The 57,671-nt window shown below is 34.4% G+C and carries 49 protein-coding genes and 1 pseudogene (2 of these 50 cut by a window edge); 35 read left to right on the top strand and 15 right to left on the bottom strand.

Features of this window, described 5'->3' with window-relative positions; translation table 11 throughout:
• Positions 1-939: the 5' portion of a hypothetical protein gene (locus tag LNP23_RS15690; RefSeq protein WP_230001904.1), read on the bottom strand. The gene continues 12 nt to the left of window position 1, outside the view; only the first 939 of its 951 coding nucleotides appear in the window; the start codon lies at positions 937-939; its stop codon lies beyond the left edge, outside the window.
• Positions 940-1,112: 173 nt separating this feature from the next.
• On the opposite strand from LNP23_RS15690, the gene LNP23_RS15685 reads away from it, so the two are divergent.
• Positions 1,113-2,111, top strand: coding sequence for a zinc dependent phospholipase C family protein (locus tag LNP23_RS15685; protein WP_047775073.1), 999 nt, complete (start codon positions 1,113-1,115; stop codon positions 2,109-2,111).
• Between the two features lie 122 nt (positions 2,112-2,233).
• On the opposite strand, the gene LNP23_RS15680 is transcribed toward LNP23_RS15685, so the two are convergent.
• Positions 2,234-4,324, bottom strand: coding sequence for an LTA synthase family protein (locus LNP23_RS15680; RefSeq protein WP_230001903.1), 2,091 nt, complete (start codon positions 4,322-4,324; stop codon positions 2,234-2,236).
• Between the two features lie 210 nt (positions 4,325-4,534).
• On the opposite strand from LNP23_RS15680, the gene LNP23_RS15675 reads away from it, so the two are divergent.
• The 11 genes from LNP23_RS15675 (at position 4,535) to LNP23_RS15625 (ending at position 15,632) form a co-directional block, all read left to right on the top strand.
• Positions 4,535-5,197 (top strand): response regulator transcription factor, encoded by a 663-nt coding sequence (locus LNP23_RS15675; RefSeq protein ID WP_047775072.1) that lies wholly within the window; start codon positions 4,535-4,537, stop codon positions 5,195-5,197.
• A gap of 3 nt (positions 5,198-5,200) precedes the next feature.
• Entirely contained in the window at positions 5,201-6,616 is a 1,416-nt protein-coding gene (locus LNP23_RS15670; protein WP_230001902.1) for a sensor histidine kinase, read from the top strand.
• A 294-nt stretch (positions 6,617-6,910) separates the two neighbouring features.
• On the top strand, positions 6,911-7,768 hold the full coding sequence (gene hisG / locus LNP23_RS15665) for an ATP phosphoribosyltransferase (protein WP_047775068.1): 858 nt from the start codon (positions 6,911-6,913) through the stop codon (positions 7,766-7,768).
• 133 nt (positions 7,769-7,901) lie between these two features.
• Complete coding sequence (hisD, locus tag LNP23_RS15660) at positions 7,902-9,191, top strand: histidinol dehydrogenase (protein WP_230001901.1); 1,290 nt, start codon at positions 7,902-7,904, stop codon at positions 9,189-9,191.
• Positions 9,192-9,336: 145 nt separating this feature from the next.
• Complete coding sequence (gene hisC, locus LNP23_RS15655; RefSeq protein ID WP_230001900.1) at positions 9,337-10,383, top strand: histidinol-phosphate transaminase; 1,047 nt, start codon at positions 9,337-9,339, stop codon at positions 10,381-10,383.
• A gap of 310 nt (positions 10,384-10,693) precedes the next feature.
• Positions 10,694-11,830 carry a bifunctional histidinol-phosphatase/imidazoleglycerol-phosphate dehydratase HisB gene (gene hisB, locus LNP23_RS15650; RefSeq protein ID WP_230001899.1) on the top strand — a complete coding sequence of 379 codons (1,137 nt, stop codon included), beginning with the start codon at positions 10,694-10,696 and terminating at the stop codon, positions 11,828-11,830.
• A gap of 97 nt (positions 11,831-11,927) precedes the next feature.
• Positions 11,928-12,509 carry an imidazole glycerol phosphate synthase subunit HisH gene (hisH, locus tag LNP23_RS15645; protein ID WP_230001898.1) on the top strand — a complete coding sequence of 194 codons (582 nt, stop codon included), beginning with the start codon at positions 11,928-11,930 and terminating at the stop codon, positions 12,507-12,509.
• A gap of 90 nt (positions 12,510-12,599) precedes the next feature.
• Positions 12,600-13,343: a 1-(5-phosphoribosyl)-5-[(5-phosphoribosylamino)methylideneamino]imidazole-4-carboxamide isomerase gene (hisA, locus tag LNP23_RS15640; RefSeq protein WP_230001897.1), complete on the top strand. Its 744-nt coding sequence runs from the start codon at positions 12,600-12,602 to the stop codon at positions 13,341-13,343.
• Between the two features lie 201 nt (positions 13,344-13,544).
• Positions 13,545-14,300, top strand: a complete 756-nt coding sequence (hisF, locus tag LNP23_RS15635) for an imidazole glycerol phosphate synthase subunit HisF (protein ID WP_230001896.1) — start codon at positions 13,545-13,547, stop codon at positions 14,298-14,300.
• Between the two features lie 97 nt (positions 14,301-14,397).
• Positions 14,398-14,997, top strand: coding sequence for a bifunctional phosphoribosyl-AMP cyclohydrolase/phosphoribosyl-ATP diphosphatase HisIE (gene hisIE / locus LNP23_RS15630; protein ID WP_230001895.1), 600 nt, complete (start codon positions 14,398-14,400; stop codon positions 14,995-14,997).
• Positions 14,998-15,071: 74 nt separating this feature from the next.
• Positions 15,072-15,632, top strand: a complete 561-nt coding sequence (locus LNP23_RS15625) for a hypothetical protein (RefSeq protein WP_230001894.1) — start codon at positions 15,072-15,074, stop codon at positions 15,630-15,632.
• A gap of 635 nt (positions 15,633-16,267) precedes the next feature.
• Here LNP23_RS15625 and LNP23_RS15620 read toward each other — a convergent pair.
• A complete protein-coding gene (locus LNP23_RS15620; RefSeq protein ID WP_230001893.1) occupies positions 16,268-16,966 on the bottom strand; it encodes a carbohydrate-binding family 9-like protein in 699 nt (232 codons plus the stop codon).
• Positions 16,967-17,135: 169 nt separating this feature from the next.
• On the opposite strand from LNP23_RS15620, the gene LNP23_RS15615 reads away from it, so the two are divergent.
• Positions 17,136-18,791 carry a M1 family metallopeptidase gene (locus LNP23_RS15615; protein WP_230001892.1) on the top strand — a complete coding sequence of 552 codons (1,656 nt, stop codon included), beginning with the start codon at positions 17,136-17,138 and terminating at the stop codon, positions 18,789-18,791.
• Between the two features lie 182 nt (positions 18,792-18,973).
• On the opposite strand, the gene LNP23_RS15610 is transcribed toward LNP23_RS15615, so the two are convergent.
• Positions 18,974-20,515, bottom strand: a complete 1,542-nt coding sequence (locus LNP23_RS15610) for a hypothetical protein (protein ID WP_047775051.1) — start codon at positions 20,513-20,515, stop codon at positions 18,974-18,976.
• Positions 20,516-20,670: 155 nt separating this feature from the next.
• Here LNP23_RS15610 and LNP23_RS15605 point away from each other — a divergent pair, with 155 nt between their 5' ends.
• The 7 genes from LNP23_RS15605 (at position 20,671) to acs (ending at position 31,255) form a co-directional block, all read left to right on the top strand.
• Positions 20,671-21,846, top strand: a complete 1,176-nt coding sequence (locus LNP23_RS15605) for a 2-isopropylmalate synthase (protein ID WP_082210609.1) — start codon at positions 20,671-20,673, stop codon at positions 21,844-21,846.
• Between the two features lie 43 nt (positions 21,847-21,889).
• The gene (gene leuB, locus LNP23_RS15600; protein ID WP_047775049.1) at positions 21,890-23,008 is read left to right on the top strand and encodes a 3-isopropylmalate dehydrogenase; all 1,119 of its coding nucleotides are present in this window, start codon (positions 21,890-21,892) and stop codon (positions 23,006-23,008) included.
• Between the two features lie 265 nt (positions 23,009-23,273).
• On the top strand, positions 23,274-24,947 hold the full coding sequence (gene ilvD / locus LNP23_RS15595; protein WP_047775046.1) for a dihydroxy-acid dehydratase: 1,674 nt from the start codon (positions 23,274-23,276) through the stop codon (positions 24,945-24,947).
• A gap of 130 nt (positions 24,948-25,077) precedes the next feature.
• Entirely contained in the window at positions 25,078-26,766 is a 1,689-nt protein-coding gene (ilvB, locus tag LNP23_RS15590; RefSeq protein ID WP_230001891.1) for a biosynthetic-type acetolactate synthase large subunit, read from the top strand.
• Between the two features lie 77 nt (positions 26,767-26,843).
• On the top strand, positions 26,844-27,365 hold the full coding sequence (gene ilvN / locus LNP23_RS15585) for an acetolactate synthase small subunit (RefSeq protein ID WP_047775043.1): 522 nt from the start codon (positions 26,844-26,846) through the stop codon (positions 27,363-27,365).
• 43 nt (positions 27,366-27,408) lie between these two features.
• On the top strand, positions 27,409-28,878 hold the full coding sequence (gene ilvC, locus LNP23_RS15580; protein ID WP_230001890.1) for a ketol-acid reductoisomerase: 1,470 nt from the start codon (positions 27,409-27,411) through the stop codon (positions 28,876-28,878).
• A 469-nt stretch (positions 28,879-29,347) separates the two neighbouring features.
• Entirely contained in the window at positions 29,348-31,255 is a 1,908-nt protein-coding gene (gene acs / locus LNP23_RS15575; protein ID WP_047775039.1) for an acetate--CoA ligase, read from the top strand.
• Between the two features lie 53 nt (positions 31,256-31,308).
• Here the strand turns inward: acs and LNP23_RS15570 are convergent, their stop codons facing one another.
• The 3 genes from LNP23_RS15570 to LNP23_RS15560 form a co-directional block, all read right to left on the bottom strand.
• On the bottom strand, positions 31,309-31,905 hold the full coding sequence (locus LNP23_RS15570; protein ID WP_047775038.1) for a 3'-5' exonuclease: 597 nt from the start codon (positions 31,903-31,905) through the stop codon (positions 31,309-31,311).
• Positions 31,906-31,908: 3 nt separating this feature from the next.
• A complete protein-coding gene (locus LNP23_RS15565; RefSeq protein ID WP_230001889.1) occupies positions 31,909-33,825 on the bottom strand; it encodes a DUF294 nucleotidyltransferase-like domain-containing protein in 1,917 nt (638 codons plus the stop codon).
• A 354-nt stretch (positions 33,826-34,179) separates the two neighbouring features.
• The gene (locus LNP23_RS15560) at positions 34,180-34,719 is read right to left on the bottom strand and encodes a hypothetical protein (RefSeq protein ID WP_230001888.1); all 540 of its coding nucleotides are present in this window, start codon (positions 34,717-34,719) and stop codon (positions 34,180-34,182) included.
• A gap of 138 nt (positions 34,720-34,857) precedes the next feature.
• Between LNP23_RS15560 and LNP23_RS15555 the strand changes: the two genes are divergently transcribed.
• Together LNP23_RS15555 and LNP23_RS15550 are read left to right on the top strand one after the other, a co-directional pair.
• On the top strand, positions 34,858-35,295 hold the full coding sequence (locus LNP23_RS15555; protein ID WP_230001887.1) for a hypothetical protein: 438 nt from the start codon (positions 34,858-34,860) through the stop codon (positions 35,293-35,295).
• A gap of 55 nt (positions 35,296-35,350) precedes the next feature.
• Positions 35,351-35,470, top strand: a pseudogene (locus LNP23_RS15550) (XRE family transcriptional regulator); the annotation flags it as partial.
• 75 nt (positions 35,471-35,545) lie between these two features.
• Here LNP23_RS15550 and LNP23_RS15545 read toward each other — a convergent pair.
• Both LNP23_RS15545 and LNP23_RS15540 read right to left on the bottom strand, forming a co-directional pair.
• Positions 35,546-35,929: a hypothetical protein gene (locus LNP23_RS15545; protein WP_230001886.1), complete on the bottom strand. Its 384-nt coding sequence runs from the start codon at positions 35,927-35,929 to the stop codon at positions 35,546-35,548.
• A gap of 97 nt (positions 35,930-36,026) precedes the next feature.
• On the bottom strand, positions 36,027-36,440 hold the full coding sequence (locus LNP23_RS15540) for a hypothetical protein (RefSeq protein WP_047775013.1): 414 nt from the start codon (positions 36,438-36,440) through the stop codon (positions 36,027-36,029).
• Positions 36,441-36,581: 141 nt separating this feature from the next.
• Between LNP23_RS15540 and LNP23_RS15535 the strand changes: the two genes are divergently transcribed.
• Positions 36,582-37,811, top strand: a complete 1,230-nt coding sequence (locus LNP23_RS15535; protein WP_230001885.1) for a multidrug effflux MFS transporter — start codon at positions 36,582-36,584, stop codon at positions 37,809-37,811.
• A gap of 117 nt (positions 37,812-37,928) precedes the next feature.
• Here the strand turns inward: LNP23_RS15535 and LNP23_RS15530 are convergent, their stop codons facing one another.
• A complete protein-coding gene (locus tag LNP23_RS15530; protein ID WP_230001884.1) occupies positions 37,929-38,270 on the bottom strand; it encodes a DUF2853 family protein in 342 nt (113 codons plus the stop codon).
• A gap of 109 nt (positions 38,271-38,379) precedes the next feature.
• Entirely contained in the window at positions 38,380-40,041 is a 1,662-nt protein-coding gene (gene menD / locus LNP23_RS15525) for a 2-succinyl-5-enolpyruvyl-6-hydroxy-3-cyclohexene-1-carboxylic-acid synthase (protein ID WP_230001883.1), read from the bottom strand.
• Between the two features lie 164 nt (positions 40,042-40,205).
• Here menD and LNP23_RS15520 point away from each other — a divergent pair, with 164 nt between their 5' ends.
• Positions 40,206-41,381: a thioredoxin family protein gene (locus LNP23_RS15520; RefSeq protein ID WP_230001882.1), complete on the top strand. Its 1,176-nt coding sequence runs from the start codon at positions 40,206-40,208 to the stop codon at positions 41,379-41,381.
• 22 nt (positions 41,382-41,403) lie between these two features.
• Positions 41,404-41,901 carry a GNAT family N-acetyltransferase gene (locus tag LNP23_RS15515; RefSeq protein WP_230001881.1) on the top strand — a complete coding sequence of 166 codons (498 nt, stop codon included), beginning with the start codon at positions 41,404-41,406 and terminating at the stop codon, positions 41,899-41,901.
• 523 nt (positions 41,902-42,424) lie between these two features.
• Here the strand turns inward: LNP23_RS15515 and LNP23_RS15510 are convergent.
• Positions 42,425-43,012 (bottom strand): glutathione peroxidase, encoded by a 588-nt coding sequence (locus LNP23_RS15510; RefSeq protein ID WP_047775003.1) that lies wholly within the window; start codon positions 43,010-43,012, stop codon positions 42,425-42,427.
• A gap of 994 nt (positions 43,013-44,006) precedes the next feature.
• Here LNP23_RS15510 and LNP23_RS15505 point away from each other — a divergent pair.
• The 4 genes from LNP23_RS15505 (at position 44,007) to LNP23_RS15490 (ending at position 46,579) form a co-directional block, all read left to right on the top strand.
• Positions 44,007-44,537, top strand: coding sequence for an RNA polymerase sigma factor (locus tag LNP23_RS15505; protein ID WP_047775000.1), 531 nt, complete (start codon positions 44,007-44,009; stop codon positions 44,535-44,537).
• Positions 44,537-45,325, top strand: a complete 789-nt coding sequence (locus LNP23_RS15500; RefSeq protein ID WP_230001880.1) for an anti-sigma factor — start codon at positions 44,537-44,539, stop codon at positions 45,323-45,325. Before LNP23_RS15505 ends, LNP23_RS15500 begins: the two co-directional genes overlap by 1 nt.
• Before the next feature lie 93 nt (positions 45,326-45,418).
• The gene (locus LNP23_RS15495; RefSeq protein ID WP_230001879.1) at positions 45,419-45,802 is read left to right on the top strand and encodes a DoxX family protein; all 384 of its coding nucleotides are present in this window, start codon (positions 45,419-45,421) and stop codon (positions 45,800-45,802) included.
• Between the two features lie 48 nt (positions 45,803-45,850).
• Complete coding sequence (locus tag LNP23_RS15490) at positions 45,851-46,579, top strand: DUF3667 domain-containing protein (RefSeq protein WP_230001878.1); 729 nt, start codon at positions 45,851-45,853, stop codon at positions 46,577-46,579.
• Between the two features lie 101 nt (positions 46,580-46,680).
• On the opposite strand, the gene LNP23_RS15485 is transcribed toward LNP23_RS15490, so the two are convergent.
• From LNP23_RS15485 to LNP23_RS15475, 3 genes are all read right to left on the bottom strand, one after another.
• Entirely contained in the window at positions 46,681-47,973 is a 1,293-nt protein-coding gene (locus LNP23_RS15485; protein WP_230001877.1) for a hypothetical protein, read from the bottom strand.
• 117 nt (positions 47,974-48,090) lie between these two features.
• A complete protein-coding gene (locus LNP23_RS15480; protein WP_230001876.1) occupies positions 48,091-48,951 on the bottom strand; it encodes a helix-turn-helix domain-containing protein in 861 nt (286 codons plus the stop codon).
• 297 nt (positions 48,952-49,248) lie between these two features.
• A complete protein-coding gene (locus LNP23_RS15475; protein ID WP_230001875.1) occupies positions 49,249-52,461 on the bottom strand; it encodes a cytochrome c biogenesis protein CcsA in 3,213 nt (1,070 codons plus the stop codon).
• A 358-nt stretch (positions 52,462-52,819) separates the two neighbouring features.
• On the opposite strand from LNP23_RS15475, the gene LNP23_RS15470 reads away from it, so the two are divergent.
• From LNP23_RS15470 to LNP23_RS15445, 6 genes are all read left to right on the top strand, one after another.
• Positions 52,820-53,581: a Rossmann-like and DUF2520 domain-containing protein gene (locus LNP23_RS15470; protein WP_230001874.1), complete on the top strand. Its 762-nt coding sequence runs from the start codon at positions 52,820-52,822 to the stop codon at positions 53,579-53,581.
• Complete coding sequence (locus tag LNP23_RS15465) at positions 53,565-54,092, top strand: KdsC family phosphatase (protein ID WP_230001873.1); 528 nt, start codon at positions 53,565-53,567, stop codon at positions 54,090-54,092. The genes LNP23_RS15470 and LNP23_RS15465 overlap by 17 nt, the downstream gene beginning before the upstream one ends.
• 71 nt (positions 54,093-54,163) lie before the next feature.
• Entirely contained in the window at positions 54,164-55,090 is a 927-nt protein-coding gene (locus tag LNP23_RS15460; protein WP_230001872.1) for a geranylgeranylglycerol-phosphate geranylgeranyltransferase, read from the top strand.
• Positions 55,083-55,667 (top strand): Maf-like protein, encoded by a 585-nt coding sequence (locus tag LNP23_RS15455; protein WP_230001871.1) that lies wholly within the window; start codon positions 55,083-55,085, stop codon positions 55,665-55,667. Before LNP23_RS15460 ends, LNP23_RS15455 begins: the two co-directional genes overlap by 8 nt.
• 11 nt (positions 55,668-55,678) lie before the next feature.
• A complete protein-coding gene (locus tag LNP23_RS15450) occupies positions 55,679-56,209 on the top strand; it encodes a mechanosensitive ion channel domain-containing protein (protein WP_047779129.1) in 531 nt (176 codons plus the stop codon).
• 616 nt (positions 56,210-56,825) lie between these two features.
• Positions 56,826-57,671: the 5' portion of an AI-2E family transporter gene (locus LNP23_RS15445; protein WP_230001870.1), read on the top strand. The gene runs 255 nt beyond the window's last position; 846 of the gene's 1,101 nt are visible here — the first part of the coding sequence; it begins with the start codon at positions 56,826-56,828; its stop codon lies off the right edge, out of view.

Here is a 57,671-nt window from a genome sequence, read left to right as displayed (position 1 = left end):
TGAAAATTTTACTACCGGTTTATTAATCATTTTATAAAATTTCCCTTTAAATGAAAATCGTCTTTCCATCTCAAAATCGAAAGACTTTTTCGTTTTAGCCATAACAGCTATTTCTTCGGGTAAAACAACTTCGAACTCATCATTAGCTTGCTCCGCTTTATTAAATGAACCTTTTGTTGTAATTATAATGTCTCTAAAATGTATTTTTTTGTCATCCTTTACAACTTTGTAAGAACTTGACCAGTCCACACTTTGTACATTGGTGAGCTGATAATTATTAACTTCCATTATGGACTGGTACTTACCATCAAAACCCGCAATCAGATAAAGATAACCTTCAAAAGGACCACCGGCACCACCATTGACATGCAACAGGGTAAAAGCATATTGATCTTCTCCGATTTGCAAAAGTTTCGGAGTAGGGCATCGTGCGAAGGCTCCAAAGCCGGCAACAGCAGGCTGAAAAGACCTCATTTCCCAAATAGTATTATTCTTTGCAAATTTAGCAAGGCCCAACAATCCACCAGAAAAACGGCCTGTTTGTAATCCGTCTTCATCATGAAACGAATGATTAAAAGCAAGTATTTTAAACTCATTTCCTTTGGAGTCCGAATAGCCCAGCGTCGTTAACAATCTTGTGGCAACGCCTGATTCATACGGAAAAAGCTGATCGCCTTCGACCTCATTAACGTCTGTATAAGCAGTAGTCTTGCAATTTTTGCACTTCCAGCTCACAAAAGTATTTTTATCAGCAAAATGGTATAAATTACCCGGAAACAATTTTTGCATTGTTTTCTCGCCATTTAAAGGATCCGAAATTTTAAGTGTTCTTTTTGAATTCAGAACAGTATCGCTGACGTTTTTTAGCTGTATTTCAGCCTCTTGGGCCAAACAAAAAGGAGCTAAAAAAAGAAAGAAATTTAAAACAATAAGACGCATAACATTCGATTTAACTAAAGCAAACATACAAAGAAAATGACTGATAAGATGGAATTAGTATCCTTGGTATAGTCCAAAAAATAACAAAAAGTTAAATTACTATAATAATTAGTCCCGTTTTCTTTGTAGTGTGCATAAATGGGATAAATTTGCAGTCCAAATAAAAATTTAAAATGAAAAACTTTAGAATGAAACCAAGACTAATTGCCTTTCTAGTAGTAGGAATTGGTTTTTTGACATTATCATGGGGAATCGTAGGTCATGAACGTATCAACAAAGCAGCGGTAATGGCTTTGCCCCGTCCACTTCAGGTGTTTTTTTACAATCATATTGATTTTATTACTCAGGAAGCTTCTGTGCCGGATATCCGTAAATATGCATTGAATTATAAAGACGAAAATCCAAGACATTATTTTGACATGGAAAATTTCGGACCTGTAGAAAGTATACCACAAACTTTTGAAGAAGCAAAAAAGAAATATGATGCCAAGTTTTTGAATGACAATGGAATTTTACCATGGTACATTGAAGATATGATGGAAAAATTGACAAAGGCATTCAAAGAAAAAAACAGAGCCGAAATTTTATTCCTTGCAGCAGATTTAGGTCATTATATCGGAGATGCCCACATGCCATTGCACACTTCTGCAAATCATGACGGTCAGTTAACCGATCAGAAAGGAATTCATTCACTTTGGGAAAGCAAATTACCGGAGTTATTCGTCAAAAATTATAAGTTAAATGTTCCGGAAGCGCAATACTACGAAAATGTACATAAAGCAACCTGGGACATGATTAATGACACCCACACTCTTGTTGAACCTTTATTAGCGGTTGATAAAAAACTAAGAACTTCAACTCCTGAAAATAAGATTTATGTTATTGGTGCAGACGGAAAAGTTGTTAAAACTAAATACAACGCAGCTAAATTCTCTGATGACTATGCCGAAAAATTACACAAAGAATTAAACGGAATGGTTGAAAGCCAAATGAGAAAAGCAATCACGGCAACAGCAAGTTTTTGGTACACGGCTTGGGTTAACGCAGGAAAACCGGATTTAAGTGATTTGGATGCATCGACAGTTACACAAAGAAACAACCAAGCTTTAAGAGACGATTTAAAATTGTTTCAAAGCGGATATCTTTTCGGAATGCAAAATCAGAATGACTAAAACGGTCTCTTGATTCGAGCATGAGCAAAACAAAAAAGTCTCAAATTCTAAATGAATTTGAGACTTTTTTTTACTTTATAATATGGATTGCATTCCGTTGAAAATTACAATTTTACTTTCTCTTACTTTTGATACTTCTTATGCTTAAGAACATCAGAAGCGGTTTGATAAAAAGATATGGTTTCATTGACCAAATCAGTTCTTTCCTTCTTTAATGGTACCTCATCATAATAAATATAATATTCCGGTGAAAGACCTGCTGTTGGTTTTACTTTCAATTCAAATTGTTTGACTAGTTGCTTAGGTGATAAAATAGTCAGGACATTGTCTTTTATCAAACCCAAATCCTGATAAGTCGCAATAAAAGCTCTTGGTTTGTAATCCGGTTTTAAAACATCTTGTCCAAAAAACTTACTTTGATAATTAAAGTGAAGTAATCCAAACACGGTTGGCATAAGATCAATCTGTGACATTACCTGATTGTATTTTTCGGCCTTAACTCCGGGTCTGTAAATGAATGCAGGAATCCTGTATTTATCTACCGGAAGCTGTGTTTTACCCGCACTTGAGGCGCAATGATCTGCAACAATTACAAAAACAGTGTTATTAAACCAAGGTTGTTTACTGGCCATTGCAAAGAATTTTTTAAGCGAATAATCGGTATATTTTACACCACCATCACGTGACTTGATGTCTCCGGGAATATCAATTTTATTATTAGGGTAGGTAAAAGGCCTGTGATTACTGACAGTCATGATGTGATTAAAGAAGGGTTTGTTTCCTTTTGCTTCGGTATTCATAACCTTTATGGCTTTGTTGTACATATCCTCATCGCAAACGCCCCAAACGTTAGAAAAGGTAATCTCTTCGGCTGTAAAATTTGATTTATCTATGATTTCATAGCCATTTCCGGTATAAAAATCCCTCATATTATCAAAGAACGCATCACCACCGTACATAAATTTCACATTGTATCCTTTTTGCTTGAAAAGAGCTCCGGTCGAAAATTTGTTTTTATTGTCTTCTCTTTTTACAACACTTTCTCCGGCAGTTGGCGGAAGACATAAGGTTACTGCTTCAAGTCCACGTACGGTTCGGTTTCCGGCAGCATACAAATTAGTAAACTGAAGACTCTTTTGAGATAAACTATCTAAAAACGGCGTTATCTTCTCTTTGTTTCCATACATTTCCATGAATTCGGCACTGTAACTTTCAATGGTGATAAGCACCACATTTTTTCGATTTTCAGCCGAATCACTTTCTATTTTTCGGATCGTGCTATTCCCCGTAATCGCAGGTAATTGCTGTTTCAAAATTGTAAAAGCTTGCTGCTTCGGAAGTGTTTTATAAAATTTAAAATAATCTAAACTGTTATTATGAAAAGCTAAATAAAACTTATACAAACCATTCGATTGCAATTCATTGACAAACACGTTTTTTGAGTTTTCTGTCAACGCCAAAGCCGGAATTAAAATCAAAGAAGCAATTAATAAATTGATATACAGAGCAGAAATTTTTATTTTCTCTTTAAATGTTGGAATTGCATCAATATAGCTTCTGGATTTTCTCAGAATAAAATAGGTAAAAGCTCCTGTTATCAGAAACAGAATAGAAAATAATGGGATCACAGGATACGATTCCATAATGTTACCAATCACCTCATTGGTATAAATCAGATAGTTTACCGCGATAAAATTGTATCTGACTCCAAATTCATTCCAGAAAAAATACTCACTCAATGCATTTTGAAGAATCAGTAAAACATACAAGAAAATTACAAAAGCAAATAACCAAAATCGGATTTTGTCGCGATGTTTTGGAAGAAAAAGCAAAAGAGCAAAAAGTACTGTTTTAATCCCCACAAAAATTAGGACAATTCCAGGTAACGCACCACCATATTCATCCAATATACTTCTTCCGGAAGCAATATAAAGAAACAGCAGCACAAAAATCCCCAGAATAATAAACCCCGAGGGCTTGTTGTATTTAGAATTAGAAATAAAAATCAGATAAAGCCAAAGAAAGAAACTGGCCACAACAAATACGAAAAAATCAGAAATAAGACCTAAAACAAAAATTTTAAGACTCTCCACAATACTAAAAGAGCTCTGTGTGATAGGATGAAAAAACAAAACAACCCTAACTATAAAACTTACAATAAAGTAGAATAATCCAAGATAGTAGAACGGGGCAAGTTTCTTATAAAATATCATTATTATTTTTTTAAACAAAAGTAATTTTGATTGATTAACGCCAGATTAAGTTCCTCTTTTACCTTCCTTAGTGTTAACTTAATGTTCGCTTAAGATGTTCGTTTCATTAATAGAGAAAGGTTTTAGAGATTTTCTAATTTTTTAAATTTGTATCTTTGAATTGTAAATCAGTAAAAAATGTAGTACATTTCCTAATTAAAATCTTAAAAAATGCATATTTTAATAATTGAAGATGAATTAGGTATAGTTCAGTTTCTGCAACAAGGTTTGCAGGAGGAAGGATATAAAGTGACCACAGCAAATGATGGTGCAAAAGGGTTTGAGCTAACGCAAGAACAGCAATTTGATTTAATCTTACTGGATTGGATGCTTCCAAAAATTAATGGTTTAGAACTCTGTAAAGCCATTAGAATTAAAGACCAGACCACACCAATTATATTTCTGACAGCCAAAGACACGGTACAGGAGACCATTGAAGGACTCAAAGCGGGGGCAAACGATTACATCAAGAAACCCTTTAGTTTTGAAGAATTGGTCGAGCGTATTAAAATTCATTTTCGAAAACATAAAGGCAAAGAGATTCTTTCACTTGGTACTATCAAAATTGATTTGACAAAATACATTGTACTAAAAAACAATGAAGAAGTTTCTCTAACACAAAGAGAATTTGAGTTATTGGCGTATCTGATTCGCAATAAAGGAAAAGTATGTACCCGAAATCAGATTCTAAAAGATGTCTGGGAAATCAATTTCGAATACGACACAGGTGTTATCGATGTCTTTATGAATGCCATCCGAAAAAAACTCAATCTGAAAATTGAAGAAGATTATATAAAAACAATTCGCGGTGTTGGTTACATTGCTAACGACTAATAAATGGCGCAACTTTCCTTTAAAAACAGAATTGCTTTAAACTACATTATCACAACAGGTTTGCTGATTTTAGTGGTTTTTTTTACTATTTACGCTATTGTTAAACACTCCGTTTACAGTCATATTGATGAAGGTATAAATGTAGAAATACAAAATCACCTCAAAGAAATTAAAGTAACAAATGGCACTGTAATTTTAGTAGACAAGGAAGAGTGGGAAGAACGTGAACATAATACAGTTGATGTAAACCCTGTTTTTGTTCAATTCCTGGATACCAACAAAAGAATAACTGAAAAATCTCCAAATCTCAATACAGCAGTACTCGTTTTTCATGACAGCGTAGAAGATTACGAATTATTCGACACCAAAATTGGCAATAATATTATTCGGCAAGTTCAGGTTCCTCTTATCATCAAATCTAAAAACATTGGCTATCTCATGATCGCTATGTCACTGACTAGTTCCCGAATGGTTCTTAATAATCTATTCGAAATTATGTGTCTGGCATTTCCGGTAATTTTATTGCTGTTGTTTTTTATAGCCCGCTTTTTTGCCGGTCGAAGCATCAAACCAATAAACGCCATTACCAATACCTCTAGGAGTATTACCAGAGATAACCTGAAAACAAGAATCCCATTACCCAAAACGAAAGATGAATTATACACGCTGTCCGAAACAATAAACAGCCTGTTAAACCGAATTGAAGATGCCATCGAACGCGAAAAACAATTTACTTCAGACGCCTCACACGAGCTAAGAACACCACTAACCGTTATTAAAGGAACACTTGAAGTACTAATACGCAAACAAAGAGACAGCAAGGAATACGAAGAAAAAGTAAACTTTTGTATTGCAGAAGTTGACCATTTGAACAGGTTGGTAGACCAGCTGCTTTTAATGGCACGTTCTGAGAACAAAAATGACAATATAAAATACGAATCCGTTTATTTGAATGCTTTGATTTTGGATGTACTGACTTTAAATTCAGAAAAAATAAACCATAAAAAAATCAATATGAAATTTGAAGCCGAAGCTGATTATTATATCCATTCGGACAACTATTTGGTATTGACAATTTTGAGAAATATTATTTCAAATGCTATAAAATACACCAGTGAAGCCGGAGAAATCTCAATTTCATTAACCAGACAAGAAGATCAGATCCGCTGCACGGTTACCGATAACGGAATTGGGATTGATCAAGAAGATCTCGAAACGATTTTCAACCCTTTTTACAGATCAAAATCATCCGAACATCCCGAAATCAAAGGAACCGGTTTAGGACTTTCTATTGTGAAAAGAATCGCAGATTTGTTGTCTATTACATTTAAGGTAAATAGCGATAAAGGGAAGGGAACCACTGTAATTTTAGATTTTAAGCAGCCTATGAAAACGTTATCGGAAATTAAAAAAACATAGTAAAAACAGCACTTCAAACATTATTTAACAATAAAATATCATTAAGTTAAATTAAAAAATGCTTTTTTATGAAATTAACTAGTATATTTGCAACCGAATCAAAGAATTATAAAACAAATCAAGTCATGATTTCTATTCAATTACATCATCATCATTTTCATTATTGCTCTCAAGCGATGTGTTAATGATATGCGTGTAAATCATCATATTTTAAAACCCGTTTGAGTACATCAAACGGGTTTTTTATTTCCAACTCTTTGTACTCAGACTATTTAATCCAAAAAAACTAAAAAAATGAGTACTTTAAAAATTGCAATTCAAAAATCCGGTCGTTTAAACGAAGACAGCATTCAAATCCTGAAAGATTGCGGGATTTCAATCAATAACGGCATTGATCAACTTAAAGCCGAAGCTTCTAATTTCCCTCTCGAAGTACTGTATTTGAGAAATTCAGACATTCCGCAATACTTAATCGACGGGGTTGTTGATCTGGCCATAGTCGGAGACAATCTTCTGGTTGAAAAAGGAAAAGGAATAGAAGTGGTTCAAAAATTAGGTTTTTCTAAATGCAAGGTTTCTGTAGCAGTTCCGAAAACCTTCGAATACAACTCCGTTAAAGACCTTGCCGGTTTACGAATTGCTACTTCTTATCCCAACACAGTAAATGAATACTTTAACTCTTTCGGGGTAACGGTTGATATTCACCAAATTTCAGGTTCAGTAGAAATTGCACCTAACATTGGTCTTGCAGATGCAATTGTGGATATTGTCTCCAGCGGAAGTACTTTATTCAAAAACAATCTGAAAGAAGTTGAAGTAATATTAAAAAGCGAAGCCGTTTTGGCCGTTTCTCCAAAAGTTTCTCCTGAGATTCAAAAACACATTGATACGTTGAAATTTAGAATTCAGGCTGTTTTAAGAGCCCGAAATTCAAAATACATCTTAATGAACATTCCCAACAATAAAATTGAAGCCGTTGGAAAAATCCTTCCGGTTTTAAGAAGTTTAACGGTTCTTCCTTTAGCGCAGGAAGGCTGGAGCAGTGTACACTCTGTAATTGATAAAGATACTTTTTGGGACGTAATTGATCAATTAAAAGAAGCAGGAGCGGAGGGAATTCTGGTTTGCCCGATTGAAAAAATGGTACTGTAAATTAAATTCCAACGTTAAAAAAACAAATTCCAATAATGAAATCCCAAATTCTAAATTTAGAACTTGATAATGACTTTGCGAGTCTTTGCAGTTAAAAACCAAGTAAGAATTTGAAATTCAAATAAAAATACAAATGAATAGAATAGATAATCCCAAACCGGAAACCTGGTCAGAACTATTACAAAGACCAACCAAAACGATAGACGACATTGAAGTTACCGTTAAGGAAATCTTCAAAGAAGTACAAAAAAAAGGAGATGAAGCCATCGCAAAATACACTTCTATTTTTGACGGAATCACTTTAGATACTTATGTAGTTACTAACGAAGAAATACAAGAAGCGATCGGTCTGGTTTCAAGTGAATTAAAAGAAGCCATTCAACTTGCAAAAGACAATATTTACAAGTTTCACACAGCCCAGAAAACAGACAGAATCTCCATAGAAACAATGGAAGGCGTAAAATGCTGGCAGGAAAAAAGACCTATTCAAAAAATAGGTTTGTATATCCCTGGCGGGACAGCACCTTTGTTTTCTACAGTTCTGATGTTGGCTGTACCGGCTGAGATTGCTGGCTGCAAAGAAATTGTTTTATGTTCACCTCCAGACAAAACAGGAAAAATTAACCCCGCAATATTGTACGCAGCTACTTTATGTGGGGTAACCAAAATCATAAAAGTAGGCGGTATTCAGGCAATTGCCGGAATGACGTTTGGGACAGCATCTATACCAAAAGTATATAAAATTTTTGGCCCCGGAAATCAGTTTGTTACAGTTGCCAAACAACTCGCCACTCAATTTGGTGTTGCGATTGATATGCCAGCCGGACCTTCAGAATTATTAGTTGTGGCCGACAACACTGCGGTTCCCGCCTTCGTAGCCTCTGATTTGTTATCACAGGCGGAACATGGGACAGACAGTCAGGTAATTTTAGTTTCGACTTCAAAAAAACTAATTGACGCGGTAGAAAAGGAAATTCAGATTCAGATTGAGGCTCTTCCAAGAAAAGCGATAGCAAAAAAGGCGATCGAAAACTCCAAACTAATCTTAGTCGAAAATGATACAATTGCCTTGGACTTAATTAATGATTACGGTCCGGAACACTTTATTATTTGCTCCGAGTATGATGATTTTTATTGCAATGGTGTACTAAACGCAGGCTCTGTTTTTATCGGAAATTACACCCCTGAAAGTGCCGGAGATTACGCATCAGGAACCAATCACACACTACCGACTAACGGATATGCCAAGAATTACAGCGGTGTAAACTTGGACAGCTTCATGAAATCAATGACGTTTCAGAAAATATCAGAAAAAGGAATTCAAAATATCGGAAAGGCAATCGAACTTATGGCGGAAGCAGAAGGCTTGCAAGCCCATAAAAATGCAGTAACACTACGACTGGAAAGTTTAATGGAAAAGTAAGAAGTAAGTTGTGAATTTGTAAAATATAGAATGAAAGATTTGAAATACGAGATAAAAAAGGGTTTTTAAATGATTCTGAATTTTTACAATTCACATTTTCACAAATCACATTTCACAAATTCACTTCTTAAAAAAATAAAATAAAATGAAATTCGACCTAAATACAATAACACGTGAAAACGTAAAAACCCTAAAGCCGTATTCGTCTGCACGAGACGAGTTTGAGGATTTTAATACTGCGAACATGATTTTTTTGGACGCGAATGAAAATCCGTTTCAAAATGGTGTAAATCGCTACCCGGATCCACAGCAAAATTCGGTGAAAGCTATTTTAGCAAAAAACAATAAAGTAAACCCAAATCAGATTCTACTGGGGAACGGTAGTGATGAAGTCTTAGATTTGCTTTTCAGAGCTTTCTGTGAACCTAAAAAAGACAATATCATTTCGTTGCCGCCGACCTACGGCATGTATGGCGTTCTAGCCGACATAAACGCAGTAGAAAACAGAGAGGTTTTACTTTCGACTGATTTTCAACCACAAGTAGAGAAAATCTTAGATGCCGTTGATGACAATACCAAAATCATCTTTTTTTGCTCTCCAAATAATCCAACCGGCAATTCTTTTTCGGATGAAAGCGTGGTAAAATTACTTCAGAACTTCAAAGGTTTGATTGTAATTGATGAAGCCTATATTGATTTTTCTGACAAAGAAAGCTGGCTCACCGAAATGGATGAATACCCTAATTTAGTCATCACACAAACACTTTCTAAAGCCTACGGTTTGGCAGGAATCCGATTGGGAGTTTGTTATGCTTCAGCAGCAATAATTTTGGTTTTGAATAAAATAAAGCCGCCCTATAATGTAAATGAATTAACACAACAAAGAGCGATAGTTCGCTTGAATGATTCAGAAAAAATAAAATCAGAAATTAGTTCTATTATTGAACAAAGAGAGGAATTACTTAAAGTTTTACTCGAAGTTTCTTTTGTAGAGAAAATATATCCCACAGAGGCCAATTTCATTCTTGTAAAAGTAGACAATGCCAACAAAAGATATGATGAATTAATTGCAAAAGGAATCGTAATCAGAAACCGTACAACACAAGCTTTATGCGAAAACTGTCTTCGATTCACAATCGGAATCCCAGAAGAAAATGCAGTTTTAATTAAGGAATTGAAGTTGTTGAAGTAAAAAATTAACCTCAAAGTTCGCAAAGGATTACGCCAAGAACGCAAAATTATTCTTGCCCAAAAACACAACGATTATACTAATCATAAAACTAGAGCAATTCGCAACAAAGAAAAAAATCATTCTAATCTGTGTAATCAGTGGCCAGTTTAAAATTTACCGTTAACAATCAAATTAGCGCAATTCGTGAAATTAGCGGCAAAGAAAAAAAATCAGTTTAATCTGTGTTAATCTGTGGCCAATTAAAAATTCACCATCAATAAACAAATTAGTGCAATTCGCGAAATTAGTGGCAAAAAAAAAGAATCAAACTATGAAAAAAGTACTTTTTATCGATCGTGACGGAACGATTGTTTTAGAACCCGAAAATTATCAATTAGACAGCCTGGATAAAGTAGAATTTTATCCAAAAGCATTTCAATATTTAGCCAAAATCGCCAGCGAACTCGACTATGAATTGGCTATGGTAACCAATCAAGACGGATTAGGAACAGACAGTTTCCCCGAAGATACCTTTTGGCCAACACAAAATTTTATTCTGAAAGCCTTTGAAAATGAAGGCGTATTGTTTGATGATATCTTCATTGATAAGTCTTTCCCTGAAGAAAACGCACCAACACGCAAGCCAAGAACCGGAATGCTAACTAAATACTTGAATAATCCCCAATATGATTTAGAGAATTCATTTGTTTTAGGAGATCGTCTAACCGATGTTGAATTAGCTAAAAATTTAGGAGCAAAAGCCATCTTTATAAATCATACTGATGGAATCGGCACCAATGAAATCAGCATAAAACGAGAAGAATTAAACGATACCATTATTCTTCAAACAACAAGCTGGAAAACGATTTATGAATTTCTGAAATTAGAAGAACGTTCAGCCTCAATTACCAGAAAAACAAACGAAACTGATATTTTTATTGGTTTAAACTTAGACGGAACCGGTAAAAGCAAGATCGAAACCGGAATTGCCTTTTTTGATCATATGTTAGATCAGATTGCACGTCACGGTCAAATGGACTTAGAAATTACTGTAAAAGGGGATTTAGAAGTCGATGAACACCACACCATTGAAGATACTGCAATTGCTTTGGGCGAAGTATACGCAAAAGCATTAGGCAATAAGTTAGGAATAGAGCGATATGGTTTCTGTCTTCCAATGGACGATTGCCTCGCGCAGGTTGCCATTGACTTCGGAGGAAGAAATTGGTTGGTTTGGGAAGCCGAATTCAAACGTGAAATGGTTGGAAAAATGCCAACCGAAATGTTTTATCACTTCTTCAAATCATTTTCCGATGGAGCCAAAGCCAACATCAACATAAAAGCCGAAGGAACAAACGAACACCACAAAATCGAAGCGATCTTTAAAGCCTTCGCCAAAGCGATAAAAGTAGCAGTAAAACGAGATACAGAGAAAATGATTCTACCATCAACGAAAGGGATGCTTTAACAAGTTTAAGATTGTTCAAAGTTTCAGGTTTCAGGTTTCAAGTTACGCACAGAACGTGAAACTTGAAACTTGAAACAAAACATACCAAAGAATAAAAATGAAAATAGTTATCATAAATTACGGGGCAGGAAATATTCAAAGCATCATGTTTGCTATTGAAAGACTGGGTTACAAGGCCATCCTGAGCAATAATCCGGAAGAAATTCTGGCTGCCGACAAAGTGATTTTCCCCGGAGTTGGCGAAGCAAGTTCAGCAATGGAAAAACTGATTGAGAGTGGTTTGGACTGTTTGATTCCAAATCTAAAACAACCCGTATTAGGAATTTGTCTGGGAATGCAGCTGATGTGCCAATCGTCTGAAGAAGGAAACACCAAGGGATTAGGTATTTTTGATGTTGATGTGGTCAAATTCACATCTAACGTAAAAGTGCCTCAAATGGGTTGGAATCAGATCTATAATTTGAAATCAGATTTGTTTAGAGAAATTCCAGAGAACGAATTCATGTATTTGGTACACAGTTTTTATGCTCCAAGTTGCCCCGAAGCCATAGCAACAACCCATTACGATGTTGAATACGCCTCGGCCTTACATAAAAATAATTTTTACGGAACCCAGTTTCACCCCGAAAAAAGCGGAGACATTGGAGAGAAAATACTGGGGAATTTTTTAAATATTTAAATATTTTAAATTCCAATTTAACCAAAAACATCTATTTCAATTCCAATTTTAGAATCTAAAATCTAAAATCAGAAATCTAAAATAATAAACATGAGAATAATACCAGCCATAGATATCATTGACGGAAAATGTGTTCGTTTGTCCAAAGGAGATTATGACACCAAAATAATTTATAATGAAAACCCGCTTGAAGTCGCAAAATCATTTGAAGCACACGGAATCGAGTATCTGCATTTAGTCGATTTAGATGGTGCCAAGTCAAGCAAGATTGTCAATTATAAAATCTTAGAACAAATAGCAACAAAGACCAAACTGAAGATTGATTTCGGAGGCGGACTAAAAGCAGATTCCGATCTGAAAATTGCTTTTGAAAGTGGTGCAAATCAAATCACAGGCGGCAGTATCGCAGTAAAAAACAGAGAATTATTCCAAAAATGGATTGCAGAATACGGTTCTGATAAAATCATTCTGGGAGCAGATGCCAAAGATGAAAAAGTGGCAGTTTCAGGCTGGTTAGAAGACTCAAATGAAGATTTGGTTCCATTTATTCAAGACTATCAAAACAAAGGAATTCAATACGTTATTTGCACGGACATTGCCAAAGACGGGATGCTAGAAGGCCCCAGTTTTGATTTATATAAAAAAATAATAGAGAATTGTACCGTCAAATCGAACGCAGCAGAGATTAAATTAATCGCATCAGGAGGAATCTCAACATTTGATGAATTACCCAAATTGGCCGAATTGGGCTGCGAAGGAACCATCATCGGAAAAGCGATTTATGAAGGACGAATTTCGTTGAAACAATTGGAAAATTACATATTATCAATGTAGAGACGCACAGCAGTGCGTCTATGCGGTGCGTCTATGCGATGCGCCTTACGGTACGTGCCATGGCACGTATCCACGATGCATCATGACATGCAAATCATAACAACAAAAAAATGTTATTTTCAAGAAAACCTTATGTATCAAATAATTACATAATTTTAAAATTATCCAATTGACACATTATCTAATTAACACATTAAAAAAATGTTAGCAAAAAGAATCATACCTTGTTTAGATATAAAAAACGGTCGAACCGTAAAAGGCGTCAATTTTGTTGATTTGCGCGATGCGGGAGATCCTGTAGAACTTGCTGCGTTATATTCAGCTGAAGGGGCAGATGAGTTGGTTTTCCTGGATATTTCCGCTACGGAAGAACGCAGAAAGACTTTAGTAAATATGGTGCGCCATGTTGCGGAAAAAATCAATATTCCGTTTACGGTCGGAGGAGGGATTTCTTCTGTCGAGGATGTTGAAATCCTATTGAACAATGGAGCTGACAAAGTATCAATCAATTCATCGGCTGTAAAAAACCCGCAATTAATCAATGATTTGGCACAAAAATTCGGAAGTCAATGTGTTGTGGTAGCAATCGATGCCAAACAAATTAACGGACAATGGATTGTACACTTAGTAGGCGGAAAAGTACCTACAGAGTTAAATTTATTCGATTGGGCCGTAGAAGTTGCAGCACGTGGTGCAGGCGAAATTTTATTCACATCAATGGACAATGACGGAACCAAAAACGGATTTGCAAACGAGGCTTTGGCAAAACTCTCGGAACTAGTAAATATTCCGATTATTGCATCGGGAGGAGCCGGAAATATTCAACATTTTGTCGATTCATTTAAAATTGGAAAAGCAGATGCCGCTTTGGCTGCGAGTGTTTTTCACTTTAAAGAAATCGAAATTAAAGCTTTAAAAAGAGAACTTAAAAACAATAGTATTGAAGTTAGAATTTAAATCCCAAATTTCTTAAATTCCAAATTCCAATACTTATTAATTAAATTATAACAGGATTCAGCAATCTAAGATCTGAATTCAAAAATATAAAATCATAATGAACATAGATTTCTCAAAAAACACAGACGATTTAATTCCGGCAATAGTTCAGGATTCAGAGACTAAAACAGTTTTAATGCTGGGTTATATGAATGCAGAATCGCTTCAAAAAACGATAGATACTCAAAAAGTTACTTTTTTCAGCCGATCCAAACAAAGACTTTGGACAAAAGGGGAGGAGAGTGGTAACTTTTTAAACTTAGTAGACATTAAAAATGACTGTGATGGCGATACCTTATTAATCCAGGCAAAACCCGTTGGACCAACGTGTCACACAGGGGCAGATACCTGCTGGCAGGAAGAAAATAAAGAGTCTTATGGTTTTATTTCCAATTTAGAAAACACAATCAAAGTCCGTAGAGAAAATGCTGATTCCGAGAAAAGTTATGTGGCTTCACTATTTGAAAAAGGCATCAATAAAATTGCCCAGAAAGTAGGGGAAGAGGCCGTAGAAGTGGTAATCGAAGCCAAAGACGATAATGATGATTTGTTTTTAAGTGAAAGTGCTGATTTACTTTTTCATTATTTAATTTTGCTACAAGCCAAAGGTTTTCAGCTGGAAGACGTTGTAAATGTTTTGAAGAAGCGTCAGAAGTAGTTATTCGATATTTTTTTTTTAAAAATAAACTTAAAAGCAGAATTAAGTAGTATTTTAGTTTAAAAAATCTGATCATGAAACTTTTTATATGCTTCTTATTATTTTTGAATCCTTCGGTTAATTTCGATTATAAGAAGAGAATTTTACCCTATTCTATAGTTATTTCAAAGGCTGATTTAATTGTCGAAGGATCTATCACAAGTGTTTCGAAAGGGAAATACGAACTTTTAATAAATCAGTTTATTAAAGGCAAATCAACCCCGAAAATCAAAGTCGAAATTTTTGAGGATTGGATGTGTGACCGACGAATTGAAAAACCAAAAGCAGGACAAAAATTGATTCTTTTTTTAGAAAAAGAGAATTCGTATTACAGTATAATCAACCAAAGCACCGGAGAATTATTTGTTTCAAAGGACAACTCTGTTCGTACTTTTATGATGGATAAATTTCCAAAATCGACAGTCTTAAAAAAAGGAATAACAATGTTTTTAGACACCTATACGTGTCAAGGAAATTTAAATGATCGGTTTTTGCAAAATATCCATTTTCAAAAAAAGAAGACTTCTACTGAAATTGATAAAATGAAAAAAGAAAATGAGTTTTTTAAGTATTTAGTAGGAGAGGGTATTCAATAGCATAAAGCAAAATTAATATACTTACAGCACGATAATATATTTTTTTTGTCATTTCGAGCGAAGTGAGAAATCACACCAGAAACTCCGTACAGTTTGTCATCCTGAAGAACATAAGTTTACTGAATTAATACCGCTGAATTTCACTTTACGGAATTACTTGCGAAGATACTTCCTTCCTCAGTATGACAAAATTGAGGAAAATAGAAATGGAGCAGCTTGTGTGATTTCTCGACTTCGCTCGAAATGACAGAATTGCAACAACCCTAAAACTAGTATGCAGTAACCTGAAATCTGAAATCTGAACCCTTGCAAAATAAACTGTGTGGATTGTCATTTCTGTAAACCCACAAGAAATCACACCAAAAACTCCGTCCAGTTTGTCATCCTGAGGAACGAAGGATCTACGCTTGCTGAATCGATACCGCTGAACTTCACTTTACAGATTATCTCATGAAGACACTTCGTTCCTCAGTACGACAAAATTGAGGAAAATAGAAATAGGGTAGCTTGTGTGATTTCTCGACTTCGCTCGAAATGACAGAATTGTGACAACCCTAAAACTAGTAAGCAGTAACCTGAAACCTGAAACTTCAAACCTGAAACTTGAAACCTGAAACAAACCATTAACAACCCTTTCACTCCACAAACTCCAAAACAGCAAACTCCTCCGGTTTATGGAAACCAAATACAGGATTCTTATAAGGCTGTAATGCAAGATATTCAGTCGTATTACCGTAATCGATTCTAAAAGCATTTCCTTTCCATTTGGTGCCGATTTTCGGTTTGTTAAAATTCCCATTCGGAATGTTTTTCAACCCCGAAAAAGGAATTTTTATTTCGGTAGAAAAGCCTTTTGGATTTATTTTACTAACTGCTTGCATGCCGGAAAGGTTAAACGATATAGAAGTATTCCAACCTCCACAACCAGGCGAAATACATTTGATGAGCATATCGTAATGCGTTGAGAAAGCATTAACTCCGATTTCCAGATAATTTTGCCTATCTCCATCAGGATCTATAAAAATTTCAACCAAATCATCACTATTAAATATTTGCGAGTCGTTTTGCTTCTTTGACCCGACAATTTTAGCATCTTGAGAACGATATGCAACATAAAGATTTTCATCATCCCAAGCAAAAGAGACAGTGGTTTGTTGGGTAGCCTTTCCACCTGAGTTATGTATAACAAACGGACCTTTAAATGGTGTCTTCCAATCAGCTAAATCACCATCGATACTTATTTTCCCTTTTGTTTTATGAATCGGAATCGTTTGGGCACCAGCTGTTACAGAAAAAACTAAACATAAAACAAATAGTATTAAATTGGATTTCATAAAGTAAGCGGTGTTTTTTAGAAAAGCTAAAATACTGAAGAATAATGAATTTTAACATTAAATATTTCGAAGAGAAATCATAAAATTTCAGATAACTTAATCTGAATGTTTACATTTGTTACAGATTAAGTTGGCTTAAATACCTTATTTATTACAAATTTCTAAATTTATGAAAAATTACTTTGGAGGCTTTGTTATAGCCTTTCTGGTTAGTTTCGGAACCAATGCTCAAGGACTTCTTAATAAGTCTGAAACTACTTTTACACATCAGGACACTTTACGCGGAAGCATCACAAAAGAAAGAGCCTGGTGGGACTTGAAATATTACCATCTGGATATTAAAGTAAACCCTTCTGAGAAAACGATAACCGGATCTAATACGATTCGTTATACGGTTTTGTCAACAGGGACGAAAATGCAAATAGACTTACAGCAGCCCATGCAGATTTATAAAGTCACTCAGGATGGGAAAGAGCTAAAGTTTGTGAGAGATGGCAATGCTTTTTTCATCGAATTGACTGCTGCTCAAAAAGTAGGAGATAAAAAGGAGATTGTGGTTTCATTTGGTGGAAAACCTAAAGAAGCAATAAAACCACCTTGGGACGGAGGAATTACCTGGAAAAAAGACAAAAACGGGAAAGATTTCATCGCTTCCTCTTGTCAGGGTCTGGGCGCCAGTGTTTGGTGGCCTAACAAAGATCATATGTATGACGAAGTGGAGAACATGTTGATCAGCGTAAATGTTCCGGGCGATTTGACTGATGTTTCTAATGGAAGATTACAAAGCATTAAAAAAGAAAAAGACGGTACGAGAACCTTTAATTGGTACGTGGCCAATCCAATCAACAATTACGGTGTAAACATTAATATTGGAGATTATGCTCATTTTTCTGAGAAGTATAAAGGAGAAAAAGGAGATCTGGACTGCAGTTATTATGTTTTAAAAGACAACTTAGACAAAGCCAAAGAGCACTTTAAAGATGCACCAAGAATGCTAAAAGCATTTGAAAACTGGTTTGGACCTTATCCTTTCTACGAAGACAGCTATAAACTGGTTGAAGCGCCTTATTTAGGTATGGAGCACCAAAGTTCTGTAACCTATGGTAATGAATACAAAAACGGCTATTTAGGTCATGATCTAAGCGGTACCGGATGGGGAATGAAATTTGACTTTATCATCATTCATGAATCTGGTCACGAATGGTTTGCAAACAATATTACGTACAAAGACATTGCAGACATGTGGATTCACGAAAGTTTCACCAATTATTCGGAGAGTCTTTTTGTGGAATATTACTATGGCAAAGAAGCGGGAGCTGAATATGTTATCGGATGCAGAAGAAACATTCAAAACGACAAACCGATTATAGGTAATTATGAAGTAAACAATGAAGGTTCCGGGGATATGTATCCAAAAGGAGCCAATATGCTTCATACGATTCGTCAGATTGTAAATGATGATGCCAAATGGAAATCAATTTTAAGAGGTTTAAACAGTACTTTTTATCATCAAACCGTTACTACTAAACAGATTGAAGATTATATGAGCACACAAACCGGAATTGATTTAAGCAAAATTTTCAATCAGTATTTGAGAAGTACCAAAATTCCGGTTTTTGAATATATGTTTAAAGACGGACAACTAGGATACCACTGGACAAACTGCGTAAATAAGTTTGACATGCCGGTAAAAGTAACGGTAGACGGAAAAGAAATCTGGTTGAAACCAACTCAGGAATGGAAATCAGAAAAAATTGAAGGTAAAGAACCTAAACTGGAAGTAGACAAAAACTTCTATGTTACGACTTCTAATATTATAGAATAACATTGTAGTAAATTCCAATAATTTAAAATCCCAAATTCCAATTGTTGGAGGTTGGGATTTTTTTTATGGTTTTTATTACCTTAAATAGAATTTCGTTTACAAATTTAAACCCGACAGGTTTTAAAAACCTGTCGGGTTTGTTTTTTTGGAATTTGGAATTTCAAAATATTGGAATTTTAATCTTACCTATTAAGTTTCGCCTTTTCCCTCATAATATCGGCAATTTTCCTGTTTTCTATTTTGCTCTCCAGCCATGAAATAATGTCTAAATACAGAAAAGCCCTTTTTTCATAGGTAATTTTCTCCAGTTCTATAAAACGAGTCCTCATTTTAATAAACTCCTTTTTAATATCGGCAGGATAAAAATTGTTCAGGTTCTTTAAGAATTTGATAATCTCCTTTTGAACCTCATGCAGATCGTTCATTTTCAGTAAAAACTTATACGTGTTTTTAAGGTGATTTTCCAAGTAATAATCTTTCCCTAATTCATAATGCACAATCAAAGACAAGATACGCGCAAAGCACATTAAATCTTCGCGCATCGATAAATTTTTGTTGTTGATGATTTTATCCAAATAGTGAATAGACTCATTGTACTTCTCATTCCCAAAATAAATACACGCAATTTTATAATAGAACACCATTTCGTGATGTTCATCAAGATGTTCATTGTGCAGTTTTATTTTCTCCAGAATCTCCGGGATCAGGTATTCGCTTTCGGCAAAAGTACCTTCCAGGATATGTAAATTTAGTTTGTTGTTATAAACGTATAAAAAGGATAGCGACGCAATATTATCGTTCACAGGAAATTTAGGATCCTGAATGGTTTCTTCCAAAAGTGTCAAATACTTTTTAAAATTCGTTTTATATTTCAACATATAAAGCGATTCCAGAAAATAATGATTCCCTTTTAGGAAAAATACAGGATTCAAATAAATCATATTAGGATTATCGTAAAACAAAGTCACCCATTTATAAGCATATTTATAACTTGCTACAAAATCCTGAACAAGGAAACTACGCCACAGATTGGCATTATAAAACCAATACTTCTCACGAAAACCAAACTTAGACTCGTCCAGCTTGGCGATGTGTTTATTAAAGTAATCGTCTATATACTTATATTCCTCATCACTTTTTACGTAACCCGTTTTTAGCATGATTCCGTACAATTGCAGTGATAAATTCGATAATTTGCTTGAAATTGTATTGCGATAGTTCAATTCTTTGGCCTGCACGACTAATTCATCTGCGCGACCCTGAATACTTCTGGTAATATACTGTGATTCGATTAGTTTTTCGAATTCGACAATCTCATACGCCATATATTTTTCATCATTCTCCAGCGCCAGAATTTTTGTCTTGTCAAGGATCTTTAAACTCTGTCTATAAAGACCTTTATTATAAAGAATAACAGCAAAATCAATCTGTTCCCGCAACTGATAACGAATGTTCTGACTTGGAATATTCAATCGAATACTGACCAATATCTGCTTGTACAAATATGATTTTAAGTTAGATAGCTGTACTTTTTTTATGATTCCGCTCTTAAGAATGAGTTTTTCATCATAAGTTTCGGACTTATCTAAAATATTAAACAATTCAATAAATTTTGTATTTGAACTCGTTTCCAAACGACTTGCAAAAATTTTAAACTGCCTTTTTTCAGATTTTGAAAGTGATTTTATCAGAACAAATAAGAAATCTTTTTGATGGTTAGCCATTGTAAAATATAATAATGTAACTTATTGATTTTTAGTTATTTAATAGCGTATAAATTGTTTTATAAACAGTATAATCTCATTAAAATGAATTTCATACAGAAGTAGTACAACATATATTTGTTATCAAGATGTGAAATTACATTAAATAAATGAATATGAATAGAGAGAAAGTTCAAATTTTTGACACCACTTTGCGTGATGGTGAACAGGTCCCGGGATGTAAGTTAGATACGAAACAAAAATTAGTTATCGCAGAACGACTTGATAAGATGGGAGTTGACATCATTGAAGCAGGTTTCCCTGTGTCAAGTCCGGGCGATTTTTTATCGGTCTCTGAGATTTGTAAAATTGTAGAAAACGCAACCGTCTGCGGACTAACAAGAGCCGTAAAAAACGACATCGATGTTGCTGCAGCTGCCTTAAAACATGCTAAAAAACCAAGAATCCACACCGGAATCGGAACATCAGAATCTCACATACTCCATAAACTAAATACGACAAAAGAAGATATTATCGCCAGAGCAAAATATGCCGTATCACATGCAAAATCTTATGTTGAAGATGTGGAGTTTTATGCCGAAGATGCCGGTAGAACGGATAACGCTTTCCTTGCAAAAGTTTGCGAAGAAGTAATAAAATCGGGAGCAACAGTATTAAATATCCCTGACACTACAGGTTATTGTTTGCCTGAAGAATACGGTGCAAAAATTAAATATTTAAAAGAAAACGTAAAAGGAATCGAAAACGTAATCCTTTCCTGCCACTGTCATAATGATTTAGGAATGGCGACTGCAAACTCAATTGCAGGGGCTATAAATGGAGCAAGACAAATAGAATGTACTATAAACGGTATTGGCGAAAGAGCCGGTAATACTGCGTTGGAAGAAATTGTAATGATTTTCAAACAACACCCATATCTGAATTTAGATACCAATATCAATACCCGAGAATTAAACGAAATGAGTCGTTTAGTTTCTGAAAGTATGGGAATGATCGTTCAGCCCAATAAAGCTATTGTTGGTGCGAATGCTTTTGCTCACAGTTCCGGTATTCACCAGGACGGAGTAATCAAAAACAGAGCAACTTATGAAATCATGGATCCACTTGATGTGGGAGTAAATGAATCATCTATAATATTAACAGCAAGAAGTGGTAGAGCTGCATTGGCTTACCGTGCTAAAAAGGTAGGTTATGAACTTACCAAAACACAATTGGATATCGTATACATCGAGTTTTTAAAATTCGCAGATATCAAAAAAGAAGTATTAGATGTAGATATTCATCAAATCATTGAAGCTTCTAAGATTGAGGGTGACTTGATCAGAAACTAATTAGACAAAAAAAAAGATTTAAATACATAAAGAACGAGACGTTATGAATTTGAAAATAGCAGTTTTACCAGGAGATGGTATTGGACCGGAAGTAATTTTACAAGCCAAAAAAGCTTTACACGCCATAGGCGAGGTGTACAATCATGAATTTGTTTTTGAAGAAGCGCTTATGGGAGCGATCGCTATCGACAAAACAGGAAATCCTTTACCGGAGCAAACACTAAACCTGTGTCTGAATACAGATGCTGTTTTGTTTGGCGCGATTGGAGATCCTAAATATGATAACAATCCAAATGCAAAGGTGCGTCCGGAGCAAGGATTATTAAAACTGCGTAAAGAACTGGGTTTGTTTGCCAATATCCGTCCAATTAAACCTTATAAATCATTGATTGATGCTTCTCCTTTAAAAAGAGAAATTATCGATGGTGCTGATTTCACTATTTTCAGAGAATTAACAGGCGGAGCTTATTTCGGAGCCAAAACCCTAAACGAAGAAGGAACACATGCTTCTGATCTATGCGAATATTCAGAGGAAGAAATTACCCGAATTGCACATTTAGCGTTTAAAGCGGCACAAAATCGTCGTAAAAAGCTAACCATGGTAGACAAAGCCAATGTTTTGGAAACCTCAAGATTGTGGAGAAAAGTAGTTCAGAAAATAGGGGAGAGTTATCCCGATGTTGCTTTAGACTTCTTATTTGTTGATAATGCCGCCATGCAGATCATTTTAAATCCAAAACAATTTGATGTGATTTTGACAGAAAATTTGTTCGGTGATATTTTGTCTGATGAAGCCAGTGTTATTACAGGTTCTATCGGTTTATTGGCTTCGGCTTCTTTAGGAGAAAAAAATGCGTTGTTTGAACCCATTCACGGTTCTTACCCACAAGCAAAAGGAAAAAATATCGCAAACCCAATTGCTTCCATCTTATCTGCTGCAATGTTATTAGAACATTTCGGACTTTTTAAAGAAGCAAATGTGGTGTATCAGGCGGTTGAAAAAGCAATTGAATTTAAAGTAGTCACAACAGATTTGAAAGCAGATTCAAAATTTGGCACAAATGAAGTAGGGGAGTTCGTTTCCAATTTCATTTTCAGCAAAGACGACTTACTTTATTTCAATAATGATAATGTTCACATTGGACAATCAACAATTGTTTAGTGTTTTTATTAAAATAATACAAAAAACAACAATAAGTATCATAAATGTTGAGATTTTATTTTTTTAGTCCTTTAAGTTTTTATACTTTTGTGAAACTAAAAAAGAAAAGATGCAAATCTCAATTATTATTATTTCTGTTATTGTTGTCAATGTGATTAACACATCTGCATCAGGAATGGTATAAATATAATTGAAAAAATATATTAGAAACCTTCCAAATATTGGAAGGTTTTTTTTTGGATAAAATTTAAATAAAAAATACATAATGGAATTAAATAAGTACAGCAAAACCATCACTCAAGATCAAACACAACCAGCAGCGCAAGCCATGTTGTACGGTATTGGTTTAACTGAAGAAGATTTAAAAAAAGCACAAGTAGGTATTGTTAGTATGGGTTACGATGGTAATACCTGCAACATGCACCTGAATGATTTAGCAAAAGATGTTAAAAAAGGTGTTTGGGATGCAAATCTGGTCGGACTTATTTTTAATACCATTGGTGTAAGTGACGGAATTTCTAATGGTACAGACGGAATGCGTTTTTCTTTAGTGTCCCGTGATGTAATTGCAGACTCTATCGAAACCGTTATGGGAGCGCAATGGTACGACAGTTTGATTGCGATTCCCGGTTGTGATAAAAATATGCCAGGTGCTTTAATGGCAATGGGTCGAGTAAATCGTCCGGCAATTATGGTCTACGGCGGAACAATTCACTCCGGAAAATGGAAAGGGGAATCTTTGAATATCGTTTCAGCTTTTGAAGCTTTAGGAAAAAAATTCAACAACACCATTTCTCCTGAAGATTACAAAGGCGTTATTCAAAATGCATGTCCGGGAGCAGGGGCTTGCGGTGGAATGTATACAGCAAACACCATGTCATCGGCAATTGAAGCTTTAGGAATGAGCTTACCATACAGTTCGTCAAATCCAGCTTTAAGCGAAGAGAAAAAACAAGAATGTCTTGATGCCGGAAAAGCCATCAGAGTTTTATTAGAAAAAGACATTAAGCCCAAAGACATTATGACCCGCAAGGCTTTCGAAAATGCAATTACGCTGGTAGCTGTTTTAGGAGGTTCTACCAATGCAGTAATGCACTTAATTGCCATGGCTCATGCGGTAGATGTTGAAATTACTTTAACAGATTTCCAAAAAATTAGCGACAAAACACCCGTACTGGCTGACTTAAAGCCAAGTGGTAAATATATGATGGAGGATTTACATGCAGTTGGAGGAGTTCCGGCTGTTTTGAAATACTTACTAAAAGAAGGATTAATTCATGGAGATTGCTTAACCGTAACCGGAAAAACAGTAGCCGAAAATTTAGCCAATATTCCGGACTTACAAGACGGACAAGAGGTTATTCACGAGATTCAAAAAGCACTAAAACCAACCGGAAATATTCAGATTTTGTACGGAAATCTTGCTGCTGAAGGTTGTGTTGCTAAAATAAGCGGAAAAGAAGGAGAATATTTTCAAGGAACAGCAGTTGTTTTTGAAAGCGAATTTGATGTAATTCCAGGTATTCAGGCCGGTAAAGTAAAACCGGGAGATGTAGTCGTCATTAGGTATTGTGGACCAAAAGGTGGTCCGGGAATGCCCGAAATGCTAAAACCTACATCAGCTATTATTGGAGCCGGCTTAGGAAACAGCGTTGCTCTGATTACAGACGGTAGATTTTCCGGAGGTTCACATGGCTTTGTGGTAGGACACATCACACCCGAGGCATATGATGGTGGTGGTATTGCACTGGTTAATGATGGGGATTTAATCGCCATTGACGCGGTAAAAAACACCATTGATCTTAAAATATCTGATGCTGAATTTGCAGCCAGAAAGGCAAGTTGGATTCAACCGCCTCTAAAAGCTTCAAAAGGAGTATTACTGAAATACGCGAGATCAGTCTCGAGTGCCTCAACAGGTTGCGTTACCGATAAATAATGATTCAATAACAACATCAAAAATCAATTGTATATAAACAATAATAAAAGCAAAAGTAAATTTCAAACAGAAAACTAGAAATTGATTTTGATTTTAACATTAGAGGAGATTTTTGAAAAAAACAGATACAATGAAAATATCAGGGGCAGAAGCCGTTATAAGATGTTTATTAGAAGAAGGAGTAGACTTAATATATGGATATCCGGGAGGAGCCATAATGCCGGTTTACGACGAATTATATAAATTCCAGGAGCAATTACACCATGTTTTAGTACGTCACGAACAAGGCGCAACACATGCCGCTCAGGGATATGCGAGAGCTACAGGAAAAGTCGGAGTTGCAATTGCTACTTCAGGCCCCGGAGCAACCAACTTAGTTACCGGAATCGCCGATGCTCAGATCGATTCAACACCAATGGTTTGTATCACAGGTCAGGTTGGAAAACATTTACTGGGTTCTGATGCTTTTCAGGAAACAGACATTATCGGAATTTCAACTCCGGTAACCAAATGGAATTATCAGATTACGGAAGCTTCCGAAATTCCTGAGATTATGGCAAAAGCCTTTTTCATAGCACGTTCTGGTCGTCCAGGGCCTGTTTTGATTGACATAACTAAAAATGCACAGTTTGATGAATTTGAATTTAGTTATGAAAAATGCACAGCCATCAGAAGTTATACTCCGGTTCCAAAATTAAAATTAGATAAAGTTGCCGAAGCTGCGGCTTTAATCAATAGCGCTAAAAAACCTTTTATTGTTTTTGGTCAAGGGATCATTTTGGGTGAAGCCGAAGCACAATTAAAAGCGTTCATCGAAAAGTCAGGAATTCCTGCAGGGTGGACGATTCTTGGACTTTCCGCATTACCTACAGCTCATCCTTTGAATGTGGGAATGTTAGGCATGCACGGCAATTATGGCCCTAATTTATTGACTAACCAATGCGATGTTTTAATTGCACTTGGAATGCGTTTTGACGATCGTGTTACCGGAGATTTAAAAACCTATGCCAAACAGGCAAAAGTGATTCATTTTGAAATTGATCCGGCAGAAGTAGATAAAAATGTAAAAACAGAAGTGGCTGTTTTAGGCGATGTAAAAGAAGCACTAAATGCTTTATTGCCTCTAATTGATGACAGAGCACATGACGCTTGGCACAACGAATTCAAAGAAAAATATAAAATCGAATTTGATTCGGTTATCGATGAGGAGTTAAAACCAACAAACAACAAAGGAATCTCTATGGGTGAAACCATCGAAATGATCAACAAACACTCCAAAGGGGATGCGATTATCGTTTCAGATGTTGGTCAGCATCAAATGTTTGCCTGTCGTTACGCGAAGTTTAATTCAACCAAGAGTAACATTACTTCGGGAGGTTTAGGAACTATGGGATTTGCTTTACCGGCTGCAATTGGAGCTAAAATGGGAAGACCGGATCGTGAAGTTGTCGCTGTTATTGGTGACGGTGGTTTCCAAATGACCATTCAGGAATTAGGAACCATTTTTCAGACGAAGGTGCCTGTAAAAATTGTTGTTTTAAATAACGAATTCCTCGGAATGGTACGCCAATGGCAGGAATTATTTTTTGATAACAGATATGCTTCAACAAAAATGATCAACCCCAATTTTGTTGCAATTGCCGCAGGATATCATATTAAATCTAAAAAAGTCACCGAACGTGAAGATTTGGATGCTGCTGTAGCCGAAATGATGGCTTCAAAAGATTCTTATTTTTTAGAAGTTATGGTAGAAAAAGAAAACAACGTATTCCCAATGATTCCAACGGGAGCATGTGTTTCTCAAATTAGATTAAGCTAAAGAAAAAGTTTCAGGTTTCAAGTTTCAGGTTTAATAACGTGAAACTTGAAACAAAGAAAAACTTTAAACAAAACAACATGGAAGATAAAACATTTACCATATCGGTATACTCGGAAAATAACGTGGGCTTGTTGAATAGAATATCAGGAATATTCTTAAAGCGTCACATTAACATATTAAGCTTAAATGTTTCAGAATCAGAAATTGAGAATGTTTCACGATTCATAATTGTAGTAGACACTACTGAAAAATGGGTTAAGAATATTGTCGGACAAATCGAAAAACAAATTGAGGTTATTAAAGCATTCTATCACACAGATGAAGAGACTATTTATTTAGAAAATGCTTTGTTCAAAATCGCTTCGAATCTGCTTTTCGATGAAAAACAAATTCAGAACATCATCAAAGAAAGTCAATCTACTATTGTGACCGTATCACGTGACTTTTTTGTGATTTCAAAATCAGGAAGACGATCTGAAATCGAAGAATTATACACAAAAATTAAGCCTTACGGTATCATGCAGTTTGTACGTTCGGGAAGAATATCCGTTTCTAAAGAGAAAATGGAAATATCAACAATGTTAGAGACACTTAAATAGTATCAATTATTAAATTACACATTCATTAAATAGTATTAAAAAAATGGCAAATTATTTCAACACACTACCACTTAGATTACAATTAGAACAATTAGGCGTTTGCGAATTTATGGAGCAATCAGAATTTGCTGATGGAATTGCAGCATTGGCTGGAAAAAAAGTTGTTATTGTAGGTTGTGGTGCACAAGGTTTAAATCAAGGTTTAAACATGAGAGATTCCGGATTAGACATTTCATACGCGCTACGTGCCGATGCAATCGCTGAAAAAAGAGCTTCTTTTAAAAACGCTACAGAAAATGGTTTTAAAGTGGGAACTTACGAAGAATTAATTCCAAGTGCCGATTTAGTTTGTAATCTTACTCCGGACAAACAACACACTGCTGTTGTTACTGCGATTATGCCATTAATGAAAAACGGTTCTACTTTATCGTATTCTCACGGTTTTAATATCGTAGAAGAAGGAATGCAAATCCGTAAAGACATTACTGTAATTATGTGTGCTCCTAAATGCCCTGGATCTGAAGTTCGTGAAGAATACAAGAGAGGTTTTGGTGTACCAACCCTTATTGCGGTTCACCCTGAAAATGACCCAAATGGTACTGGTTTAGATCAGGCAAAAGCATATGCAGTAGGTACAGGTGGTCATAAAGCAGGAGTTTTAAAATCATCTTTCGTTGCAGAAGTAAAATCTGACTTAATGGGAGAACAAACTATTCTTTGTGGTTTGTTGCAAACAGGTTCTATTTTATGTTTTGACAAAATGATTGAAAAAGGAATTGACGCAGCATATGCATCAAAACTGATCCAATACGGATGGGAAACCATCACAGAAGCTTTGAAACACGGAGGAATCACCAATATGATGGACCGTCTCTCTAACCCTGCAAAAATTGAAGCTTATGAACTTGCAGACGAATTAAAAGACATTATGCGCCCATTATTCCAAAAGCATCAGGATGATATTATTTCAGGAGAATTCTCAAGAACAATGATGACTGACTGGGCGAATGACGATGTTAACTTATTGAAATGGAGAGCAGCAACCGGAGAAACTAATTTCGAGAAAACAGCTCCACAAGAAGCTCCAATAGCTGAACAAGAATATTTTGACAATGGAGTATTAATGATTGCCATGGTAAAAGCGGGAGTTGAATTGGCTTTTGAAACCATGACCGAAGCAGGTATCATCGAAGAATCAGCTTACTACGAATCCTTACACGAATTACCTTTGATTGCGAATACAATTGCAAGAAAAAAATTATTCGAAATGAACCGTGTTATTTCTGACACAGCAGAATACGGTTGTTATTTATTCGACCACGCTTGTAAACCGTTGTTGACTGAATTTATGAAAAAAGTAGAAACAAACATAATTGGAAAACCATTCTCAACTTCAAACGGAGTAGACAATGCAGTTCTAATAGCAGTTAATAAAGAAATTCGTCAACATCCTATCGAAGAAGTAGGAGCATGGTTGAGAGAATCGATGACTGCAATGAAAAAAATTGGATAATAAATTGGGGTTTGCACTGTATCTCTTTTACGTAATATTTTGAATTAGTAAGCATTTATTAAGATAATATAGATATAGATGCATATTGTAATCACTTAACTTTTAAGTTTCTGAGTTAGGTGAAGGTAGTCCCAATTAATGGGGTATGTTTAGCAATAAACATACTTGTATCGATTTCTATATTGATTAATCAAGATGTTGCTATTTTCAAAATAGAAAAGAGCATTGTAATGCAGTATTACAAAAAAATTAATTGTTATTGAAATTGTTAAAACGAAAAGGCATGATATTAATTTATTGTGCCTTTTTTATGGTGTTGTTTTGCCATAAAACCCTTATTTTTATGAAATACCCATAAAAAAGTAACATTTTTTTTACTATGTGTTTTTTTATGCTAAAATTTATAAATTAAATAATTTTAAGAATACATACAGATTTAATACATTTATAAAAAAAAAATCCATCCAAAATGAGTTATTATAAAATTGAAAATTTAGAACAATATTTTAAGCATTACAATAAGTCAATAAGAGAACCAAGAAAATTTTGGGGAAAAATAGCTGAAGAAAATTTCACTTGGTACCAACAATGGGAAAAAGTAGTTGATTTTAATATGGGCGATGCTGAAGTAAAATGGTTTACTGAAGCTAAAGTGAATATTACAAAAAACTGTATCGACAGACATTTAAGCAAAAGAGGAGAAAAAACAGCGATTATTTTTGAACCAAACGATCCTTCAGAAAGCGCTTTACATATAACTTATAACGAATTATACGAACGAGTATCTAAAATGACCAATGTGTTGCGCGAGCAAGGCGTACGTAAAGGAGACCGTGTTTGTATTTATTTACCAATGATCCCGGAATTGGCCGTAGCTGTTTTGGCTTGTGCCAGAATAGGGGCAATACATTCTGTTATTTTTGCAGGATTTTCGGCATCAGCAGTATCTGCAAGAATTAACGATTGTGAATGTAAAATGGTCATCACTTCTGATGGCGGTTACAGAGGAAACAAAACAATTGACCTTAAAGGGATTGTAGATGAGGCATTAGAAACCTGCCCATCTGTTGAAAAAGTTCTGGTTGCGAAAAGAACACAAACAGCAATTAAAATGAAAGAAGGCCGTGACATTTGGTTACAACCTTTATTAGATGCTGCTCTAGACAATAGTGTTGCAGAAATCATGGACGCTGAAGATCCTTTGTTTATTCTATACACTTCCGGATCAACCGGAAAACCAAAAGGAATGGTGCATACCACAGCCGGTTATATGGTTTATACCGCCTATACTTTTAAGAATGTTTTCAATCACGAAGAAAATGATATTTTCTGGTGTACCGCAGATATCGGTTGGATTACAGGTCACTCTTATATCTTATACGGACCATTATTGAATGGAGGAACAACCGTAATTTTTGAAGGAGTGCCTTCTTATCCTGATTTCAGTCGTTTTTGGGAAATTATCGAAAAACATAAAGTAACTCAGTTTTACACAGCGCCAACAGCGATTCGTTCTCTGGCAAAAGAAAGCTTGGATTATGTTCAAAAATATCCTTTAAAATCACTTAAAGTAATCGGATCAGTAGGGGAGCCTATAAACGAAGAAGCTTGGCACTGGTTTAATGATCACGTTGGAGATAAAAGATGTCCGGTTGTTGATACTTGGTGGCAAACTGAGACTGGTGGAATCATGATTTCGCCAATCGCTTTTGTAACACCTACAAAACCAACTTATGCTACTTTGCCATTACCAGGAATTCAACCTGTTTTGATGGATGAAAAACGCAACGAAATTGAAGGTAATCAAGTAGTAGGTAGTTTGTGCATTAAATTCCCTTGGCCGGGAATCGCCAGAACAATCTGGGGAGATCACCAACGTTACAAAGACACTTATTTTTCTGCTTTCCCAGGTAAATATTTTACAGGAGACGGTGCTTTAAGAGACGAAGTAGGGTACTACAGAATCACCGGTAGAGTAGATGATGTTGTGATTGTTTCGGGTCATAATTTAGGTACAGCTCCAATTGAAGATGCAATCAACGAGCACCCGGCAGTTGCAGAATCTGCTATTGTTGGATTCCCGCATGATATTAAAGGAAATGCTTTGTATGGTTTTGTGATCTTAAAAGAAACAGGCGAATACAGAGACAGAGCCAATTTAAGCAAAGAAATCAATCAGTATATTTCGGACCACATTGGACCAATTGCTAAATTAGACAAAATTCAATTCGTGTCCGGTTTACCAAAAACACGTTCAGGAAAAATTATGCGTAGAATTTTACGTAAGATTGCTGAAGGAGACTTCTCTAGTTTTGGAGATACTTCAACACTATTAAACCCTGAAATTGTAGATGAAATTACAAAAGAGAAAATCTAATATTCTCAAACTAACAGATACAAAAAAGCCTCTTAAATTTTAAGAGGCTTTTTTTATTTTATTCCCAATCGGGATTTTAATTTTAAGAACAATAACGAAATTCTGTACGCATCTTCGGTAGAGGAATTTCGGTCACTTTTTGGGATTTTATAGATATCACACAAATCATCTAGTGAAAACTGTTTGTCATTGATATCCATTAACTTTCTGTACATCATGTCGACGTCAAGTGCTTCATTTTTAAGCCTTCCACAGTCCAAACGTTCCAGGGCACTGTTTAGCATTTCGAGATCAAAATTAATGTGATGTCCGACCAAAACAGCATTACCCAAAAAACTAATAAAAGCTTCAATTGCTTCAGGTTCCGGCATTTTTATCATTTTTGTTTCAATGATAAATTCGTTAGAAAGCCCATTATCCTGTAAAAACTTATACTGTAATAAAACAGATTCAAAACTATCCTTAATATGGATACTGTCATCAACTACAGAAAATGCTCCTAAAGACAAAATCACATCCTTATTCGGATTCAAGCCAGACGTTTCTGTAGACAAAACGACAAACCGATTTGGTTTTGTTTCGAATTTAGCCAGATAATCTTTCCAGAATTCAGGATGTTCTTTGTTAATATTTTTAAGCCAGTCTAGCATATATTAAGAGAATTGTGTAAGTTGAAATTTACTTTTAATTAATTCTTCCAGGTCTTTCATTGGTGACAAAGCATTTTTTAATTTCTCTTTATCGTTTTTAGACATTTCTTTTAAATTGATATATTGTCCCGAATCGTCATTTCGCAGTCCTTCAACCGTTCTAAATTTTGATAATGTCAAGAAAGCCTCAGCACAACTTAAATAAATCTCCGCATTTTTAGAATCTGTTATCGCTAATTGCTTAAATCTTAAATAAGTGTTTTGTATTCCTTTTATATTTGAATTCAAAATTAACAAACGCGCTCCATCAATCAAAGGCATTAAAGCACGTGTTTTAATATCGAATGCTCCTTTATGCGGACCTTCTTCTTCAATAAGAAACTTTTTGAAAAAACTCAAAGGGGAGTTTCTCTTCAAAGCATCATTTCCTAAAAAGTCAAAAAACAAGGTATTGTTGACCGCGTTTTTGAAAATAACATTTTCTATAGCTTCTTCAATTTTTGGTTCCCCAAAAACAATTTCATAATCAAAGAAAATACTACTCAAATCGTTACTGTTTTCACCTGGAGTATTCATCCAACTGTTGTACTGTTTTGTCCAGTCTGTCAATGACTTACACCACAACATATTACTTCCCATATGCCCATTTGGACAAAGTTCATAACCTACTTTTTCTAAGATAGCAGTAGTTCTTTTTGCCAATCTTAAAAAGTAATCCTTAACGTCTCTGTATTTATCGGCAGTAACATCTTCAAATATTAAAATACTATCCTGATCCGTAAGCAACAATTGCTCCTTACGCCCCTGACTACCAATACTTAACCATGCAAAACGAGCAGGAGGTGAGCCTAAATCTAAAATTGACAATTCAACAGATCGTTTAATTATAGCTAAATTAATTTCACTGGCAATATTACTAACATGTGAAATTGGAATATTCTTTTGAATCGAATTCTGAATAAGATCAGACAAACGATCACGTATTTGTTTTAAATCTTTCGGAAGTTGTGAACGCTTAATTTCCTTGATTAACACTCCCGGATTACTGGCCTGAGCCACAATCAAATCGTGTTCAGAGATAATTCCTCGCACGGCAGATTTACTTGTACCGTCTTTTGTCACACATAAATGCGTTACATTGTGTTTCAACATCAATAATTGTGCTTCCGCCAAAGAAACATTTTCTAATACCGTAACAACCGGCGACGACATGATTTTATCAATCGTTTCCGTAATAGGAAAGCGGCCTGTCGCAATTTTAGAAGATAAATCGGCGTCGGTAACAATACCAATTGGATGGTTTTTTTCGCAAACCACAATATTATCCACCATTGACTCCGTCATTAAAATCGCCACATCTTTTACAATATGATGCGCCTCAGTTTTTAATGGAGCAACATTATAGGTAAGGGATTGAATATATTGCATTTCTGACTGCTGATCTACATAAAAAGAAGTATCAGAAATTGCTTTTCCGTTTGAACTTACATTGTCCTTGGTATGTCTTGAATTTGTTGCAAAACTTTCCAATAAGAAGTTTAAAACATCCGAATTATTAGCCACAAATGGTCTAAAAACAGCAATCGGTATCGCATAAACGATACTTTCTTCACGTGCTTTGGCCGACATCATATAGTTATTTTTGGCAAAAAAAGGACGCAAGCCAAAAATATCGCCTTCATTACATTTGTTTATAATCGTTTCTTCAGCATCGGCAATCGTTGTTAAATTTATAACACCCGAAGCGACTACATAAAAACTATCATGCAGCACATCATTATTTTGAAACAATACGGCGTGTTTTTCTAAATTAATAACACGAATATTGGTTGCAATATCTGATAGTTCTTGAAAAGTCAGATTTTTAAACGGCTGGTATTCTTTTAAAAAATCCGCGATATGCTCAGCAATTGTATTCATAGATTTGATAATTTTTTTTAAAGTATCGAATGTAAAAATAATAAAATAAACTCTTACAATGAAAGCATCTTCATGATTTTAAATAAATCTCAGAATATCTGATTTAATAGTCATTATTTTTCTTATTTATTATTCTAAACCTATGATAGTGAAGTATATGTTAATCAGGATGTTCTTAATCGTTATATTGTTTCTATTACAAATCTGTGATAAGTTAGCCCAGTGGGGTCCTGAAAAAGTCTATTTTACATAATATAAATTATGGTTCAATTATAGTATGACTAATTAGCAATTATCATACTTGTGTAGTTCGTAATAGACAAGCCTTTATATTGATTTACAAAGCCTTAAATTTTATGTCTTTTTTAAGTTTACAGCATCAATGCATTTTAAATTATTAAATAATTTATTTTCTCCTTTTTCTGTAACTACAAAATCATCATTCCCGTCAATACTTATTCTTATTTTTTCTATTGGTTCTTTTTCTAATATATCCATAAAGTCAGTAATGTTAATTGTTAAATATGACACATTGCATTGTGTGCCAGAATCATAAGTACCAATTTTTAATTTTTCTCCACTTTTAAATTGAATATGAACGTAAGAATTTTTTGATTTACAGCCCGTTGCATTCGCAAAAAAAGTCATTGTTATTAATTTTTTATCTATTTTTTCTTCATTATATTTAGTAATAACATATGTTAGTCCATCTTTAGCGAGCATAGTTTCATAAAATCCTACACTATAAGTCCATACATTTTCAAAATCATCATACTCGTATTTAGTGTAACATTTATGATCAATTTTGCAAACACCTTTTTCTAATTTTTTTAATTCAGATTGCGAATAGCAGTTAAAACTGAATATTAATAATATAAGTACTTCTTTTTTCATAATTCTTAATTTTGAGAAATGTAATATTTTTTTAGATATAATTATTTATTCTTTCATAGCAATTGACGAAGCTTGGTAAAATTAATGGTATTATATTTGAAAATATTTAATAATTATAAACTCACAAAATAAACGCACATGAAAAAAATTACAATTTTATTATTTCTGGTCTCGTCTTTTGTTTATTCACAGAATACAGACGTAAAGATTTTTATTGAAAAAACTGAGACGGTTAATTTTGATCAGTATGATTTAATAAAAAAAGTCAATCAGTACTATCCTGATATATTTGTCAGCAGAAATGTTACTAATTATATTTCCAATAATCTGAAAGTTCAGCAGATTTTGTTTTCCCAGCTTATTTATGAATTGCCGTCTGATTGCGAATATTATACAGTAAAAATTTCTGATAATACAAACACTTCCTTATACTATAATTATAAATTAAAAGACGGAACATATATTTATGGTGACGTTCGTTTATTTAATGGTGGCGCGATTAGAACTTTGTTTAAGGTTAAAGATAATGAGCGAGTTTCTCGATACTACGTGAATGGAATTTTAAAAACTCAATAACCTAAACGAAGCGTTCATCGGTAATTCAGGCACAACTACAGGCGGGACTTATTATATTAATCCAATTGAGAAAATAGTTCAGCTTCATGAAGAGAAAATTATCCTTTACGAGCGTATGTTAAAGGAAAAAGAAGTGATGATGGCAAAACTGGAGAAATTGATTGAAGATAAGTAATATTTTCACGCAGATTTGACAGATTTTTTTCTGTGATCTTCCACTAAAATCCGCTAAATCTGCGTGCCTATTTTTTTAATCATACAACTTAGTCAAAATCGTTTCTTGCGGAATCAAGTCTGAACCGGCTCTTTTAGTAAACTGAATATTTTTATCACTTACATCAAGAATAATACTTGCGCCGATCCCATTTTTACCTTTAAGTTTTACAATAGCTTTTTCACCAAGAGGATAAACAAATCCGGTGACCTCCATGATACCGGTGTTCCTTTTTTCGTCGTTGTTGATTATTTCAGCTGTTCCAAAAATGTTTGAATTTGATTGAGCCAGAATGAGATTCAAAATATATTTTTTACTGCAATCTTTGCAATTTTCGTTGCTCCATGTTCCGGTAAACAAATTGGTTTGGGAATATCCTGCCAAAGAAAAAAATAGAAAAAGTAAGCTGATTTTCTTCATAAAAAAGAGTTTTTTTGTAAATTACTTTTCAAATATACTGCAAAAAAAACCTCTGTAAACTAATTACAGAGGTTTTTGAAAAGCAATTTCTATTGTTTTATTTTTTAACGTAAACTGATTTTCCGTTTACAAACAATTCAAACTCTTTTTTGTCATCATAGTAGATTGTTTTATAATAATCTCCGTCAAAAAGAGTTACATCACCATGAGATTTTCCATCGGCTTTTGTGGTGTAATTGAACGTGACTTTTTGATTATAAGGCCCAAGTCCTAAACTATATGCACTAAATGGTGTGCCTCTCAGGTCAAATTCCTGCTTAGAATCGATAATCTTGCCGTCTGCATAAAAATTGGTAATTTGTTTTGTAAGTGGAATATCCGAATAATATTCACTGACTTTTTTAAGAAATTCATACTGCTCGGGGCTTGTCGTCTCAATTTTTGAGCTAATAGTCTGAGCAAATGAAATTGATGTAAATACAAGCGATAATAATAAAACGTACTTTTTCATAATTTTTAATTTTAGATTAGTAATCACATAGCAACTTAACCAGGTTTAAAAATTCAGTCTTTCCATAAAAAAGACTTTAATCACTTAGAAAGATATGAAATCTTTACCTTTGCAAAAAATTAAAAGCCTTTTTTTAAGATAATGACAACAAAAAAATACATAAAACTGATCCTGATTTTAGGTTCTTTGACAGCTCTTGGTCCATTTTCAATAGACATGTACTTGCCCGGATTCTCAGAAATAGCCAAAGATTTACATACTTCTGTAGCTCAGGTTGCAATGAGTTTGTCCAGTTATTTTGTCGGAATCTCTGCCGGACAATTGCTGTATGGACCATTATTAGATCGCTTTGGACGAAAAAAACCACTATTTATTGGTTTAATGGTCTATATTTTAGCTTCTTTAGGCTGTGTTTATGTGACCGATATTGACTCGTTTATCTTTTTGAGATTCATTCAGGCTATCGGAAGCTGTGCGGCGACAGTTGCTTCAGTTGCGATGGTACGAGATTTATTTCCTGTAAAAGACATTCCCAAAGTTTTTTCTATGTTAATGCTTGTTGTTGGGCTTTCGCCAATGTTAGCACCAACAGTCGGCGGTTACGTTACCGAGGATTATGGTTGGCATATGGTATTTCTTATTTTGATGTTTATGGGAATTCTTATTTTAATCGCTTCTCAAGTTGGTTTACCAAATTCATATAAACCGGATACTTCAATTTCATTAAAACCAAAACCTATAATCACCAACTTCTTGTCGGTTTTAAAAGAGCCTCAATTTTATACGTATGCATTTACGGGTGCCATCGCATTTTCGGGCTTATTTTCGTACGTAGCGGCCTCCCCTATCGTTTTTATGGACATTTATCATGTTGATCCTAAGACATATGGATGGATTTTCGCCTTTATGTCGCTTAGTTTTATTGGTTCGAGTCAGTTAAATTCGATTTTACTAAAGAAATTCTCAAGCGAACAAATGATTTTTGGGGCTTTAATTTCACAATCAGTTATAAGCATACTATTCCTAATCTTGTCTTTAAAGAACCTTTTAGGACTGTATGAAACAATCGGAATGCTCTTTATATACCTGGCTTGCCTGGGAATATCAAATCCCAATACTGCGGGACTTACTATGGCTCCGTTTGCAAAGAATGCCGGAAGTGCTTCAGCCTTAATGGGGGCTATTCAGCTTGGTTTAGGCGCATTGGCTTCATTTGCAGTGGGAGTTTTTGTGAAAGATTCGATTACTCCAATGGTAGCCATTATGACTACAACAACGATTACGGCCTTTATTGTTCTAAATATCGGAAAACGTTTTATCAAAGAAAAAGTAGCTCTTTCAGACAAAGATGACCTTGTGATTGGGCACTAGAGGGTTTAAATTCCAATATTTTAAATTTTAAATTCCAAATTCCAACTTTTAAAGCAAAAAAGTCGCTACCTCACATTTATTAGGCAGCGACTTTTTTGTTTTCTAATAAAGCTTCTTTTATTTATAGAGATCTTCTTTTTTAAAGTGTAAGATCAAAAGATAATAAACTACAACTCGGTATTTATTCCTATTCGAATTACCATACTTTTCCAGAACGGCTTGAATCCCTTCGTCTAAAGCTGCATTTTCAGGCAGTCCTAACTTCTTTATTAAAAAATTATTTCGTACTGTTTCCAGTTCCGATCGCTGTGTTCCGGCAACTGTAGAGGAATCATCATTATAAATCGATGGTCCACAGCCTATTGTTACTTTTGTCAATAGTTCCATGTTTGGAACAATACCACATTTCTCTTTCAGATCTTCTGCATACTTTGCGATTAATTCTTCTCTTGTATTCATAATAAAATTTATAAAGATTTGGTACTATTTAATAACATCAAACTTATAGCTTTATCTCTTATAATCAAAAGAATACATTAATTTTAACACTTATTCGCTTACAAATAAATTAAATTAGTTCTTTAAAAAACTGTTTTAAAATAATATCGTTTTCAGAAGTCGGCGTGAAAATTTCCAGCAACACCGGAACATCATTCTCGGCATAAAGCAATTCTATACTTTTTTCCAACGAATTCAAATCCGAAGCGGCATAATAACGCAACTGATACATTTTGGCCAGATGCTCCGCCGTTAAGTGATGTGAAGTTTCGAAATACGTATTAAAAACTGGTTTCTCTTCATGTCCGGGTAAAATTCTGAAGATCCCTCCTCCTCCATTATTAATTAAAATAATCTTGAAATTTTTAGGAATATAAGCATTCCACAAGGCGTTACTGTCGTATAAAAAGCTAATATCACCCGTTATAAAAACGTTTTGTTTTCCGCTTCCTACTGCAGCACCAATCGCTGTTGAAGTACTACCGTCGATTCCGCTCGTACCTCTATTGCAAAAAACCTCTATCGAAGAATCAATATCTATCAATTGTGCATAGCGAATGGCAGAACTGTTACTAATCTGCAGCTGGCTGTTTTTAGGCAAAGATGCTATTACTTTCTCAAAAACTTTAAAATCTGAAAACGGAATCTTATTTAAATATTCCTTTTTTCTTATTTTTCTTAATGCGTAGCTATTGTTTATAGTATCAAAATAATCACTTTCTGTAGTTACTGCTTTTGATAATAGGTCTTTAAAAAAATCATTTGGTTGCATTACAAAATGCTTTGTTAGCGCATTAAAAGTGTCATACGCGCGCAAAGTATCAATATGCCAATGGTGTTTTGGTTTGTATTTTCTCAAGAATCCTTTGATTCTTTTTGAAACGATCATTCCCCCAAAAGTTACTAAAAGATCGGGATGAAAGTCCTTAAATTCAATATCATCAAAGGGTGTAATTAAAGTATCAATGCTGTTAATAAAACTCGGATGATGTAGATTTGAAGTTGTTTCTGTCAGTACCACAACCGAAGGGTCTTTGGCTAAACTTTCAATTACTTCCTCTGCAATCGTGTTGACTTCATTTACGCCAACCATAATTAATTTACGCTTGGCTGAATTCCAAATCGAAACAAATTCTTCTCCGTTTTCTATGTTTTTAGTTTCTGCTAAAGGTTCTGAATTTGTGATTTTTGAATTTACAGAAAGTGCTTCAACTGTTTCGTATAAAGGTTCTTCGAAAGGCGCATTGATGTGTACAGGGCCTTTTTTAGAAATGGCAGTGTCAATTGCAGTATTGATTTTTAAATCGTTTTCAACGGAAGCATCTTCTGTTAAATTGGCATTAAAAACGGAATGATTTTCATATACATTTTGCTGTCTGATGGTTTGTCCGTCTCCGATATCAATTTTACTCTGAGGACGGTCAGCCGAAATTACAATTAAGGGGATCTGACTATAGAAAGCTTCGGCAACAGCCGGATAATAATTTAATAATGCTGATCCTGAAGTACAAACAACTGCCGTTGGCTGTTTGGTTTGCTGGGCAATTCCTAATGCAAAAAAAGCAGCACATCGCTCATCTGCAATACTGTAACAGGTAAAATCAGGGTTTTGAGCAAATCCAATTGTTAAAGGAGCATTTCTGGATCCCGGAGAAATTATAATATTGGTGATTCCTTTTTTCAAACAAATCTCAATAATGCTTTGAGCAAGCGGTATTTTGGGGTAAATCATTCGTATAACGTATTATTTTTGAAAGAAAATCATCAATTTTCTATACTACAAAGTTACAAACTTCGACGTTCATTTAACTTATAAATGGCGAGATATTAAGACAATTTCTGGAAAAAGGGAATATATTTGTAAAAGCTAATTTTTCGAATAAAACAGAACTACTTATGCGCTATCTCTATTTGCTTTTACTTTTCGTTACACTACAAACTATAAATTCGCAGAATCAGTTTATTCCCGATGGCACCACTTACAAAACTGGTCTCGAGACTGCTAAAAAAGAAAACAAATCTCTTTTTGTAATGCTTTATGCCGATTGGTGTCCGCATTGCAATCTGATGAAAAAAGAGGTCTTTAGTGATCCGACCGTGATGGGTTTTTTAAAAAAGAACTATGTGTGCGTTTGGTTGAATATTGAAAAAGAAGAAGGGAAAACGATTCAGAAAAAATTCAATACCAAATCACTGCCTACGTTTTTGTTTTTAGATGCCAATGAAACGCTTCTTTACACTTTAAAAGGCGAAATGAAAACAGCAGAATTTATGACAGAGGCGAATAATGCTCTAAATCCAAAACTGCAATTGCCTTTTTTAGAGAAAGAATTCTTAGCTGACCCAAGCAATTCAACAAAATTCTTTGCTTATTTGAACACCTTAAGAAAAGGTAAAGACAGAACCGATTTATCGCCGGTTACTCATACCTATCTTAACACCCAATCGGATGCACAACTGATTAGTGAAACCAACTGGCGTGTGATTGCCAATGGGGTCACGGATATTAACTCGAGAGAATTTCAGTACGTTTTAAATCATCAAAAGGAATTTGCTGCTGTGGCTTCGCAAAACCGCGTTGATCGTAAAGTGGTGAGTATCGTTAGTGAATTATTACGTCCTCTTGTGGATAATTTAGATACGGTAAACTATTACAAACAAAGGGAAATTGCGAAATCTATCCGATTACAGAAAACCGATTCTTTGGTTTTTAAATTTGATCTGACTTTGGCTGAACGCACTGAAAAATGGAAGTTCTATAAAAAAGTAACCTTAGAAGATACTCAAAAGCTAGTTTGGAATGATGCTTCTTTTCTGAAGGATATCGGGCAGACCTATCTCAAACACATCGAGGATATTGATGCATTGAAAAAATCCATTTTTTGGGTCAATCATTCCTTAGAACTTACTGATTCTTATGATGGAAACTTACTTCTGGCCCGACTTTACAACAAAATAAAAGATAAAAAAGCAGCCTTGAAATACGCAAAAAAAGCAAAGGTAATCTGCACTGAAATGACCTGGAGCACCAAAGATGTGGATGCTTTATTGGCTGAATTAGGCACGAAATAGTGCTACAAAACTTAAAATAAATATGAACATTGTACTTAGACCTGCTACAACAAACGATTTAAAGAAAATTCTTGACATCGTAAATCATTCGATTTTGCATACCACTGCCAATTATAGTTATGACATTCAAACATTGGAGGTGCAAACCAAATGGTTTGAGGACAAACAGGCTAAAAACCTTCCTGTAGTTGTGGCTGATCTTGATGGCGAAGTTGTTGGTTTTGGCAGTTATGGCCCTTTTAGAGAGAAAATTGGATACCAATATACTGTTGAACATTCTGTTTACGTTGTTGACACTGTGATTGGAAAAGGAATAGGTTCTAAATTGCTAACAGCAATCATTCGATTAGCCAAAGAACAAGGCTATCACGTGATGATTGGCGCTATAGATGCTGATAATGCGGGAAGTATTGCTTTTCATGAGCGATTTGGTTTTGTGGCAACAGGAACGATTCGTGAAGTTGGGTATAAATTTGATCATTGGCTTGATCTTGTTTTTATGCAGTTGATTTTGGTTTAGTTGCGGACTGCGTTCGGGAATATTTGCTTAACCGCAAAGTGCGCAAGGGAATACGCAAGGTTCGCAAAGTTTTTGGATTAGCTCCAAAGGTTGTGGAGCTACTTACGAAGATTTACTTAGATAGTTATAGTATCAACCGTCAAGCCTTATTTCTTGTAGTTCTGTCCTTTCGAGGAACGAGAAATCACACTCTAAAATCAACAAAGATTGGCAATTTTTTGCGCGGAGTTCCTTGTATGATTTCTCGTGCCTCGAAATGACAAGAAAAGGGGCTGAAATTCCAATACTAAAATTCCAAATTCCAAACTTCTCCTAAATGTCACCCTGAGCGAAGTCGAAGGCTTATCCCCGAAATCGCCTATATTTTAAACATAATGCCTCTAAATTCGAAATGACAAATTAAGTGTGTATTTTCTAAACAGGGTGCTTTTTCTTATTCTTTGAGGCGGGGAAACTTTAATAAAAAAATCCACAAATCTGATTAACAAATTTGTGGATTTTATTTTTTGGGTAATTTCAGCTTTTAGCTTTTTATCCAATTGATGATTTCAGGATCTGTTGGTAAGGTTCTTGGTTTGATTACTTTTACCAGTTCTCCTTTTTCATTGATTAGGTATTTTTGAAAATTCCATTCTACTTCTGAATCTTCTACGCCATTTTTCGCTTTTTGCGTTAAGAATTTATAAACCTCACACATATCGTCTCCTTTTACAGAAACTTTGTCCATCATAGGGAAAGTTACTCCGTAGTTTTGCTGACAAAAAGCACCTATTTCTTCGTTTGTTCCAGGCTCTTGTGAAGCAAAATTATTGGCCGGAAAACCTACAATCACGAAGCCTTTATCTTTATACTCTTTGTAAATTGCTTCCAAATCTTTGTACTGAGGTGTTAATCCGCATTTTGAAGCAGTATTTACGATCATTACTTTTTTTCCTTTTAAAGAGGCAAAATCAAAAGGGTTTCCTGATAAATCTTCCACTTTAAATTGGTAAATAGTTTCTTTTGCCATGACGTTATCCGTTTTAGGAGTTTTTGTTTTATTTGTTTGTGCTTGATTTTGGCAACTAAATAGAAATAGTGCGCCATAAACCATAAATAATACTTTTTTCATTGTTCTAATTTTTTATAAAATTAATCAAAAACAGTTTTGTTGGTACTTTTTGCTCCCTATATTCTGTATTAAACATAAGTTAAATAAAAAAACGAAGCCTAACGTTAATCAGACGTTAGGCTTCTCCCCATACAAACAAATCAAACCATGAAATTTGAATCTTTTAAGCATCTCTGCTTTAGATTTTCAGGGAGTTCCGGGTGTTTTACTGAATTTCTTCAACACTTCCGAACTCGTTTTATATTATTCGATCTTCTTTCAAATAGCAGCTAAATAAGTCCTCTACTAAAATTCCGATTCTCTTTTTAAATAAAATCAGGCGCCATCGTAGTGTACTTTTCTCCTTCGGAAACATCTTCACTTTTAATGGCTTATAATCGGCGCCTAATTTTTCAGAAGTTAAAAAAATACAACCCTTCATAAATGTTGACCAGTTTAACTTCCGCCCCAAATACTCTTTGTTTACTAATTCAAAGTATTCTCTTTTATTTCTTATCTGCTTTGCTTTTACAAGACAACTGAAAAATTTAAATTCGGTTTATGCTCCTCTACCCTCTCTTGCCTAAAATGACTCTTATTAAAATTGGCAAGTGCTAAAACACTTGTTAATCCTACAATCAATATTATTAGATTTTTCGATTTTTGCATAACTCCGTTTTTAATGAGATTTACTTTACTATTTATTTATTAAAAAATGTAAACTATAATTATCTGTTTAAAACAAAACCACTGTCAGTCCATTCATTTTATAAGAAATCTTGACCAGTTTGCTATATGATATGATCTTTTTCACATGTCATAATAGCATTTACGTAATTGGTTTGCTTTTGGTTTTAAAAAAAGTAAAAAAAAATGATTTTTTTCTCAAACCCCTTATTTTACTAAGGATAAGCCTGTTAAAATAATTATCATTTACAGAAAAAAATAAATTACCTTTATCTCAGGTAATAAAAAAACGTTTTTAAAATTTTGTTTAAGCTTAAAAATCCAACCTATGAGTCAAGAAGAATTATTAGTTTTAATTTACAAGAAAGACGAAAGAGCTTTTACCCATTTGTATGATATGTATTCGAAAAGTTTATTTTCGGTCATAAACGTGCTAATAAAAAATCGTGAAGAAGCTGAAGATGTTTTGCAGGAAGTTTTTGTCAAAATCTGGAAAAACATTGATTCGTATAATGAAAGTAAAGGTCGTTTTTACACGTGGATCCTTAATATTGCTAGGAATACTTCTATCGACAAGCTGCGATCCAAAAATTTTAATAACAGTCAAAAAAACCTTTCCTCCGATAATTTCGTAAATCTGTTAGATGACAGTAATAAGTTAGTCAACAAAATTGATACAATTGGTATTCAGGAATTTGTAAAAAAATTAAAGCCGAAATGTATTGAGATCATCGATTTATTATTTTTCAAAGGATACACCCAACAAGAAGCTTCAGAAGAATTGGCAATGCCATTGGGGACTATCAAAACGAACAACAGAAACTGTATTAACGATTTACGTAATTATTTAAAAATATAATGGAAGCACAAGAGTATATTGAATCAGGAATTCTGGAATTATACGTTTACGGTTTATTAACCGAAAAGGAAAATCTGGAAATAGCAGAACTGGCTAAAAATAACCCCGAAGTAGATCAGGAAATCCTATCGATCGAGAAAGCGATTGTTGCTTTGTCATCCAGTTTTTCTCCTTTCCATTCGGTGTCTAATTTTGAGAAAATTAAAGCGCGCCTAGAGCTTAAACATGGCAAAGTGGTCGAGATGAAACCGACTTCAAACTGGTCTCAATATGTGGGCTGGGCTGCAGCGGTCTTACTTCTTTTAGGCCTTGGATACCAAACTTTGGAATTAACCCAAACAAAAGAGGCTATTTCGACTGTTGGTAATGAGAAAACTAAAATCGAAAGAGAGTTTGCTTATTTAGATCAGCAAAACAAAGAGACAGAAAAGAGTTTGACTATTGTAAGAGACATCAAGAATACCGGAGTTACACTTGGTGGTCAGGCTGTTTCGCCAACGTCATTTGCAAAAGTATACTGGAATAAGGATACTAAAACGACTTATATTGATGCTGCAGGTTTGCCAAAACCTCCAAAAGGAATGGTGTATCAGGTATGGGCGCTGAAATTAAGTCCTGTATTAACTCCTACCAGCATTGGTTTGTTAAGCGATTTTGAAGGCAACAATCAGAAAATATTTGCTGTAGACCAAACCGTTTCAGCGGAAGCCTTTGGAATTACACTTGAGCCTGCGGGAGGAAGTTTAACTCCGACAATGGAACAGTTGTATACTTTAGGAAAAGTTTAAAAACTAATTTATTACATACTAAACGCATATTAATCAATTTAATATGCGTTTTTTTATTATTTTAGATTGAAAATTAACTATAACCACCAAACAATGAATGGAACTTTACTCTTAAGAATTTCGGTTGCGATCATCCTTCTAACGCATTCCGTATTTGGAATGTTTAACAACGGTATTAATAATTTTGGCAATTTGTATCTGAACCAAATTGGCTTTGCCCCTTTTGGTGTAGCATTAGCCTGGTCCATAAAACTATCGCATGTAGTTGCAGCGGTGCTGCTGTTATTAAATAAATATATAAAATTAGCCGGCTTTGTAACCATACTGGTCCTTATCATGGGGATAATTTTAGTACACTCCCAGGAAGGTTGGTTTGTTGTTGGAGGAGGCAGAAACGGCATGGAATATAATTTTTTACTCATCGTAGTACTTCTCGCTATTATGTATCCGAATGGTTTTAAAAAGAATAATGTTTAGAAATAAAATTGATCCATTCCTTACACTTTCATTATAACTATTAAAATAATGGAGATTACCTGCAAAAACTGTCATCAAATTTATACTGGCCACTATTGTAATAATTGTGGCCAATCTGCTGAAACTCATTTAATAAATTGGCATTTTTTATGGCATGACATTCAGCATGGATTACTTCATTTTGATAAAGGTATTCTTTACACGGTCAAACAATTATTTACAAGACCGGGACATAGTATCCGTGAATTTATTGAAGGTAAACGTGTAAGACATTTTAAACCCCTTTCGTTAGTCGTAGTTTTGGCAACGCTATATGGGGTTTTGTATCATTTCTTCCACGTTGACTTAGTCCAAACTGATTCCGATAATCCCTTAAATTTAGTTAAGTTTAATGAATGGGTTTCTACTCATTTCTCCTGGGTTACCATTGCCTCCATTCCGCTTTTTACGATCGGAACTTACATCTGTTTTAGAAATCAAGGTCGCAATTTTGTGGAGTATTTTGTATTGAATACTTTCAAAGCGTCTCAAAAATTAGTTATTGGAATTCTATTATTTCCATTAGCCTATTTTTTTAGTGAAACTCCACAAATTAAAACCGTCACCGTTGTTTTGTATGCTATTGATCTCGTTTTGATTCTATGGACCAACATGCAATTCTTCAATAAAATATCCAAAACAAAAGTCTTCTTTTTGTCTCTTCTAAGTCATCTCATTTTTCTATTTCTATTCTTTCTGATTGCAGCTCTTGTTCTGTGGATGACGCGAAATTTATAGGTGAGAAGTAATCATTTTTATATGCTGCTTTTCATGTTTCATGTTTCATGTTTCACGTTTCAAGTTTCATGTTTGACGTTTCATGTTTGACGTTTCGTGTTTCACATCTTACTTTTTTTCATTCTTTCGGGATAAAAAACGAGTTGTATCAGATTGTACTCCAATTGTCTGAAACTAAACTTTTGACCATTGACATCAAATTCTGATAATGGATACCATCTTAGATTTGTTCTTAAAACTAAAACTTCATCCGTTTTTCCCGGGACAATATCCCAACCAAATGTGAGACCGGGCTCAAATTTTCCTTTAAATTTAATAGCGCTCTTTACGCCCTCAATTTCTTGTTCGTAACGCAGTTTGTCGTAAGAAATATTTAGGCCTACAAAGGGTGCAAAGCCGGAATAATCCATTAAAAACTTGTTGACCTCCAATGCTAAAGCTGTCTTTTTTATCGTCTGCGAGCTCCCATACCCTTCCGTTTCAAACTTTGGATTTCTGAAAGACAATGCGGTAAATAGATTTGCTTTAGTAAAATGATAGCCTAAGGCAATATCAAAATAGTTTTTGGAAGCTATTTTATCATTTAGATAAGGAAGTTTCATCTGATTGTAATCCGATTTACTCAGAGAGAAAGAGAACGAAGGCCCAATCCCGATAAAAAAAGCTCCTTTTCTTCTGGCCTTATACGATAATTTACTAAACTCAGGATAGCTGTTCCACCTGTCTATGTTTTCCTTATTAGTGTCTTTTGTGGAGTCAAAAGCATAAAGTAAACCTAGGGACGCAGTGATTTCGGGCGTTTTAATTTCTGCTTTTTTCTCTTTGTCTAAAGGATAATCCCATTTATTGTCAGCATTGTAATTTACTCCCAAACGAAGCCCAAAACTTTTGTAGTTATAAAGTAGTCCGGCTTCAAAATTCAATAAAAAATCTTTTGTTAATACCGTACTATTTTCATCGGAGTTAATGATTTGTTTAAAGTCCACCGCGCCCCAGTTGACACCAACAAAAGGTCTTGCCTTTTTATCTTGCATTGCCCAGGGATATATCCTTAAGCCCGTAACAACTGATTGATCTAATTCGTACGTTTCTACCGTATTTTTTTTCAGATTTAATTGTCCCAACGGAACAACAACAAAAAATTCGGCATGTCCCCAAAAATGAAATCCTCCCCATGTAAGGTATTGGTTTACTGTGGCGGGGTGATTAAACGTCGTAATTGTATTATCCTGAATTTGCTTTCCTTTAAAAGAACTCACATAAGTTCCTCCAAATTCAAAATACATCTTTGCAAAATCTAACCGTTGTCTATTGGTATTTCTGGAAATCGAATCTTGTGCATATAAGTGTGCTGTACAAGATATAAATAAACTAAATGCAATTTTTTTAAACATACTTCTGTCTTTAATTGTTTGAGACAAAAGTAGGTAGCTGAAAGCACGCAAAATATCGGCAATTGGTATGAAATATAATGTATACCAAATTTCATACAAAAGTATGAGATTTGATTACTAAGCAGTTATCAATACCATTAATTCGTATTTGCTTTTTACATTACATTTTCTGTAAACATTTCCGGTATGTGTTTTTACAGTTGGAACTGAAATAAACAACTGTTCTGAAATAGATTGATAACTACATCCTTGGACTAATAATCGCGCCACTTCCACTTCGCGATCGGTAAATCCGTAATTAAAAAGATCATTTTGCAGATTTTGTACTCTGTTCTTTAAAATATGGAGACGATTTATATCTTCTATTATTTTATTAATCGCTAATAAAGTAAAAATTACAGGAAGCAAAAATCCTATCGGAAAATTTATGCGATAATTGCTAAAACCAAATTGTAGGATTAAGTATAAAGGAACAATTATAAGAAACGCAATTGCAAATAATCGATCTGGATTTATTTTTTGAACCATCTTAATTTGAGGTTTAGTAACTCTAATCATAACCATTGATACTGTAATAGAAAACAGTAAATACCCAATTGCGAAGCGTTCTGCAATTGGACTTATATTCAAAAAAGGACTTATAATAACAGCGCTAAAAATAAGCAAACCTATTCCGACATGAATCTTTTTATATACTTTTTTAAGTTTATGCTTGCGTTCTTTTAAGGTGTTCAAGAAAGTAGTGCATCCCACGATAGTCATATTTGATACTATCAGAATATTTGATAAATCATCGTATTTCAAGCTTTTTAGCAGTGGAGAAATTGATATCGAAACAATGAGTAACAATAAAGAAATAGTTAGTGCAATGGTTTCTTTGGGTTCTATATTTCGCTTATAACACACGATGCCAAACGCCAAAGAAACAATCAAGGCCGTATAAGCAACAATAAACAGAATAATTTCTAAAATAACCATAATTTGAGGGAATGACTTGTGTTACTCTTCAAAACTACAAATAATAATCAAACGGAGTACTTGTTTAAAAAATTGAAATAGAAAGGTTTGTATTTTTTTGATTTGAAAGTTTTCACGCAGATTCAACAGTTTTTGCAGATTTATTTACGCAGTTTTTTTTCCAATGAATCAAAAAAAATCTACTAAATCTGCGTCACTAAAAAAGATTTAAGAAACTTCTTCAAATCACAAAACTTACATTACTTTCTAAAGATTGCAAATAAAAAAGGTCCAACTCGCGTTGAACCTTTTTTATTATTATTTACTGTTTTTGTAATACTTTCGATACTTCGGATATGTCACGGCTCCAATTACCGAAATGGTTCCTAAAGAATACCAAATCCAGCTTAGAGAATGTGCTTCTCCGCTAGCGTACGAGTGCAAACCAACTAAGTGGAAGTTTACTCCATAGTAAGTGAATAAGATCGATACAAAGGCAAACATACTCATTAAGTTAAAGAACCATTTTCCTCTTAATGCAGGTACAAATCGGGCGTGAATTACAAATCCGTAGATCATAATCGAGATTAAAGCCCAAGTTTCTTTTGGATCCCATCCCCAGTAACGTCCCCAACTTTCGTTGGCCCATTGTCCTCCAAGGAAGTTTCCTATCGTTAACATAATCAGACCAATGGTCAATGACATTTCGTTGATATAACTGATTTCTTTGATGTTCAAGCTCATTTTGGCTTTGTTCTTATCATTGGTAAAGAAAATTAAAACCAAAGCTACGAAGCCTAAAATCATTCCTAATGCCAATGGACCGTAACTTCCCACAATTACTGCTACGTGAATCATTAACCAATACGAGTTAAGAACGGGCTGTAAATTGGCAATTTCCGGATCTATCCAGTTTGCATCTGCTGCAAAAAAGATCATAGAAGTTACAAAAGCGGCTGAAGCTACCGTTAGTTTTGATTTTCTATCAAAAGCCAATCCAAAGAACATGGTAGCCCAAGCTACGTATACAATCGCTTCGTAAGCGTTACTCCAAGGTGCGTGACCCGAAATATACCAACGAGCAATTAAAGCAAGGGTATGTAAGGCAAATATTCCTCCTATTAAGATATGAAAACCATTAACGGTTATGCGTAGAAACTTTTTATTAAAGAAAATACTCAATAAAGTAAAAATCAGCATAAAAATTCCTGCCATAGAATACCAATAAAGCATTTTTGGTAAAATATCATAGGTATTGTAAGCAATTTCAAGATCAATTTTTTCTTCGCTAGGACGTACTTTTGAACCAAATTTCTTTTGAAAACCGTTGATGCTTTCTACTAAATTATCGGCTGTACTAAAATCCTTAGAAATAGAACCATTGTTTAAAGCACTGAAATATAAGGGTAGAATTTGTTTTACATAAGTCGAGTCCATTCCTTTAAGACCGGCACTTTCACGTTCTAAAAAAGAAACCCATTTATTGTTTGGATCATTTGGAACCGGGAAAATTCTTAAAATACTTCCGCTTAAAGCAGATTCCATTAAATTTACCTTTTTATCTGTCTCGATAAAGTCCTTCTCAAAACTGTTCGGATTAGCAGCTTTATAAGCAGCATCTAAATAAGGAGAAAGTTTGTAGTTTCCGTTTTCATCAAAAAACTTCACGAAAGGAGCCAGCTTTGCTTTTCTGTCAATACCGATAATTTTACGAATACTATCATCTTTGGTATTAATATAAATAAGAGGGACCTGAATCCATACCTGAGCGTACTGTGTCATAGACAAAAATACCTGATCTGAGTTCATACCGTTATACTTATCACTATGGCTTACTTTTCTAAGTAATTCAGATGAAAAAGTATTGATTGGTTTCATACGTCCACCAGCATCCTGAATAATCAAACGCCCAAATTTTGCAGCGTGTTCTTTCGGTGCTTTATAAATCGTCAATAACGAATCTAGTTGCTTCTGACTTGGTGGAGCCGTTACGTGATTGGCGTGATTGTTTGGATCTTCATTTTTATTATGTTCGTGGGTATGTCCCGGAGTATGAACGTGTGGCGCTTCTTGTGCAAAACCATTCAAACTAAACAGCAAAACCAAAATGGTAATTAGTTTCTCTTTTTTCTTTTTCACAACTTCTAATTTGCGCTTTAGATCGCCAAAACGGGAGTGTTTGGTGAACATAATAACCATTAAACCGAAATACAACATAAAATAACCCAAATAAGTTATAGAAGTTCCCCAAAAGTCATGATTTACAGACAATACAGTTCCTTTTTCGTCCGGACTAAAAGAAGACTGAAAGAAACGGTAGCCTCTGTAATCTAAAACGTGATTCATAAAAATATCTGCGTCAAATGTATCTGTAGAATCCTGAACGGTTACCTTACTTTTAAAAGCAGAATAACTTTTTTCTGTTCCCGGGTATTTTGTTGCAATAAAATCGTTTAGTTTTACTTTGAAAGGCAAAACATAAGCTTTACTTCCATAAAACAAGGAATATTCGATATTCCCAATCTTAACGGTTTTTGGTTCTCCAACACTTCCTTTAGAGCCCAAAAGCATCACTTCTTTTTCCTGTCCTTCTGCTTTTACTTTTACGACTAAAGCATCATGATGGTCTTTTGCTTTGTAATCATTATTCGATTCATAAGTAATACTCCCTTTCATAGCGGGATCCGGAAATACAATTCTGATATCACCAATGCTGTACAAAGAACGCATCATCAAAGGTTGTACGTTATCTTTAGTGACTTTTCCTTGAAATTTATCCGCCATTCGCATAAAGTTCCCTTCAAATGGCGTCTGAATGGTATATTTTTCACCAGTAGTATTAATGTTAATAGCACCTTCGGTTGGTTTATTTAAAGCAAACAAAACATTGTGAATGTTCTGCACTTCTCCTTCTTTCAGGAAATGCTCTTCACGTCCACCGGAACCGGCTTCGACTAATTTAAGGTATAAAGTACCTTTTGGATCTGGTTTCACCACCTCTTTAGCGCCCATAATGTAATTTACGTACGTGATTTCAAAAGGAGTTTCAGAAAATTTACCTGAAATAGAAAAATCATTATTCGTCACTGGTGATAACAAAAGTTTTTCTTCAAAAACTCTTCGTTTCATTTCACCTTTATGTTCACCGTCTACAAAAGCAGTTAAAAATGTTTTATCAGAGTAAATTTGGTTTTCTGCTGCCCCTTCGCGAATTGGCATCATCCCTTCATAACTGATGTAACGGGTTATAAAAGCACCCAAAAGAATAAAAATAAAGGCAATATGAAGCAATAAAGTAGCCCATTTTTCCTTTCTCAATAGTTGATAACGTTTGATGTTTCCGATAAAATTGATCATAAAAAAGACCATTATCGCTTCAAACCACCAGGTATTGTAAATTAAAATTCGGGCTGTATCAGTATTGTACTTACTTTCGATAAAAGTTCCGATACCCATTGCCAAAGCAAATGTTAAAAAAAGAACAGCCATTAATCGTGTAGAAAACAAAAAAGAGAATATTTTTTTATCCATTTTTGAGGAATTACATTGTATAAAAGTGCGACAAAAGTACTTAAAAATGTTGAGTTCCAATATTTGTCATTTGTTAATTAAAACCAAAAAATAGATCAGATTACTCCCTCCTACTGCTTAAATCTGTTAATTCAAAAAAAACATTCCTAAATTGAACCTGATCTTTGATTTTAGATGATCCTAAAATAGAACAATCAGCAAAGAAACTGTTTACGAAGTAGTTTCGAAATTCTAATTTAACTGTGCTATGAATTGCTCTTTTCTTCTAAAATATTAAAGAAGTGCGCTTTACTTTTCTTCAAATGACAAACGAATTAAAAGCAATTAACTTTAGAAAAAATAATGCTAATTTTGCGGTATGATTCGAATAACTGTAATTGGTTCGGGAAATGTCGCCCAGCATTTGATAAAGGCTTTTACTAAAAGTGACCTTGTTGAGATTGTGCAGGTATTTTCCAGAAAAAAAGAAGTGTTGTCTTCTCTAATTGGTTTTGAAAAAATTGTAAGTGCTTTTGAAGACTTAAAAGAAGCCGATTTGTATATCATTGCGGTTTCGGATAAAGCTATTTCGGAAGTTTCTAAACAATTGCCGTTTCAAAACCGAATTGTCGTTCATACTTCGGGAACCGCTTCACTTGCTGTTTTAGATGTAAAGAACAGAAATGGTGTTTTTTATCCGCTTCAAACCTTTTCTAAAACCAAAGAGGTTGATTTTTCAACCGTTCCGATCTGTTTGGAAGCAGAAAACCCTTATGATTATCGCGTTTTAGAAACGGTAGCCAAGAGTATTTCGACTGCGGTTTACCCAATTAATTCGGAACAGCGAAAAGCGCTGCATGTTTCAGCCGTTTTTGTCAATAATTTCACCAATCATTTGTATCAAATCGGACAGGAAATTTGTGAAGAACACCAAGTCCCTTTTGCGATCTTAAAACCTTTGATTCAGGAAACTGCCGAAAAAGTAAAAACACTAAATCCAATTGATGCTCAAACAGGGCCTGCAAAACGCAACGATTCGACCACAATTGAAGCTCATTTAGCGTATTTGACCAACGAAAAACAAAAAAACATCTATACTATATTAACACAATCTATACAGAATAATGACAAGAAATTATAAAGAAATAATGAATGACATCAACACCTTTGTTTTTGATGTTGATGGTGTACTTACAGACAGTTCGGTTTTTGTAACTAATGAAGGAGAAATGCTTCGCACAATGAATATTCGTGATGGTTACGCCATGAAAGCGGCAGTAGAAAGCGGCTATAATGTTTGCATTATTTCGGGAGGAAGCAATGAAGGTGTTCGTATTCGTTTGCGCAATTTAGGAATTAATGATATCTATTTAGGAACGCCTGATAAAGTAGCGACATTCAAAGAATATACAGATCTCCACAACATCAAACCGGAAAATGTATTGTATATGGGAGATGATATTCCGGATTTTCATGTGATGCAATTGGTGGGATTACCTACTTCTCCTCAGGATGCAAGCCCGGAGATCAAAAATATTTGTCGTTATATCTCTCATGTAAAAGGCGGAAAAGGCGCTGCGCGTGATGTAATCGAACAAGTAATGAAAGTTCAAGGAAAATGGATGGAGCATTTTAGTGGGAAACATGATTAGTTTTCATGATTAGTTTTCAGTCTCAGTTTTTAGTCGCAGATTAAGTCTCAGTTACAATTTACAATAAAAAAATGAAATTCCTCAAGCTCATTCGATATCAGAACCTACTTATGCTTGCTTTTATGCAGCTTTTATTTCGGTATGCATTTTTAGAACAGCAGGATATTCCGCTGGCTTTGGCCGACTGGCAATACGGATTATTGGTTTTAAGCACCGTTTTAATTGCAGCGGCGGGTTATGTAATCAATAATATTTTTGATGTTGCTACAGATACCATTAATAAACCCAATGATGTTGTGGTGGGTAAAGGGATAACGGAGACAGCTGCTTATAACATTTACATTGCCCTTACTATTAGTGGTGTTGCTATAGGTTTTTATCTATCTAATGTAATAATGAGGCCTACTTTTGCTACGATTTTTATTCTGATCGCTTCATTGCTCTATTTTTATGCTACGTCTTTAAAACAAATCATGATTTTAGGTAATTTAATTGTGGCCTTGTTATTAGCTTTTAGTGTAGTAATTATTGGTGTTTTTGACATTTTTCCGGCTACAAATACGGATAATCAGGCACAAATGGCAAGTTTATTTTCTATCTTAATCGATTATGCTTTATTTGCTTTTATGATTAATTTTATTCGTGAAATAATCAAGGATATCGAAGATGTAAACGGCGATTACAATCAGGGAATGAATACGTTGCCAATCGCGATTGGAAGTGCCAGAACGGCAAAAATTGCTTTAGGGCTCGCTGTTATTCCATTTATTTTATCAGTGCTTTATATCAATAAATATTTTATAGAAAACAGTCTTTTTATCGTTACTTTTTATGCTTTTGCGTTTGTTTTGGCGCCTCTTTTATATTTTATTGTCAAGATAGTCGGGGCGAAATCGCAAAAGGAGTTTCATCATTTAAGTACCGTTTTAAAGTTGATTTTGCTTTTTGGAATTTTATCAATTATAGTCATTGCCGTAAATATTAAATACAATGCTTAAAGAAAAACTAAAAAAATACACGCTGATTCTGGCTTCAGGATCTCCAAGAAGGCAGCAATTTTTCAAAGATCTGGATTTAGACTTTGAAATTAGATTAAAGGACGTAGAAGAAATCTATCCTCCCGAATTAAAAGCTGTTGAAATAACGGATTATTTAGCAGTACTAAAAGCAAATGCTTTTGAGGGTGAACTCCAAACGAATGAAATTTTAGTGACCAGCGATACTATTGTCTGGCATCATAACAAAGCATTAGGAAAACCTAAAGATGCAGCAGAAGCCTTTGAAATGATAAAATCAATGTCAAACGACACACATGAAGTTTTTACTTCGGTTTGTTTTAAGACCAACACTGCTTCTACTGTAATAAATGATGTTACCAAAGTTACTTTCAAAGATTTGTCTGACGAAGCTATTTTGTACTATATCGCCAACTACAAACCTTATGACAAGGCTGGCGCTTATGGTATCCAGGAATGGTTTGGTTTTATGGCCGTTGCTAAGGTTGAAGGTTCTTATACCAATGTAATGGGACTTCCAACTGCTAAAGTTTATGAATATTTGAGTACTTTAGATTAAAAAATAAGTTTATGTTTACTTTTAAAGAGTATAGCCAGGAAATTATAACGACGGGAATTCTCCTTTTTACACTGATTAGTTTAAGAATGATTATTGCCAAATTAATCCGTCGTTATGCCAGTTCCAGTCAATTATTAGAGCATCGGACAAATTTGGTGATCAAATACATTCATTTGTTAATGAATATATTAGTAATCATCAGCCTGATTGTAATTTGGGGCGTTGATACGAAAGACATTTTTATCACTGTATCTTCAATTGCCACTGTAATTGGTGTCGCTATGTTTGCGCAATGGTCTATACTGAGCAATATTACTTCAGGGATGATTTTATTCTTTTCATTTCCTTTTAGAATTGGTGACACTATAAAAATTCACGATAAAGATTTCCCGATCGAGGCCGAAATTGAAGATATTAGCGCCTTTCATGTAAATTTAAAAACCAAAGAGGGTGAGAAAATTATTTTTCCAAACAACTTATTGCTGCAAAAAGGAATTTCAATCATGCCGGTTCATTACGAAGAGAAAGAGTTTTTTGATTAATTAATTCAAATTCCCTGCTCTAATCCCTAAAATTAAAAGATTCGTAAAAGCGTCATTTTGAATAACCTCTTGCTTTAGCGCAATGTCATTAAGTTAAGCTATTTTTTTACGCAGATTCCGCAGATTTTGCGGATTTTTTATTTCATACTGCTTAAATCTGCGTGGCACTTTTTTAACCATCTTTCCTCATCTCTGAATTATAATAATTTAAATTTCTAGCAAAAATTAAACTATTTGCAAAAGCATTATTTTGAATAGCCTCCTGCTTCAGCTGGAGGAATGCAATTAGTTCAAGATTTAAGGGCTTTAGCCGAATTATACCCTGATTCTTTCGACTAAAGCTAATACACCTCTCAACCATTTACCTCTATCTGAAGCACAATATCATTTTGTTAAGTATAAAAAAAAGTCTCACGCAGATTTTAGCAGATCAAAATAAAAAAATCCGCAGAATCCGCAAAATCTGCAAAATCTGCGTGAAAAACATCTTAACTTAATCACATAATAATTGAATGGGAATTTTATAATCTAAAGAAGAAAAGCTAAAACAATAGTATTAGAATAAAGTATAATATTTGTTAAGCAAACTTTTTAGTTTTATTTAAATCTCAAAAAAATGACGGAACCTGTACAATTGCCATTTTATGCTAAACTTCCCCTTATACTGGTAAGTCTGCTGTCTTTTGCCTTTATTTTTTGCATTGGAAAAGATGTAATTACTCCTGTATTAATGGCATTTCTGTTTTCAGTACTGTTACTTCCGGTATTTACACTTTTAAACACCAAATTCAAATTTCCAAGATATCTCGCTGCATTACTTTGTGTATTGCTTTTTGCTTTATTTGTTGCCGGAATTTTCATTTTCATTTCTTATGAAGTCACGGATATGGCAAATGATTTCGAGACGATCAAAAAGAACGCAAGTGCTTTTATTACTGACATTCATAAATTTATAAAAGACAATTTTAATGTTAGCATTGGCGAGCAGAAAAAGTACATTACGAATGTGACGAAAGACTCTGTTGCCAATGGAAATGCAACTTTAGGTTCTGCCATAATCTCACTAAGTGATCTCCTTTTAGATTGTACCATTATACCGATTTACACTTTCTTATTTTTACTGTATAAAGATCATTTTATACTCTTTTTGGCCAAACTAATCGACAGAGACAACCATTCCGTACTAAAAGATATCTTGACTCAGATAAAAGTTTCGATCAATAATTATATCGTAAGTTTAATTTTAGAAATGATTGTTGTTTCTGTTTTAACCAGCTTAGGTCTTTGGATTATTGGTGTGAAATATTTTATACTACTAGGACTAATAACTGGCCTCTTAAACCTTATACCCTATATTGGAATCACAGCCGCTGGAATAATAACGATCTTAGCCTCACTTACTGGCTCAGCGGAAACATCCATAATACTGGGTATTTTGATTGTGAATCTTATTGTGCAATTA

The organism is Flavobacterium cupriresistens (assembly GCF_020911925.1).
Lineage (GTDB): Bacteria > Bacteroidota > Bacteroidia > Flavobacteriales > Flavobacteriaceae > Flavobacterium > Flavobacterium cupriresistens.
Note: the sequence above shows the minus strand (reverse complement) of the source record. Positions and strands in the feature narration are given on the sequence as shown.

Coding starts and splice junctions, on each gene's coding strand:
- hisC (WP_230001900.1), top strand. CDS start 9,337: ATGAAATTCGACCTAAATACAATAACACGTGAAAACGTAAAAACCCTA.
- LNP23_RS15615 (WP_230001892.1), top strand. CDS start 17,136: ATGAAAAATTACTTTGGAGGCTTTGTTATAGCCTTTCTGGTTAGTTTC.
- LNP23_RS15545 (WP_230001886.1), bottom strand. CDS start 35,929: ATGAAGAAAATCAGCTTACTTTTTCTATTTTTTTCTTTGGCAGGATAT.
- LNP23_RS15500 (WP_230001880.1), top strand. CDS start 44,537: ATGGAAGCACAAGAGTATATTGAATCAGGAATTCTGGAATTATACGTT.
- LNP23_RS15685 (WP_047775073.1), top strand. CDS start 1,113: ATGAAAAACTTTAGAATGAAACCAAGACTAATTGCCTTTCTAGTAGTA.
- LNP23_RS15495 (WP_230001879.1), top strand. CDS start 45,419: ATGAATGGAACTTTACTCTTAAGAATTTCGGTTGCGATCATCCTTCTA.
- ilvB (WP_230001891.1), top strand. CDS start 25,078: ATGAAAATATCAGGGGCAGAAGCCGTTATAAGATGTTTATTAGAAGAA.
- LNP23_RS15540 (WP_047775013.1), bottom strand. CDS start 36,440: ATGAAAAAGTACGTTTTATTATTATCGCTTGTATTTACATCAATTTCA.
- LNP23_RS15605 (WP_082210609.1), top strand. CDS start 20,671: ATGAATAGAGAGAAAGTTCAAATTTTTGACACCACTTTGCGTGATGGT.
- hisA (WP_230001897.1), top strand. CDS start 12,600: ATGAGAATAATACCAGCCATAGATATCATTGACGGAAAATGTGTTCGT.
- LNP23_RS15555 (WP_230001887.1), top strand. CDS start 34,858: ATGAAAAAAATTACAATTTTATTATTTCTGGTCTCGTCTTTTGTTTAT.
- LNP23_RS15530 (WP_230001884.1), bottom strand. CDS start 38,270: ATGAATACAAGAGAAGAATTAATCGCAAAGTATGCAGAAGATCTGAAA.
- LNP23_RS15620 (WP_230001893.1), bottom strand. CDS start 16,966: ATGAAATCCAATTTAATACTATTTGTTTTATGTTTAGTTTTTTCTGTA.
- LNP23_RS15520 (WP_230001882.1), top strand. CDS start 40,206: ATGCGCTATCTCTATTTGCTTTTACTTTTCGTTACACTACAAACTATA.
- LNP23_RS15460 (WP_230001872.1), top strand. CDS start 54,164: ATGAAATTCCTCAAGCTCATTCGATATCAGAACCTACTTATGCTTGCT.
- leuB (WP_047775049.1), top strand. CDS start 21,890: ATGAATTTGAAAATAGCAGTTTTACCAGGAGATGGTATTGGACCGGAA.
- LNP23_RS15680 (WP_230001903.1), bottom strand. CDS start 4,324: ATGATATTTTATAAGAAACTTGCCCCGTTCTACTATCTTGGATTATTC.
- LNP23_RS15510 (WP_047775003.1), bottom strand. CDS start 43,012: ATGAAAAAAGTATTATTTATGGTTTATGGCGCACTATTTCTATTTAGT.
- ilvN (WP_047775043.1), top strand. CDS start 26,844: ATGGAAGATAAAACATTTACCATATCGGTATACTCGGAAAATAACGTG.
- LNP23_RS15475 (WP_230001875.1), bottom strand. CDS start 52,461: ATGGATAAAAAAATATTCTCTTTTTTGTTTTCTACACGATTAATGGCT.
- LNP23_RS15515 (WP_230001881.1), top strand. CDS start 41,404: ATGAACATTGTACTTAGACCTGCTACAACAAACGATTTAAAGAAAATT.
- LNP23_RS15625 (WP_230001894.1), top strand. CDS start 15,072: ATGAAACTTTTTATATGCTTCTTATTATTTTTGAATCCTTCGGTTAAT.
- hisIE (WP_230001895.1), top strand. CDS start 14,398: ATGAACATAGATTTCTCAAAAAACACAGACGATTTAATTCCGGCAATA.
- LNP23_RS15670 (WP_230001902.1), top strand. CDS start 5,201: ATGGCGCAACTTTCCTTTAAAAACAGAATTGCTTTAAACTACATTATC.
- LNP23_RS15480 (WP_230001876.1), bottom strand. CDS start 48,951: ATGGTTATTTTAGAAATTATTCTGTTTATTGTTGCTTATACGGCCTTG.
- LNP23_RS15535 (WP_230001885.1), top strand. CDS start 36,582: ATGACAACAAAAAAATACATAAAACTGATCCTGATTTTAGGTTCTTTG.
- ilvD (WP_047775046.1), top strand. CDS start 23,274: ATGGAATTAAATAAGTACAGCAAAACCATCACTCAAGATCAAACACAA.
- LNP23_RS15470 (WP_230001874.1), top strand. CDS start 52,820: ATGATTCGAATAACTGTAATTGGTTCGGGAAATGTCGCCCAGCATTTG.
- LNP23_RS15565 (WP_230001889.1), bottom strand. CDS start 33,825: ATGAATACAATTGCTGAGCATATCGCGGATTTTTTAAAAGAATACCAG.
- LNP23_RS15455 (WP_230001871.1), top strand. CDS start 55,083: ATGCTTAAAGAAAAACTAAAAAAATACACGCTGATTCTGGCTTCAGGA.
- LNP23_RS15560 (WP_230001888.1), bottom strand. CDS start 34,719: ATGAAAAAAGAAGTACTTATATTATTAATATTCAGTTTTAACTGCTAT.
- LNP23_RS15450 (WP_047779129.1), top strand. CDS start 55,679: ATGTTTACTTTTAAAGAGTATAGCCAGGAAATTATAACGACGGGAATT.
- ilvC (WP_230001890.1), top strand. CDS start 27,409: ATGGCAAATTATTTCAACACACTACCACTTAGATTACAATTAGAACAA.
- LNP23_RS15505 (WP_047775000.1), top strand. CDS start 44,007: ATGAGTCAAGAAGAATTATTAGTTTTAATTTACAAGAAAGACGAAAGA.
- hisF (WP_230001896.1), top strand. CDS start 13,545: ATGTTAGCAAAAAGAATCATACCTTGTTTAGATATAAAAAACGGTCGA.
- LNP23_RS15610 (WP_047775051.1), bottom strand. CDS start 20,515: ATGGCTAACCATCAAAAAGATTTCTTATTTGTTCTGATAAAATCACTT.
- LNP23_RS15675 (WP_047775072.1), top strand. CDS start 4,535: ATGCATATTTTAATAATTGAAGATGAATTAGGTATAGTTCAGTTTCTG.
- LNP23_RS15465 (WP_230001873.1), top strand. CDS start 53,565: ATGACAAGAAATTATAAAGAAATAATGAATGACATCAACACCTTTGTT.
- LNP23_RS15485 (WP_230001877.1), bottom strand. CDS start 47,973: ATGTTTAAAAAAATTGCATTTAGTTTATTTATATCTTGTACAGCACAC.
- menD (WP_230001883.1), bottom strand. CDS start 40,041: ATGATTTACCCCAAAATACCGCTTGCTCAAAGCATTATTGAGATTTGT.
- acs (WP_047775039.1), top strand. CDS start 29,348: ATGAGTTATTATAAAATTGAAAATTTAGAACAATATTTTAAGCATTAC.
- hisG (WP_047775068.1), top strand. CDS start 6,911: ATGAGTACTTTAAAAATTGCAATTCAAAAATCCGGTCGTTTAAACGAA.
- hisH (WP_230001898.1), top strand. CDS start 11,928: ATGAAAATAGTTATCATAAATTACGGGGCAGGAAATATTCAAAGCATC.
- LNP23_RS15570 (WP_047775038.1), bottom strand. CDS start 31,905: ATGCTAGACTGGCTTAAAAATATTAACAAAGAACATCCTGAATTCTGG.
- LNP23_RS15490 (WP_230001878.1), top strand. CDS start 45,851: ATGGAGATTACCTGCAAAAACTGTCATCAAATTTATACTGGCCACTAT.
- hisB (WP_230001899.1), top strand. CDS start 10,694: ATGAAAAAAGTACTTTTTATCGATCGTGACGGAACGATTGTTTTAGAA.
- hisD (WP_230001901.1), top strand. CDS start 7,902: ATGAATAGAATAGATAATCCCAAACCGGAAACCTGGTCAGAACTATTA.